We start from the raw sequence: 49,045 nt of genomic DNA on the forward strand, positions 1-49,045 counted from the left end.
CAGCAAAAGATCCAAGAGCAGTACTGCAAGGTAATGAAAGCGGTAAAGTACCCGCTGAAGAAGCTAAAGTTGTTGAAGCGAAACAACTTCAGCAACTGGAAAATAATCAACAACTAATGGCAACGCTTGGCGCCAGCGGCACACCTGCTATTTTATATATTGATGCAACAGGTATGCTGCAAATGCACCCAGGTGCACCGCAGGGCGCACAGCTTATGGAGCTGTTCGGCCCGCGTCCTTAACACATAACAGCGGTTAAAAGTTCACTGTGCACTAGTCACGTGCATAGTGAACACCGTCTGCTATCGCACGGCATAGTGTTAGCACACCGCTCACCGCTTCATCAGCATTACTGGCTTTTTCAACCAGATCAACAAAAGCTGAGCCGACAACAGCACCGTCGGCTAAACGAGCAATATTCGCCGCATGTTCTGGGGTACGAATACCAAAACCAATACACACCGGCAGCTCGGTATGACGACGTAAGCGCGCAACGGCTTCTTCGATATGTTCCATGGTTGCCGAACCTGTTCCCGTCACGCCAGCTACTGAAACATAATAAACAAAGCCCGAGCTGTTATTGAGTACCGTAGGTAAGCGCAGATCATCCGTGGTTGGTGTAGTTAAGCGAATAAAGTCTAAGCCGGCCGCTTGTGCAGGATCACAAAAGACGTTGTTATGCTCTGGCGGTAAGTCGACAATAATCAAACCATCAACACCAGCAGCTTTAGCGTCTGCAATAAAACGCGGCACACCATAATGATGAATCGGATTAAAGTAGCCCATCAGCACCACTGGGGTATGCTGGTTGTCTTGGCGAAACTCAGCAACCATTTGCAAAGTTTTCGCTAAGGTTTGGCCATTTTTTAACGAGCGTATGTTAGCCAACTGAATCGCCGGACCATCGGCCATCGGATCAGTAAACGGCATACCCAGCTCAATCACATCAGCGCCAGCTGCCGGTAAGCCTTTAAAAATACGCATTGCAGTCGCGTAATCTGGATCACCTGCCGTAACAAAAGTCACTAAAGCGGCGCGGTTTTGTTGCTTAAGTTCGGCAAAGCAAGCTTGAATACGGCTCATACTGACTGCTCCTGTTGCTCAAAGTGATGCATCACCGTTTGCATATCTTTATCGCCACGGCCAGATAAATTCACCACCATTAAATGATCTTTAGGTAATTGTGGGGCACGCTTAAACACTTCAGCTAACGCATGGGCTGACTCAAGTGCTGGAATAATACCTTCGAGTTTGCAGCATAAATGGAAGGCAGCTAAGGCTTCATCATCTTTAGCAGAAGTGTACTCAACCCGACCAATATCATGTAACCACGCATGCTCAGGGCCAATACCTGGATAATCTAACCCTGCAGAAATCGAGTGGGCATCAACAATTTGGCCATCATCGTCTTGTAGCAAATAGGTGCGGTTACCGTGCAATACTCCAGGCGTACCACCTTGCAAACTGGCCGCATGTTCACCACTGTCAATGCCATGCCCAGCCGCTTCAACACCAATAATTTTTACGCTGGCATCATCCAAGAAAGGATGAAACAAACCTAAAGCATTGGAACCGCCACCAATACAAGCCACTAAGCTATCCGGCAGACGACCTTCTTGCGCTTGTAGTTGCTCGCGCGTTTCTTTACCAATCACAGCTTGAAAATCTCGCACCATCGCAGGGTAGGGATGCGGACCGGCCACGGTACCAATCAAGTAATAGGTATCGTTGACATTGGTCACCCAGTCACGCAATGCTTCGTTCATCGCATCTTTAAGGGTACCGGTACCAGCAACCACTGGACGCACTTCGGCGCCTAACAGCTTCATCCGAAACACGTTAGCTTGTTGGCGATGAATATCGGTCGTACCCATGTAGATCACGCACTGCAAACCAAAACGTGCTGCGACGGTTGCCGTAGCCACGCCATGCATACCCGCACCCGTTTCAGCAATAATACGTTTTTTGCCCATACGCCGCGCCAGCAAAATCTGACCGATACAGTTATTGATCTTATGCGCGCCAGTGTGGTTTAACTCTTCACGCTTCAGATAAATTTTAGCACCGCCACAATGCTCAGTTAAGCGTTCGGCGAAATACAGCGGACTCGGGCGACCGACATAATCCCGTTGAAAATAAGCTAACTCTTCTTTAAAGGCTGGATCATCTTTAGCCTTTTCATACTCACGACCTAACTCAAGAATCAACGGCATCAAGGTTTCTGCAACATATTGACCACCGAAGTCACCAAACAAACCATGCGTATCAGGGCTATTACAAAAAGAACTCATGACCCACTCCCTAACTAAATTAGAAATATATCTATACCGTCTAAACTACCTGATAACCTTCACTACGAAAAGCGATATGATTGCAACAATAGGTTAGGAAAACTCACATGTCTGATTCTTTTAACTTACCACCGCTCAACGCCTTAAAGGCATTTGAAGCCAGTGCTCGCTTACAAAGCATTACCTTGGCAGCTAAAGAGTTACACGTCACCCACGGTGCCGTTAGCCGCCAAGTTAAACAGCTTGAACAGCACTTAGGTGTGGCCTTACTCAGCAAGCACGGACGCGGCATTAAACTCACCGATAGCGGTGCTCGTCTGTATGAAGCCAGCACGGCAGCACTCTCGCAAATTCACAACGCCTGCCTCGATATTCGTCAGCAAACCCAACAAGCGCCTTTTGTTCTGGCTTGCCCAGGCAGCTTACTGGCACGCTGGCTGATACCACGCCTTGAACAATTGCAGCGCGACTTACCTGACTTACGCTTACAGGTGATTACCAGTGCAGGGGATGACAACAACCTGCAGCATCCTGATGCTGACGCCAGTTTGATATTTTTAGACCAAGCTTGTCCTGACACGATGCAGGCTTACATCCTCGATACTGAACGCATCGGTCCAGTTCTGAGTCCACGCTACCAACAGGCAGCAACTCTATGCGTGGCAGAGGCCGCACAACTATTAGATGAGCCATTACTGTTCACCCATTCGCGCCCGCAAGCGTGGCCACAATGGACGCAAGCACAGCAACTCAGCAGCACTGATTTAAGTTATGCACAGGGCTTTGAGCACCTTTACTACTTATTAGAGGCGGCCGTAGCTGGATTGGGTGTCGCCATCGCGCCAGAACATTTAGTCCGTAGTGATATTGCCAGTGGTCGTTTGATTGCTCCTTGGGGGTTTGTCGAAACATCAGCAAAACTGGTGCTACTGACTCGAAAAAACCAGCACCAACAACGTGCGCAACAGCTCGCACAATGGCTGATCAACAGCCTTTAATTGCAAACCCGACACAGAAGACTATTTTGTTCTATACTGAAAAAACGCTGCATCGACTTTTATTTTCAGTTAGCAGCAGGAGGCAATATGCAGATTTCAAGCAATCTATTCTCAGCGGGACTCTGCGCCATCAAAACCAGTCAAGAACATTTGGCCAATGCCGCGCAAGCAATTGCCAAATCTAACAGTAATGCCGTCAGCACTCCTGCAGCAAGCGCCGCGCCAGTCACTCAGACGCCCCATCTCACGGAACAACTCATACAGCTTGAACAAGCTAAGCAAATGAATCAGCTAGGCGCTCGCGTGCTGTCCAGCGCTGATGAGTCACTCGGCACGCTGATTGATATTCAAGCTTAAGTAAAAAATTTAAATAAAGTCAGCGAGCAGCGCTTGACAAGAATACGATAGCGCCGTAACTTTCAAACAGTCGTTTGATTAGATTCAGCATGCGCAATCATTTTACTGCGCTGCTAGAAACAGGCCTACTTACACGCCGTATAGGCCAACTTAATAATAAAGTCTCCACTGTAGAGGTTGATAGCCATGGCTGAATATAAAGCCCCCTTGCGTGATATCCGTTTTGTTCGTGATGAACTTTTAGGCTACCCAGAACATTATGCCAACCTGCCTGGCTGCGAAGATGCCACACCAGATATGGTCAGTGCCATCCTTGAAGAAGGTGCAAAATTCTGTGAAAACGTGATTGCTCCGCTCAACCGCGTGGGTGACACAGAAGGCTGTACTTGGTCGGCTGAGGGTGTGAAAACACCGACAGGATTTAAAGAAGCGTACCAACAATATGTTGAAGGTGGCTGGCCGAGTCTTGCTCACGATGCTGAGCACGGTGGTCAAGGTCTGCCTGAATCACTGGGTATCTCCATTAGTGAAATGGTCGGTCAAGCCAACTGGTCTTGGGGTATGTATCCAGGTCTATCTCACGGTGCGATGAATACCTTGCACGCCCACGGTACTGAAGAACAACAAACCACCTACCTGAGCAAACTGGTATCCGGCGAATGGACCGGTACCATGTGCTTAACTGAAGCACATTGCGGTACTGACTTAGGTATGTTGCGTACTAAAGCGGAGCCTCAAGAAGACGGTAGCTATAGCATCAGCGGTACTAAAATCTTTATCTCTGCGGGTGAACACGATTTAGCCGACAATATCGTGCATATTGTAATCGCTCGTATTGCTGGCGCACCTGAAGGTACCAAAGGTATTTCACTGTTTATCGTGCCTAAGTTTCTACCCAACGCTGAAGGCGGTGTCGGTGAGCGCAACGGTGTGCAGTGTGGTTCTATTGAACACAAAATGGGCATTCATGGTAACGCCACGTGCGTGATCAACTTTGATGGCGCTAAAGGCTTCTTGATTGGTCCAGCCAACAAAGGTCTGAACTGCATGTTCACCTTTATGAACACCGCTCGTATTGGTACTGCACTACAAGGTTTGGCGCACTCTGAAGTAGCCTTCCAAGGCGGTATTGAATATGCACGTGATCGTTTACAGATGCGTTCATTGACCGGTACAAAAGCACCGGACAAGCCTGCTGACCCAATCATCGTGCACCCTGATGTACGTCGTATGCTACTGACGATGAAGGCGTTTACCGAAGGTAACCGTGCGATGCTGTACTACGCAGCACAGCAAGTTGACATCATGCAACGCAGTAAAGATGAAGAAGAGCGTAAAGCCGCCGATGGTATGCTGGCATTCTTAACGCCAATTGCTAAAGCCTTTATGACTGAAGTTGGTTTTGAAGCAGCCAACCACGGTGTGCAAATTTATGGCGGCCATGGTTATATCGCAGAGTGGGGCATGGAACAAAACGTTCGCGACAGCCGTATCTCTATGCTGTACGAAGGCACCACCGGTATCCAAGCGCTTGACCTGCTAGGTCGTAAAATTCTGATGACCCAAGGCGAAGCACTAAAAGGCTTTACCAAAATTGTGCATAAGTTCTGCAAAACGAACGAAGATAACCAAGCAATCCAAGAGTTCGTTACACCACTGGCTGAGCTGAACAAAGAGTGGGGCGAGATCACCATGAAAGTGGGGATGGCGGCAATGAAAGACCGCGAAGAGGTGGGCGCTGCATCGGTTGATTATCTGATGTACTGCGGCTATGCCTGCTTGGCGTATTTCTGGGCCGATATCGCCCGTGTCGCAGCAGAGAAACTAGCGGCGGGGACTGACGAAGAAGCCTTCTACCGCGCCAAACTGCAAACTGCACGTTTCTACTTTGCACGTCTATTGCCACGCACTCGTACACACGTTGCGGCAATGTTATCCGGTGCAAGCAACCTGATGGATATGGCTGAAGAAGATTTTGCTCTGAGTTATTAAGTCTTAGCAGTCAGTAAAGCTGTATAAAACCCGTTGTGTGACGCGAGCTGTTAACTCAGCTCTATTCATCAGCGGGTTTTTTTATCCTTTAAAATAGAACCTTTGAGTCATAAAAAGAGCCTATTAGTTTTAAAAGTTTATTAATGTAGACTAAAAATCCAATCTTTTCTTACCCGCTGATTGCCTTGTGTTGTGTCGTGTTACACAGCTGAACTGGCGCTAATAATAAAGAGGAATGCCTCATGGCCGACTATAAAGCACCTTTACGTGATATGAGTTTTGTGCTCAATGAAGTGTTTGAAGCAAGTAAGCTTTGGGCACAACTACCCGCATTAGCAGAAACGGTAGATAACGAAACCGCTATTGCTATTTTAGAAGAAGCTGGGAAAGTTTCTGCAGGATCGATTGCGCCCACCAATCGCAGTGGCGATGAAGAGGGCTGCACTTGGACTGATGGTGTAGTAACAACACCTAAAGGCTTTATTGAAGCGTATAAAACCTATGCTGAAGGCGGCTGGGTGGGTGTCGGTGGTGATCCTCAGTTTGGCGGCATGGGCATGCCAAAAATGATCACCGCGCAAATTGAAGAAATGATCAACTCAGCCAACCTCTCATTTGGTTTATACCCAATGCTCACAGCTGGTGCGTGCTTATCCATTCACGCTCATGCCAGTGAAGAACTTAAAGAAAAATATTTACCACAAATGTATGACGGTAGCTGGGCAGGCTCAATGTGCCTGACTGAACCGCATGCAGGTACTGATTTAGGTATCATTCGCACTAAAGCAGAACCTCAAGCGGATGGCAGCTACAAAGTCAGCGGTACCAAAATATTTATCACCGGCGGAGAACATGATCTCACCGAGAATATCATTCACCTGGTACTGGCCAAACTACCTGATGCGCCAGCTGGTGCTAAAGGCATTTCACTTTTTCTAGTGCCTAAAGTGATGGTTAATGATGATGGTTCGCTTGGTGAGCGTAACAGCCTGTCATGCGGCTCGATTGAGCATAAAATGGGTATTCAAGGTTCTGCTACCTGCGTGATGAACTTCGATAACGCCACTGGCTATATTATTGATGCACCCAATAAAGGCTTAGCCGCCATGTTCACCATGATGAACTACGAGCGCCTCGGCGTTGGTATTCAAGGTTTAGCATTAGGCGAGCGCTCTTACCAGAGTGCCATTGAGTACGCTAAAGATCGTATCCAAAGCCGTGCGCCAACCGGCGTCGTTGCTCCAGATAAACCAGCGGATCCAATTATCGTGCACCCCGATGTGCGTCGTATGCTGTTAACGATGAAAGCCCTGAATGAGGGCGGTCGTGCGTTTTCCAGTTATGTCGCGATGCAGTTGGATATTGCTAAATACAGTGAAGAGGCCGATATAAGGCAGGGCGCTGAAGAACTGGTGGCTTTACTCACGCCTATTGCTAAAGCGTTCTTAACTGATATGGGTCTAGAATCGACAATCCATGGCCAACAGATCTTTGGCGGACATGGCTATATTCGTGAATGGGGCCAAGAGCAACTGATTCGAGACTGTCGTATCACGCAAATTTACGAAGGCACCAATGGTATCCAATCTCTGGATTTAGCGGGTCGTAAAATTGTGGCCAATGGTGGCGTTTTTTACCAACATTTCGCCAATGAAGTAAAAGCTTTTATCGCAGATGCAGAAAGTGACTTAGCTGAGTTCACTGCACCGCTAAAAGCAGCCATTGAGAATCTTGATGAGTTGACCGCTTGGTTACTGGCAGAGGCAAAAAGCAATCCTAATGAAATTGGTGCGGCCTCGGTTGAATACTTACAAGTCTTTGGCTACACCGCTTATGCTTATATGTGGGCGCGAATGGCACGCGCTGCGCAAGGTAAAGAACAAGACGATGATTTTTATGCCAGCAAAATGGGCACAGCGCGCTTCTTCTTTGCTCGATTGCTCCCCCGTACACAATCACTCAGCAGCTCGGTCAAAGCCGGCAGTGAATCCTTGTACTTACTCAACGCTGAGCAGTTTTAACAAAACAGAGTATTGATATGGGAGCCACCGACCATGTAAGCAAAAGCTTACAAAGCGTGTGGTCATTTAGCCACTGTGCAACTCAAGCAGAATCAGTAGAATAGGTCACAAGGAGTTACGAAGGAACGTGTTAATCATTACGGATCAATGATTAAGGCCAAGATGGCTAATAGCAAGGAAGTTAGGAGACAGTCTGCAAACCCCGCTTACGCGGGGTTTTTTAATTTCTAGCCTAGAAAAATCAATACATCACTCCAGTACCACGTAAACCACAATAACCATTGGGGTTTTGCTCTAAGTACTGCTGATGCATCGTTTCAGCATAATAGAATACCGGTGCCAAGCGTATTTCTGTGGTAATAGCTGGACTGCCTGCCGCAGTTAAGCGTGCCTGATAATGTGCACAACTGGCCTGCGCCTCTTCTAGCTGCTGTTGATCCATACAATAAATCGCTGAACGATACTGGCTACCAATATCATTGCCTTGACGCATGCCCTGAGTTGGATCATGTGATTGCCAAAACACTTGCAATAAGTCAGCAAAACTTATTTCTGCAGGATCAAACACCACGAGCACGGCTTCTGTATGGCCAGTTAAACCACTGCAAACCTGTGGATAACTGGGCTTTTCTGTATGCCCGCCAGCATAGCCGACGGCAGTAACGTAGACACCAGGCTGCTGCCAAAAGCGCCGCTCCGCTCCCCAAAAACACCCCATAGCTAATAATACGTAATGGCAATGAGCGGGGAAGGGTGGATAGATACTCTGTTGCGATTGTCTATGTGTAGCGACTGCAGACCCATCACCGTCCTCACCTGCAGCGATAAACTGACTGTTATTGATCAATGAATTTTGCATGCTGAGCCCCTCGTTAATATGCTTAATAATAATCCGTACGTTAAACTAACACCTTCAGCAACAATCTTGTGCCGTTGATACCAATCAAGGCAATAGCACAGCTTATTTGTTGCATCGTGCCTTTTGTTCGCAAATTTGCGACAATAGCCTATTAATTTTTAATGGACGCTAATATGACTGCTCTGAAAAATGATCGTTTTCTCCGCGCCCTGCTCAAACAGCCGGTGGATGTGACGCCTGTATGGATGATGCGTCAAGCAGGTCGCTACCTGCCTGAGTATAGAGCCAGCCGAGCACGTGCAGGTGGCTTTATGGATTTGTGCATGAACGCTGAGATCGCTTGCGAAGTAACACTGCAACCGTTGGAACGCTATCCATTAGATGCTGCGATTCTTTTTTCAGATATCTTAACCATCCCTGATGCGATGGGTTTAGGTTTGTATTTTGAAACAGGCGAAGGCCCTCGTTTCAAAAAAGTTGTTGATACCCTCGAAGCCATTGAAGCGTTGCCGATTCCTGATCCTGAAAAAGATCTAGGCTATGTGATGAACGCTGTGCGCACCATTCGCAAAGAACTCAATGGTCGCGTGCCTTTGATTGGTTTTGCTGGCAGCCCTTGGACTTTAGCCACCTATATGGTCGAAGGCGGTTCATCTAAAGACTTCCGCAAAAGTAAGGCACTGCTCTACGAAAACCCAGTTGCGATGCATCTACTGTTGGATAAACTAGCACAATCTGTCACCAGCTATCTGAATGCGCAAATTCTAGCTGGCGCACAAGCCGTGCAGATTTTTGATAGCTGGGGCGGCAGCTTATCCTCAGCAGCATATCAAGAGTTCTCGCTGGCCTACATGCAGAAAATCGTTAATGGTTTAATCCGTGAGCATGAAGGTCGTCGCGTCCCAGTGATCTTATTCACTAAAGGTGGCGGTTTGTGGCTTGAGTCGATGGCTGATACCGGTGTTGAAGCACTGGGCTTAGACTGGACCTGCGATTTGGGTGTAGCGCGTCAGCGTGTTGGTGACAAAGTTGCACTACAAGGCAATATGGATCCAACTGTTCTGTATGCTAACCCTGCTGCAATTGAGAAAGAAGTGGGACGTATTCTAGAAAGCTACGGTTCCGGCCCAGGTCATATTTTTAACCTCGGTCACGGTATTACTCCAGAAGTAAAACCTGAGAACGCTGGCGCATTTATCAATGCTGTGCATGATTTATCTGCCAAGTACCATCAAGGTTAATCTCCATAACCTTTGCACAATTAAGGCCGCTTTTGCGGCCTTAATTGTTTCTGCTACACAGCGCCAAAAAATTTATAGAAAGTACAGAGCTTAACAGACGGGTATAAAAAAATTTATCGACCTATCCTGCAACGCCTTTAATAGGCTTGTCTAAAGCTTAAATCCTGCTATTACTATCTAAGCTAAAATGATACAGCGACCGTTATCGCTCGACAGGATATTTTATGCAAGCGACTCAGACTTTAACCTTAGATCCCTTAACCGGTTGGTTACACGGAGCACGACATCTGCCATCAGACAATCATAACGCGCGGCCCAGTGCTGAAATCTCGTTATTAGTTATCCACAACATCAGTTTGCCACCCGGTCAATTCGGTACTGGCATGGTTGAAGCGTTATTTACCAATCAATTACCCGTCGACGCTCACCCTTACTTTGCTGGCATCGCAGACTTAAAAGTGTCCGCCCATTTTTTTATCAGTCGTGAAGGTGCTATAACCCAGTTTGTCAGCTGCTTAGAGCGCGCCTGGCACGCCGGTGTATCTAAGTTTGGTGATAGAGACAGCTGCAATGACTTCTCGCTAGGGATAGAGCTGGAAGGCGTGGACGATCAAGCCTATAGCGATGCTCAATATCAAAGTCTTAATCAGTTGGTTAATGAATTGACTAAACACTACCAGGTGATCACTGCAGAGCGTATTTGTGGGCACAGTGATATCGCTCCAGATCGTAAAACTGATCCAGGCCCAGCATTTATCTGGCAACGTTTACAGGCTAAACATGATGGAGATATATCATGAGTTTTCTAGTTTTAATGCTCACTATTCTAATTGAAAAACTATCACACTGGCGTACCGCATTACAAAAAGACCAATGGTGGTACGAACAGCTTAAACGCAGTTCAAAATTACTACCCAAGCAACATACATTAGCCTTCCTCCTCGCTTTCAGCTTACCGATTTTAGGTTTAGCCTTAGTGTTATTGGCCTTAAAATCGGTGTTATACGGCTTGTTATTGATTCCATTACACCTTGTAATCGTACTCTATAGCTTAAGCCGCGCTGATGTGCGTGCAGCACTAGGCCCCTTTAGAGATGCTTGGCGTCGAGAAGATACGCATGCGGCTAATCTCGCGGCACAGCGCGACCTATTAATTCAATCAGAAGAGCCAGATGGTCTATTACAAGCCGTGCAAGGCTATTTGCTTTGGCAAGGTTTCCAAGGTTTTTTTGCCATTATCTTCTATTACCTGATTGGTGGCCCACTGGCTGCGCTGACTTATCGTTTATTAGTACTGACCGCAGAACAAGCGCAATGGCCACAAGCAGCTGGTTTAGCCACTCGTCTACTGCATATTCTGGACTGGCTACCCGTACGTCTGCTCAGTGCCAGTTTCGCTTTAATCGGTAACTTTATTACGGTTAATAGAGCGCTAATGCATGATTTACTCTGTATCACCGAGCCAGCTAATAACCTGCTAAGTAAAACCGGTCGTGCTGCGGTTGAAGCAGAAAACCATGCCTTAGGCGAAAAAGGCACCATTACTTTAGATAATATTTGGCTTCTTCTCGTACGTTCAGCTGTGCTTTGGTATGCCTGCACAGCTGTTTGGACATTATTTTTGTAGCTAAATCTACCACTTTAGGCCGTTTAAACCCTGTGGAGAACCTAACCTAGACCCGGTGCTATAAGTTGTGGATAACCCTGTGAATAATCAACCTGTGGATAACTAGCCCTTTTATCCACAGGTTATTTGCCGGTCACACACACGTAAAGCACCTCTTGGTCACAACTATCAGACTCCTTCAAGCCTATGATTAATAAGAGTTTTTTATGGTTATCAACAGAATACTTGCTCAGTAGTAATAGCAATAAAAATAAGCTTTATATATTCATTTCTAATTTATATAATCTCTCTCTACGCACGGCAACAGGAAATTTTCAAGAGCAGTTGATAGATATTTAATAAACAATTGCTGTAGATAATTGACCTAAGGCTCAGCTTTCAATAGAATTGTCGGCCTATTTAACGGGGACCACTTCGGGACCCATTTTGCCCAAGAAGTCACCAGGTACCGAATCATGAAACGCACATTCCAACCCAGTACACTAAAACGCGCTCGTAACCACGGTTTCCGTGCTCGCATGGCAACCGTAGGCGGTCGCGCTGTCATTCAGCGTCGTCGTGCTAAAGGCCGTAAGCGTCTGAGCGCATAATCGAAGCGAGCACAGCATGAATCTAGGCTTTGGCCGAGAAAAGCGTCTGCTGACACCTCAGCAGTTTAAAGCTGTCTTTGATTCTGCAAGCAATAAAGTTCCAGGCAAAAATGTCTTGTTACTTGCTCGTGATAACCAATTCGAACATCCACGTCTCGGATTGGTTATTGGTAAAAAAAGCGTAAAACTTGCTGTTGAACGCAATAGAATAAAACGTCAAATACGAGAATCTTTTCGCCATAATCAAGATATTTTGATCGGTGTAGATATCGTTATTGTCGCCCGTAGGGGTATTGCTGATTTGTCCAATATTGAGCTTCGTCAACAGTTCGATAAAATGTGGAAGCGCTTGGCACGCCAACGCACACCTGCATTACAAACAGCTCTTGCTGATTCAACAGGGCAAACCAATGCGTAAATTGGTGATCTTGCCAATTAAGTTCTATCGCTATGCAATCAGTCCTATGATGGCAAGTCATTGTCGTTTTTATCCAAGTTGTTCATGTTATGCCATTGACGCAATTGAGCAGCATGGTGCAATTCGCGGTGGCTGGTTAGCAATGCGACGACTTGGACGTTGTCATCCTTGGAATGCGGGAGGTTTTGATCCCGTACCGCCTCCTTCCTGTTCATCTTCTACGGCCGAGTAATCATGGATATCCAACGTACGATCCTGCTCGTTGCCTTAGCTGTTGTGTCTTATATGATGGTTCTTCAGTGGAATCAAGACTACGGCCAGGCACCAGTTACAGCAGCAACAACGCAATCAAGTGCAGCTCATCAAAGCGCTTTAAGCAATAATCAAGCGATTACTAACACTGCCAGCGCAGCTACTAATGATGACTTACCTGTTGCCATTAATGAGTTTGCCCAAGATCCTACGTTGGCCAACAACGTTATTAACAATGATTTAATTTATGTACAAACTGACGTATTGCAATTGGCTATTGATCCTAATGGCGGCGATATTGTTGAGTTAAAACTCAGCCAGTATCCACTCAATGCCTCACATCCAGATATACCATTGCAGTTATTTGAAAATAGCAATGAGCGTGTTTATGTTGCACAAAGTGGTTTAGTCGGTACCAATGGTCCTGACGCACGTGCTAGTGGCCGTCCTTTGTATAGCGTCACCCAACAAAATTTCAGCCTAGAAGATGGTCAAGAGCAGCTTAATGTTGATCTTTCTTTCCAAGAGAAAGGTGTTAACTACACAAAGCGCTTTACCTTGCATCGTGGTTTGAGTCCAGAATGTTCGGCACGTGACATCAGTCAGCGTAAATTAGAATGCATCAACGAACAGGCTTACCAAATTGGCCTAACCTATCTGGTCGACAATCAAAGCGATCGCGAATGGAAAGGTAATTTATTTGCCCAACTTAAACGTGATGGCCAAGGTGATCCTTCATCAACGACTGCAACAGGTACGGCAACCTACCTTGGTGCTGCGTTATGGACAGCTGATGAGCCTTACAAAAAATTATCCATGAGCAATATGGATGATAAAAAGTTTAATCAAGCCATTCAAGGTGGTTGGGTTGCGTGGTTGCAGCACTATTTTGTAACCGCTTGGGTTGCAGATCCAGAACAAACCAACCAAGTCACGACGCGTAAAGATGCTAAAGGTAACTACATCATTGGTTATACCAGCCCTGCAATGAGTGTTGCAGCAGGTGAGCATGCGCAAGCCACTGCAACCTTGTATGCCGGTCCTAAGATTCAAAGTCACCTAAAAACCTTGTCGCCTGGTTTAGAGTTAACCGTTGACTATGGTTTCCTATGGTTTATTGCTCAGCCTATTTTCTGGTTACTGGGCGTTATCCACAGCATTTTAGGTAACTGGGGTTGGTCGATTATTTTCCTAACCATTTTAATCAAATTAGCATTCTTCCCATTGTCAGCGGCCAGTTACAAGTCTATGGCGCGTATGCGTGCTGTTGCGCCAAAAATGGCGTCGCTGAAAGAGCAACATGCGGGTGATAAGCAAAAACTGTCACAAGGCATGATGGAGCTGTACAAAAAAGAGAAGATTAATCCACTCGGTGGCTGCTTACCCATTTTGGTACAGATGCCAGTGTTCTTATCCTTGTACTGGGTATTGCTGGAAAGTGTGGAAATGCGTCAGGCACCTTTCATGTTCTGGCTGACTGACTTATCCAGTAAAGACCCGTTCTTTATTCTGCCAATCATCATGGGCTTGAGTATGTTTGTACAACAACAACTCAACCCAACACCACCGGATCCAATGCAAGCTAAAGTGATGAAGCTATTGCCAATTATCTTTACCTTCTTCTTCCTGTGGTTCCCTGCAGGATTGGTATTGTACTGGGTGGTTAACAACCTCCTATCCATTGGTCAACAGTGGTACATTACTCGTAAGATTGAAAAATCAATGGCGGCTGCTAACGCAAGTTAGTCGAACCAACTGAGTTCACAACGCCCCTTTTTAGGGGCGTTGTGCTTTGTGAATACAGTTAAGGGAAATTGTTATGCCCATGTCGCGTGACACCATTGCCGCTATTGCTACAGCACAAGGACGCGGCGGAGTAGGAATTGTTCGAGTCTCAGGCCAGCTAGCCAGTTGTATTGCGCAACAAATGACCGAGCGTGAATTAAAGCCTCGCTATGCCCATTACGGCCCTTTTTATGATGATAACCAACAAGCCATTGATGAAGGTTTAGCGTTGTACTTTGCTGGTCCTAACTCCTTTACCGGTGAAGATGTTCTAGAACTACAAGGTCATGGTGGTCCTGTGGTATTGGATATGCTCTTGCAGCGCTGTGTTGAACTCGGTGCCCGTTTAGCACGCCCTGGTGAGTTCAGTGAACGTGCCTTTCTTAACGATAAATTAGATTTAGCTCAAGCCGAAGCCATTGCCGATTTAATTGAGGCGAGTTCCTCCCAAGCGGCGCGCAATGCGTTGCGTTCTCTGCAAGGTGTATTTTCTCAGCGAGTCAATGCGCTAACTGAACAGTTGATTGCACTGCGTATTTATGTGGAAGCTGCGATTGATTTCCCTGAAGAAGAAATCGATTTTTTAGCCGATGGACATATTTTACAACTGCTTATCGCTGTGCAAAAAGAGCTGAAAGACGTGGTACGTGAAGCTGGCCAAGGGGCTTTATTGCGTGATGGGATGAGCGTGGTGATTGCCGGTCGGCCTAATGCCGGTAAATCGAGCTTACTTAATAGTCTCGCGGGTTATGAAGCGGCGATTGTGACTGATATTGAAGGCACCACGCGGGATATTTTGCGCGAACATATTCATATTGATGGTATGCCACTGCATGTCACTGATACTGCAGGTTTGCGTAACACTGCTGATCAAGTGGAAAAAATCGGCGTTGAACGTGCCTTAAAAGCCATTAATGAAGCGGACCGAATTCTATTGGTGGTGGATGCCAATTCCAGCGAGGCCAATGATCCGTTTGCCTTGTGGCCAGAGTTTTTAGACAGTACGCCACACCCAGAAAAAGTCACCTTGATTCGTAACAAGGTCGATCTATCCGGCGAGCCAGTGGCGATGCACAGCAATGCTGATGGGCATGTCACCATCAACTTGTGTGCCCATAATGGTGACGGTTTAGAGTTACTGCGCGAGCATTTAAAAAGTTGCATGGGCTACAGCCAAACGGTAGAAAGCAGTTTCAGCGCCCGTCGTCGTCATTTAGATGCGCTCAAACAAGCTGAGCAGTATTTAGCCAATGGTTACCAACAGTTGACCGTAGCCAGCGCCGGCGAACTCTTAGCTGAGGATTTACGTATGGCGCAACAGGCACTGGGTGAAATCACTGGCGAATTCACAGCAGATGATTTGTTAGGACGAATTTTTTCTAGCTTTTGTATCGGTAAGTAAAATTAATAAAACAACAGTTATCACTGCAAATCATATTTATTGAGCCAGCGGTACAGGGTAGGACGTGAGATCTTTAGCTCTCTAGCAACAACTGAAATATTCCACTTATGTGTTGTTAGTAAGTGGAGTAATTGCTCTTTTTGCGAGTTTTCTGATGATCTATTTGTATTATAAATAGCTAAATCGATTTTCTGTGTGACTAAAGGTGTTTGCGTAAAGGAGTTAACAGAGCACTCTTCAGGCAGGTCATACACGGTTATTTCGTCATGTTCGCAGGTCGCCTCAGCAAATTTCAGAGCATTTACTAATTGCCGGATGTTGCCGGGCCAGCTGTAAGCTAATAATGCACTCATGGCATCCCCACGCAAGGTTATTGGTTTAGACCCTCTACTTGAGTTGATACTTTTTAATATATGTTGAATTATGTAATCTTTGTCAGCTCGTTCTCGAAAACTGGGCAACTTTAGATTGGCACCATTAAGGCGATAATAAAGATCAGCTCTAAATAGGCCTAATTCGATACGTTGTTGTAAATCGCAATGCGTTGCCGCAATGACTCGTAGGTTAATTGGAATAGGGCTGGTGGCTCCCAGTGGAAGAACTTGTTTTTCCGCAAGCACTCGTAATAAACGAGTTTGTAAAGCTAATGGCATATCGCCTATTTCATCCAAAAACAAAGTCCCATCGTTCGCTTCTTGAATTAAACCCTTAGCTCCTTTATTACGTCCTCCAGTAAAGGTTCCAGGTAAGTAGCCAAATAATTCACTTTCTATCAGTGATTCAGGCAGAGCTGCGCAATTAACAGCAATAAAAGGTTTATTTGAGCGCTCACTGCTGTAATGAATCGCTTGTGCAAGGACTTCTTTTCCAGAGCCTGTTTCACCTTGAATTAATAAATTTATATCTCGATTGCGTAACTTTTTAGACAATGACAAGGTGCGCTGTATCTTTGGGTCATCAGCGCCGAGAGCATCGAGCCCTGGTACAGACTCTTCTTTATTTACAATATAATTTCGAGTCTCATTAGCCTTTCCGCTAGGTTCTAATAATGTGCCAAAAAGAGTTTTTTTACTGAGCTGCGTACTAAACGCTTTTACTCCATCTTTACGTTCATAATTAATAGCAAGAATATCGTGCCATTTGCACTCGAGTAAACAAGGCAAAGACATTGTAAGTTGTGAAGTGGTATTTTTCTGCTTCTGCAAAAGAGATCTGGCAGCAGTGTTGGCGGCAATAATGAATCCATTGTCATTCACTGCAAACAAGAGCTGACCATTGGTTTGGACCAACTCCTTAGAGAAATCAGCTTTTAAAATAAAATGCTGGTGATAGCATTTTAAAAAATAAGCATTCTCAATGATCTTTGCATAAAGCTGTGTGAGGTGTAGGGCGAAATTTTGACTGGCGGGCGAAATAGCTGAGTTTAAGGCTGAAATATTAAGCACAGCTAACAAAGCTCCGCTGGCATCAAAAATTGGTGCGGCAGTACAGCTAAGTTGAATATGAGAGCTGTAAAAATGTTCAATTCGATGACATGTTAGAGCCTGTAATTCTTGAATGCATGTACCGATTGCACAGGTTCCCGCATATTTTTCACTCCAGTCAGCTCCTAGGTAAAGCCCAGCCTGCTGCAAACAGCTGTCATGGTTTTTATTGCCTAAGTACTGAACAGTAATACCCCGATGGTCACTGAGTAATAGCACATAACCTAACTCGGCAATGTGTGAGTAGAGTTGCTCAACGCCCGCACGAGCAACGCTTAGAAACTCTTCAGCTGAGTCTTGATGCTCGCGCAAAACTTGTTGGGTTACTATGCGTGCAGGACGAGGGTTGCTTGGATCTAGCTTGTGTTGAGTGAGGCAACGTTGCCATGAGCGCAAAATTAAAGAGTTTTCTAGCGCTAACGGTGCTTTCTGAGAGTTGTAATCAGTACTATTGAGAATGACCTTTATATGCTGATAACGCTGTTGATCCGTGCTCATCAGAAACCTCACTGTATTATTGTATTGATACTTTATGAGTTTTTAGCTTATGGGGTATATCCAGTAATCTCTATAGTTCTTTGTTAGTAGCTGAGGTTACAGTTGTAAAGCAAACAGGTTACAGAGTGTAAAAAAACAAAATGTAAAAATTCTATTTTGATTTTATTAAATTATATTTCCTTTAATATCAATGTCTTATGTTTTTTATTAGTTTGGCATGCGTTGTGCAATGTACTTTAAGCATTTCTTTGTTATCTGCTGATGTATTGCAGTGACAGGGCACAATAAAAATAATATTGGAGTACATTTTTATGACAGATCAAGACGTAAAAACCAATCTTTCTGCAAGTCAGCAAGTGATTTATTGGCTACAAAATTTTGATCAAGCACTGCAAACAAAAAATATAGAAAAAGCTGTCGATTGCTTTGAGGCGCAAGGATATTGGCGAGATTTAGTTTCTTTTACTTGGAATATTAAAACCCTCGAAGGCCAAGATGAAATTAAACAGATGCTGCTTCATACCCTAAAAAACATTGAGCCGTCTGATTGGCAGCTTGAGGAAGAAGCGATTGATAACCAAGGCGTTATAGAGGCTTGGATAACTTTTAATACCAAGGTCGCTCATGGACGTGGACATTTACGTTTACGTAGCGGCAAGGCTTGGACATTACTGACCACGATGGTTGAGCTAAAGGACTTTCCAGAAAAAAGGAAAAACTTACGGCCCAAAGGTGCAGAACATGGTGCCAATCCTAATCGGCTAACTTGGTTAGAGAAACGCCAGCTTGAGGAAGCTAACTTAGGCTATAGCGAACAACCTTATTGTCTAATTATTGGAGGAGGACAAGGCGGTATCGGCTTAGGAGCACGTTTACGTCAGTTAGATGTGCCGACAATTATCATTGATAAACTATCAAAGCCAGGCGACACATGGCGTAGCCGTTATAAGTCCTTATCGCTACATGATCCAGTTTGGTACGACCATATGCCATATATTCCTTTTCCTGAAAACTGGCCGGTATTTACTCCTAAAGACAAAATTGCTGATTGGCTGGAAATGTATACCAAGGTTATGGAGTTAAATTATTGGGGTTCAACAGAATGTATCAGTGCTGATTTTGACGAAGACTTGCAGCAATGGAATGTAGAGGTAAATCGATCGGGTGAGCGCTTAGTGCTTCACCCTAAACAGTTGATTTTAGCTACAGGTATGTCTGGTTTACCGCAAATTCCTAAAGTCCCAGGAATGGAAAATTTTGCTGGAGAGCAGCATCATTCTAGCCAACATCCCGGTGGAGAAGCGTATAAAGGTAAAAAATGCGTTGTTTTGGGTGGTAATAACTCGGCTCATGATATTTGTGCTGCGCTTTGGGAAAACGGTGCAGATGTCACCATGATACAGCGCTCATCTACGCATATTATTAAGTCCGACACCTTGATGGATGTGGTTTTAGGCGGTTTGTATTCAGAGGAGGCTGTAGATAAAGGGATGACGACCTATAAGGCAGATCTAACTTTTGCTTCTATTCCCTTTAAAGTGATGCCGCAATTTCATGAGCCTGTTTATCGACAAGTAGCCGAGTTGGATGCCGACTTTTATAAAAAATTAACTGATGCAGGTTTTTTGTTAGATTTTGGTGAAGATCATACTGGTCTATTTATGAAGTATTTACGTCGAGGTTCTGGTTATTATATTGACGTAGGTGCTTCTGAACTGGTGGCGCAAGGCAAAATAAAACTTAAATCTGCAGTCACTATTGACCATATAAAATCTAACTCTGTGGTGTTAACTGACGGCACCGAGCTTGATGCTGACTTAATTGTGTATGCCACTGGCTTTGGTTCAATGAATGGTTGGGCAGCGAAAATAATTTCCCAAGAGGTGGCTGATAAAGTAGGTAAATGCTGGGGAATGGGATCAGAGACCGCGAAAGATCCGGGGCCATGGGAAGGCGAGTTACGCAATATGTGGAAACCAACACAGCAAACAGCCTTATGGTTTCATGGTGGAAATCTACACCAGTCGCGACATTATTCACAATATTTATCACTGCAGATAAAAGCTAGAATGGAAGGTCTTGATACACCTGTATATGAATTACAAGAGAGCCATCACTTGCAGTAAATAAATCTTAAATTAAACCGTTACTATTTTACTTAATCAAAAGCGGTCAATGATATTGATTCATTGGCCGCTTTTGATTTATCTAAGAATTAAATATTATTCAAAGTCATGGGCGTACGATAATTTTAACTGCTGATTCATTATTGTTAATTAGCGTTTCGAAGCCTTGAGAAATAAGATCATCTAATTCTATTCTTTGAGTGATAAAAGGTTCTAAGTTAATCTTACCTTCCTCAACTAATTTAATAGTTTCTTTATGATTATTTACATAAGCAATCGTGCCGCGAATATCCAGCTCTTTCATAACAACACTATGAACATTGACTGTAGCAGGATGACTCCAAATGGATACAATTACAATAACGCCCGCAGGTTTGGTCGTCTCAACAAGTGTATCCAATACCTTATTGTTACTTGTACATTCGAAAGCGACATCTGCGCCTCGGTTTTCAGTAATTCTCATTACCTCTTCGGCAACATCAACTTGAGTGGGATCTAAAATGAAATCTGCAACGCCTGTTTCTTGAGCTTTTTCTTTACGTTTTGCACTCAGTTCTGTAAGAATAACAGTTAATCCTTTGGCCTTTAATACAGCAGATAACAATAAACCAATAGGACCACCCCCTCCTACTAAGGCAATATCACCTGCTTTAGCCCCACTGCGTACAAAAGCATGGTAGCCAACTGCGAGCGGCTCAATTAAAGCCGCTTGGTCAAGAGGGATAGTATTAGAAATAGGATGTACCCATCGACGCTTTACTGCTATTTTTTCAGATAAACCGCCGCCGCGTCCACCAAGACCAATAAAGTTCATATTTGGGGATAGATGATAATTTTCGCCGGGGCCTGTTGGCACATCATCAGCAATAATATAAGGTTCTACGACTACATGTTGGCCGATTTCAATGTCTTCTACACCATCCCCAATAGCATAAACCACACCCGAAAACTCATGCCCCATTGTTACTGGCGCAGATTCTCCTGAGATTGGATGCGGGTGACCGCAAGCTGGAATAAATATTGGCCCGTCAATAAATTCATGTAAGTCAGTACCACAAATCCCGCACCATGCTACATTTATACCAACAGTACCTGGCTCTATAGTGGGTTCTGGAATATCTTCAATTCGAATATCACCTTTATTATAAAAACGAGCAGCTTTCATTTTATTATCCTTGTTTAATTAAAAATGCACCTTAAAGTAAACTACATAGATGAGTAAGTTTAGTCAAACTATTAATTCATAATGGTTTTCTATGGATGATTAGTAATTTATTTTTTGAGATATGACTGCAGCACTAAAGTTCAATTATTTTACAAGTATTAGAGATTTAAGAGTTAATACTTAATAAGTATATAGTGATCATTTTATTAATTAAGGGATCAGGGTTTTCTGAGGCGATGACTAAATTTTTTAGATAAACTGTAACTGCTCATTTGTAGTAAAAGGTAAAAGTAGACCACTATGGCAAACTTTCACTTAGTGGGTCAGCCCATACTAGGTCGTTCGTTATTGTAGTGTCAAAGCCATTGAATAGCATAACCTTGAGCAGCGGTAATACTCTGAAATAAATACTGCGCTAGCTAGTCATAACGAGCAGTATGGTTTTAGCGTTTGATATGAGCACTCTGTTACGGATTACCTGGCTGAATAAAGTCCAATGTAATATGGTGCTTATTTACTCAAGCCTTTCTGGTTAAAGTCATCCATGACGTTAACAAATCCGGAATTGCGCCGGTCACTCAGCTGATCATGCATAAAGTCCATTGATCAGCTGATATTAATCGCTTCAGAGGCAATTATAGGCTGCAGTTTCTCTGCGCGCTAAAAATAATTATTGACCACTGTAATACGCAGCAATATCAGCAATATCTTGATCAGTTAATGCAGCAGCTTGTGGTGTCATCATGGCTGACATTCCGCCAGTGCGCTCACCTGCACGGTAGGCTTTCAGCGAGCTTTCTAAATAGCCTGCCCATTGGCCGGCAAGGTGCGGATAAATATTGGCAGGAGATTTACCATTAATGCCATGACACGCGGCGCACATGGTTATTTTTCCAGCGCCAGCAGCAGCATCGCCCTCGGCGTTAGCCAAACTGGGTTGCACTATCACAGCAAGCATTGCCGCAGCAATAGAGCCTTGAATCCATTTATTTAGCATGTCGCTTTCCTCATAAAGGAGATGGTTGAGCGTAATTAGTACATTAGAACTAATGCTAAGTTATTTTCAACATCTATCGGCCCTAGAGTAAAGAAGATTTGACTTAGGTCATAGTAAAGATCATTAAATATTTATCTGCTATTGATTGTGTGATGCTGTTCAAGCTTTCATGCTAAATTTAGTAGTATAAATGGATTATCAAAGTTATATATAAGTATATATCAAATGCAGTTAACCGTCTTATATTTAATATTATTTGTAAGTTTAGATTCTGAGCTTAAGCCTCATTGCAGCTGTCATTACGGATCAATAACGCGCACAAGCCTAAGCATTAAAATGTGACGTTCAAGTCACTGATATGCCGTCACCGTGTTTATGCCCGGCCGAGCGGCAATAACCGTCGATGAGGAAATAATCATGGGAATGTGGAAGGTCAAACGCCGAGATTTCCTGAAGGGGCTGGGTATTACCGGTACTGGCGCCATGCTTAGCAATAAAGTTTGGGCGCTTAACCGCTTAGAGCCGGTGGGTGATACCTTAGCAGCTGAATACCCTTACCGAGGTTGGGAAGATCTTTATCGTAACGAGTGGACGTGGGATAAGGTCGGTCATGCGGCTCACTGCATTAACTGTATGGGTAACTGTGCTTGGAACGTTTACGTTAAAGACGGCATTGTTATTCGTGAAGAGCAAATTGCTAAATACCCTCAAGTCAATCCCAATGTCCCTGATGCCAACCCGCGTGGTTGCCAAAAAGGTGCGATTCACTCTACGTCAATGTACGAAGCTGATCGTCTGCGCTATCCGCTGAAACGCGCAGGTGAGCGTGGTGAAGGTAAATGGCAGCGTATCTCTTGGGATCAGGCCACTGAAGAAGTTGCTGATAAAATCATCGATATTTTTGTCAAGCACGGTCCTGGCAAACTTAAAACTCACCAAGGTTCAGGTAACCAGTCGATGGTGCGTCAAGCCGGCCCAGCACGTTTTGCCGCACTAGTAGGAGGGATTCAACTGGATGGCTTTACCGTCGTTGGTGACTTACTCACCGGTGCCCATTTAGCCTACGGTAACCCTTTAGAAAGCTTTACTTCTGATGCATGGTTTGATGCCGATTACATTATGCTTGGCATGATTAACCCAAATGCGACCCGTATTCCGGATGCCCACTACATCTGGGAGGCTAAATACAACGGTGCACGCATTACCAGTACGGCACCAGATTACAACCCCAGCGCGATTCACACCGATCTGTGGATGCCAATCCATCAAGGCTCTGACCCATTCTTAGCAATGTCATTTGTCAACGTGATCATTGCGGAGAAGCTGTTTAAGCCTGAGTTTATGAAAGAGCAAACTGACCTGCCGATGCTAGTGCGTATCGACAATGGCAAACTCTTGCGTGAAGCGGATCTGCTTGAAGGTGGTTCTGATCAAGTGTTCTACCACTGGGATTTAAATACTAAGCAAGCAGTAAAAGCTAAAGGTTCGATGGGGGATGCAGACAAGACCCTTAAGCTGGGTGATGTCGATCCGGCCATTGAAGGTACTTTTACTGTGGAAGGCATCAAAGTCACTACAGTATTTGAACAAGTTAAAAAAGAAGCGGCTAAATACACCCCTGAAAAAACTCAAAAAGACACCAACATTCATCCAGACATTGTGCGTCAAGAAGCACGTCTACTGGCTAAGGCTAAAAAAGCCATTATTATGCTGGGTTATATCACTTCAAGTTATTCTAACTGCTTGTACACCTGCTGGGGTTATGCGTTAACGCTGGCTCTGACAGGTCACGGTGGTCGTACCGGTGGTTTAGATACCTCATGGGTGGTATGGAATCACCCGCGTTGGTCCGAACTGGCTGGCTTTGAAGGCAAGAAATCAGCACGCTTAGAAGCGGGTGGTTTAGGTGAGTTTTTACGTGGCGGCATGATGGAAGGTGCGCGCAATCACTTCGACAATAAAAAATTAAAAGAACGTGTTGGCTTCGATCTCGATGAGATGGAAGAGATGATGAATGAATCCATCGAAAAAGGCTGGATGCCTTACCATGGTGAAATTAAAGGCATGATTGCTATTGCTGACAACACCTTCCGTCGCAACAAAATGTCAAAAAAATACCGTGAAGAGCATTTACGTCAAGCTGAAGAGTTATACGTCAACATTAACGTACGTATGGACTCGACTGCTGAGTGGGCCGACTATATTCTGCCAGCCGCCAGTCACTATGAAGCTTGGGACATTCGTACTCAGGGTTACCACCGTTTTGCCAACGTATTTACCCGCCCTGTGGAGCCAGTTGGTGAGTCTAAGCCAGACTGGGAAATCATGGCGTTGCTCACTAAAAAAATTCAAGAACGCGCTATTGCTCGGGGTATCGGTCCGATTCAGGACGGTGATGTGACCCGTGATCTGCACACCATTCATGATGATTTTACTCGCAATGGTGTGCTTAATACGGATTACGATGTACTTAAACATATCATCGAGGATTCGCCAGAATTTGGCGGCGTCACCATCGAAGAAGCAGCAGAAAAAGGCTTTATCACCATGAATGAGCATGCCGGTTTAAACCAGCCGCTTAAAAAGGATGAAGGCTATAACCCGTTTACTGCGCAAACCGATGGTAAGGCGCCTTATGAAACCTTGACCGGTCGTATTACCTTCTATTGTGACCATCCGTGGTTTGAGAAACTGAACTCCATGGTACCTACCGCGCGTTTGCACGCTGGACCTAAAGCTTCTAACTACCCTTTGAAGTTCTACTCACCGCATGCGCGTTGGGGTATCCACTCGAACTGGCGCAGTAATAAGTACTTATTACGTCTGCAACGTGGTGAGCCGAATATTTATATCAACCCAAAACTGGCTGCAAAAAAAGGTATTAAAGACGGTGACACTGTGCGGTTGTTTAACGCCAACGGTGACTTTTTCGCTCAAGCTAAGTTCTATCCAAGTATTCCAGATGACTCCATCATGATGGAGCATGGTTGGGAACCGCATCAGTATATTCACCGTAGAAATATGAACACGTCTCACGCTGTATTCTTACAACCGTTGGAGTTGGTGGGGAACTGGGGACACTTAACGTTCCAGTACGCCAAATGGAACGCTAACCAGCATATCCATGAGAGCAGCTATGACATTGAGCTGGCCAAAGCTGAAGACATTAACGACCCAAGAGCCGTTTAAGAGGAAATTATTATGACTGTTAAACGCCAACTCAGTATGGTTTTAGACTTAAACAAATGCATTGGTTGCCAGACCTGTACTGCAGCCTGCAAATTGATGTGGACGAACCGTAACGGCCGTGAGTTTATGTACTGGAATAACGTGGAAACGATGCCCGGTAAAGGCTATCCACGTGATTATCAAAATATGGGTGGTGGTTTTGATGCCGATGGTGCGCTCAAATTGGGCAAACAGCCGAGCCAAGAAGACTATGGTATTCCGTGGGAATATAACTACACAGAAGCTCTAATGACTGGAACTGACCCTTGGTTGCGCCCACATGTTAAACCTACGTGGGGAGCAAACTGGGATGAAGATGAAGGCGAAGGTGATTACCCAAATAGTTACTACTTCTACTTGCCGCGTTTATGCAACCACTGTGCAAACCCTGCCTGTTTAGCTGCGTGCACACGTAATGCGATTTACAAGCGACAAGAAGATGGCATCGTCTTGGTTGACCAAGAGCGCTGCCGTGGTTATCGCTATTGCGTCAACGCCTGCCCCTATAAAAAGATTTACTTTAACGAAGAAATCTCTAAGTCAGAAAAGTGTATTTTCTGTTATCCGCGCATCGAGAAAGGCTTACCAACGGCTTGTGCACAGCAATGTGTCGGTCGTATACGTTGGATTGGCTATCGTGATGATGAGGCCGGCCCGATTCATTTATTGGTAGAGAAATACAAAGTAGCCTTACCTCTGCATGCCGAGTGGGGCACACAGCCTAACGTGTTTTATATTCCGCCTACTTCACCGCCTAAATTTGGTCCAAATGGTGAAGAGTTGGATGAGCCACGTATTCCACTGGCTTACTTGGAGAGTCTGTTTGGTCCTCGCGTGAGTGAAGTACTGGATACCTTAGCTGAGGCACGCCAAGCAAAAGCAGAGGGTAAAGACAGCGAACTGATGGATACACTGATCGGTTTTAAACACTCTGAAATGTTCAAACTAAGCTAAGGCAAGGGTCAATCTATGAGCGTATCTACACAATCATTGAGTAGCCAAGGCCGGTTTGGCTCTGAGCAAGCTGAGGCTCGCGAAGCAGTTTATCGTTTAGCAGCGGTTGTATTTGATTACCCGTTAGAGGAAACCCTAGATGCACTGCAACAAGGCCGTTTACAGACAGCACTTGATCTTGCCTTACAAACCACAGGTGACGAGTCTTGGCCTGTTCTCAATGTGAGTGAAAGTTTGCAAGAGTTGGAAGTCGGTTACACGGCTACTTTTATCCACGGTAAGCGTGGTAAACCTCGGGTACCTTTGGTTGCCAGTGCTTATGCTCATCTTATCGGGGGCCTAACTCCTGGCTCTTTTATGCTCAATGTGCAGGCTTTCTATAGCAATTTTGGTTTAAAAGCAGCAGTAGGTGATGAAGGTCTGCAAGATGAACCTGATCACTTAGTGGCGATGCTCGAATTTTGTGCGCTGTTATGTTTCTTAGAAAAACAGGCACTTGAGCTGGATAAAGATGCTGCACCTTACCGCCGTGCACAGCGTGATTTTTTAGTTCGTTACTTGATCCCGTTTTTGCAAGCGGTACGAGCCGGTTACGCTAAAGAAAGTCACCACGGCCTAGACTCTAACCTTGCGCACTTATTGGAAATACTGCCGAGTTGGGCATATAGCCAAAAACAGGCACTGGAAACAATGGTGGGTGCCTACGCAAAAGAAACATCAAAAATAGCTTCATCACACTCAGCCAGTCAATCCATGTGGGACTGAGTATGTCCTTACAGATGAGGAATCATGCCATGAACTTGCGTTATTTTTTAAAAGGCACCTTAACACTGGCATTCGCATTGATAACTGCGAGTGCCTGGGCTGATCACAATGAGCTCAACCCGAATATTTTACAGGTCAAGCCGGGTGATACGGTTAAAGTATCACGTATTCCAGGGACGATTTACCTGCGTAGTCAAAATGATCCTGATGATTTAATTTGGGATCGTATACCCTCCTATAGCACTAATTTACTCGCTGCACCGCCGGTGCATCAGTCAGTAAATTTACGTTTTGAAGAAGGTGCGACTCGCAGTAAACATCTTTACTTTCAAGTGGCCCGTACTGACGAGCGCTTATATGTTCGCTTGCGCTGGAAAGATGAAACTGAAGATCGTGCTACCACAGTAGACCGTTTCCGTGATGGCGCTGCTGTGCAGTTCGCCCTTAAAGATGTTGATACCTCATATATGATGGGAACAGGCAAAGACCAACCCGTTAATATTTGGTATTGGCACGCTGATCAACCGCAGATTGAGAACTTAGCCGCCGGCGGTTTTGGCAGCACCACAATCTTAGAGCAGCAAACCGTAAGCGGTTCCGGTGCTTATATTAAGCAACAAATTACCAAAGATAATGAATGGCATGTGGTGATGTCACGTCCGTATAAAGCCAGCGACAAGTATGACGTTAACTTTGAACGTAAGACGGTACCCATGGGCTTTGCTGTATGGCAAGGTAGCGACAATGAACGCGATGGTAACAAGCGTGTCACCCACACTTGGATTATGTTAGACACCAGTCTCGACAATACACCAACGAAATAAGGATGCGACTATGTCGGTTTCCCACTTCCCTGCACGCGATCCTTTGGCTCTAGTGCCTGAAGATTGCCAACGGGGACATGCCTGCCAATTCTGTCCAGAAGAAGAGCAGTGCATTCTGGATAAAGGTCAACACGAAAAGCGTTTGATTGAATCGCGCCTTGCTGAAATTGGTCAGATTATTATGGTCATGGCCAATAAAGGTGGTGTGGGTAAAAGCACAGTATCTGCCAACTTGGCCGCAGGTTTAGCTGCTGAAGGTTATCGAGTCGGGGTTGCCGATGCGGATATTCACGGGCCAAATCAAAGTCGTTTCTTTGGTTTCGTTGGTGAGCGCATCCGCTTAAGCACCCAAGGTTTACCGCCAAAAGCATTTACTTATTCTGGATTAAAGCACCCCGTTCGGGTTGGCTCGTTAGCCTTTATGATGGAGCGTGACGACACCCCTATCGTCTGGCGCGATGCCTACAAGCACGACTTTATGCATCATCTAATTGGCTCATTTGATTGGGGCCCATTGGATTATCTGGTTATCGATATGCCACCAGGCACCGGTAACGAACTGATTACCTTGGCCGATATGCTGGAAGGGCATGATGTCGCGGCACTACTCACCACGACGCCACAAGAAGTGGCCTTGATGGACAGTATAAAAGCAGTGCGCTTCTGCCAAGAGCGCAGTTTACCCTTGATTGGTGTTGTGGAAAATATGGCCGGCGTGACCTGTCCACATTGCGCGGAGAGTTTCCATGTCTTCCCTCGCGGACACCTTGCTGAAGCATTGGCTGCAGCGGATGTGCACTCTATTGCACAAATTCCACTATCATTGGCATTATCAACGGCTTCTGATTGCGGCGTCCCCATTGTTCTGGCAAACAAGGACAGTCTTGAAGCTCAAGCTTTTGCACCGATGATCAAGGCCTGTATTGCCCATACACAGGCGGTCTTTGCCGAAGCTGCGGTGCAGTCGTTACATGATATGACTCAAGCTGAGTTACCGGTATCAGAACTTGAGCAAGCACTCAGTCAAGTACCTGCAGAAGAACAAGACGCCTTACGTCAACAGCTACAAGATTTGCTGGGTATGTCAAATCCTCCAGCATCATAAAACAGTCAGTCTTGTCAGATTGATCCCACGCTATTTTATTCCTCTTCTTACATGAGAATGTTGCTATGAGCGAAACTCCTTCCCCAAGCCGTCGTCGATTCTTTAGCAAACTTCTCTCTACCGATAGTGCTGCACCTAACCGTGCCGTGTGGCATCGAGTCCCTGAAGTCGGAGCCGGTGATGGTGATGTGCTCTGGTCAGGTTTAGTCGTCAACAACACCTTACTGGTGGTGGGTGATGAAGGTATGGTGTTGCACTATAACGGTGCGACAGACAGCAACGGTCGACTCTGGCAACCCATGACAGTCCCTACGCAGTTACCTTTACACGGTATTTGGGGACTGAGCCTCGATAATATCTTTGCCGTGGGCTGGATGGGTTGTCTTTTACACTATGATGGCCAGCAATGGCATAGTTTGCGCGGCGGTGTGATTGATCAGAAGACTGAGCGCTTTGCCGCTTGTGAAGAAAACACCCCGCTATTTGCTATCGATGGTAATCAGCAAGGTCAAGCGTGGGCGGTCGGCGATAATGGCATCATTTTGCATTTTGATGGGCTTAGCTGGCAGCAGGAGCAGAGTAATACTGATGTGAATTTGCGCACTGTGCTCTGTGCTGACGATAACATTGTGTATGCCGCGGGTGCTGGCGGTACGGTGCTGATGCGCGATGCACAAGGGGTGTGGAAAAACTTAGATAACCCTTTAAGCTCTGGTTTTCATACCTTATTGGTTCTCGATGATGGCAGCTTACTATTAGGTGGCGGTCGTTACTTTGTTGATCAAGGTGGTTTTCGTGGCGAACTGGTACTTTACAAAGATGGCCTATTTCAAGCCTTAAAGTTCAATGAGTCGATGCCGCGCTTACGTGCAATGAAAGCCTACAAAGATGGCGTGTTGATTGTCGGTGATCAGGGGCATTTGTATTACTTGAACAACTGGCGCATTGATAAGCTTGAAAGCAATAGTCGTCATGACTTGATGGACATTATTGTTTTATCCACAGGTGAAGCCTTAGTGGTCGGTGATTTTGGTACGATCATGACTGCTGCAGATGACTTCACTCAAGCGCTGGCACCACCACAATCTGCAGAAAATAGCCCTTGGCAAGTGATGTCATCGCCGAGTAAAAAACAACTGTGGAACGTCAGTGAGGGAACCAATGGTTGCTGTTATGCGGTAGGTGAAGCCGGTACTGTCTTGCGCTTAAAAGATGATATTTGGCAGCAATTACCCGCACCAAGTGATTTAACAGTGCATTGTTTGTGGGATAGCGGTAATGGTCTATTTGCTGCAGGACAGCTTGGACGCATTTACCGCTTTGATGGCGAGCAATGGACGCTGCATTTTGACTTGCATCTCGATGTCACCATTCTCGCGATGTGGGGCAGTAGTCCCAATTCAATTTATGCCGTCGGTGATGAGGGCTTAGTCTTACACTTCGATGGCTTACGTTGGCAGCGTATGCCCAGCGGTACTAAATCAGCCTTATATAGCCTTTGGGCTTGGGACGATGAACGGATGCTGGCGCCAGGTGATTTCGGACTGATGCTGCGTTACAACGGTAAAGAATGGACAGAGTTTAACGTCGGCAGTGAAAACTTTCTTTATGGTGTTTGGGGCGACAGCTTAAACAACATCTACACCGTTGGTTTGTCTGGCACCTTAGCGCACTTTAATGGTGAACGCTGGCAGACAATGGCTACACGTTTGCGTGAAGATTTACTATCAATCTCGGGTTCTAAACAAGCAGGAGTGTTTGTCGTAGGGACACGCGGTTGTGTCTTGCGCTTAGAAGACGGTCAGTGGACGTCTGAAGCCAGTATGACCAGCGCCGGTCTACGTTCAGTCTGCGCGACCCAAGCAGGCGTTGTGTATGCGGTAGGTGACCGTGGCACCATCATCCGCCGCGATTAATCCGCACTAATACGTGTTTGCCTATATCGATGAATAATGTCGCGTAGGTCAACACGTGTAACACCTCTTCACATGCCTATAACAATGCCGATTCTAGCGCTTACTCTATAAATACAACCTTAGCATTATCTTCCAGTAACATCGTTCTGGCAGGCTATTGTGCCTCTGCAATACAGGTGCTTATCGACTATCTGCCGTCACGCGTTCTGTCTTTTCTAAAATTTTCATAATAATCCATCCTCTATTGATGCAGTAAATGCTCAATATCTAACTTTTTTTAATTTATTTTCAGTCTTAAGCCCTGTGGAGAACCGCCTCTAAGCATGGTTGATAAACGGTGTCTAAGTCTGTGGATAACTACCCCTGTGGATAACTAGCTGCTTTGTCCACAAGCTTAAGGCCCTTATCCAACCCCCTTAAGAGGGGTTCTCAACACCCTTAAAGTCATTCCAATGTATTGATTCTAAAGGATTTAAATGGGTTATCAACAAAAAACAGGCTGCCTAGTAATAGCAGTAATAATAAGCTTTATATCTTTATACTTAATTTATATCTGTTTACCTTGGCATCCAACCCAGAGCAAAAGCTTAGTGATGAAACCTTCAGCAAAGATGCGGAAAAATCTATACTATTGCTGTCCTAGAACGGGTTATCGCAAACCGAATAGCCCTATATGCAAATGCAGTATCGCGACAGGCAACAACTGCATCACTGAGTTCATTTGTTTTTATCTACAATCCTGAGGTGTATGGTGGATTATCCTTCCCGTTTTGACGTGATAGTAATTGGTGGTGGCCACGCGGGTACTGAAGCGGCTTTAGCCTCTGCTCGCATGGGAGTAAAAACCTTATTACTGACTCACAACATCGAAACCCTCGGGCAGATGAGCTGTAATCCAGCGATTGGTGGAATTGGTAAAAGTCACTTAGTCAGAGAAATTGATGCGCTGGGCGGTGCCATGGCAACCGCCGCTGATTTAAGTGGTATTCAATTTAGAATTCTTAACAGTCGTAAAGGACCAGCAGTGCGTGCCACTCGTGCACAAGCTGACCGTGTTCTTTACAAAGCAGCAATTCGTGAAATTTTAGAACACCAACCTAATTTGTGGATTTTCCAACAAGCGGTTGAAGATTTAATCGTTGAAAATGACAGTGTGCGTGGTGCGGTAACGCAAATGGGTTTACGTTTCTTTGCCGATAACGTGGTTCTAACCACAGGTACATTTTTGGGTGGCCTGATCCATATTGGTTTACAAAATTATTCAGGTGGACGGGCTGGTGATCCGCCAGCCAATGCCTTAGCCAAACGCATGCGCGAATTGCCTTTACGGGTTGATCGCTTAAAAACCGGAACACCACCGCGAATTGATGCGCGATCGGTTGATTTTTCGCTGATGACAGAACAACCCGGCGATACACCATTGCCTGTCATGTCATTTTTGGGTCGACGTGAACAACATCCTGAGCAAGTTAGCTGCTGGATCACCCATACCAACAGCCGCACCCATGAAATTATTGCAAAGAATCTTGATCGTTCACCGATGTATGCCGGTGTGATTGAAGGTATTGGTCCGCGTTACTGTCCATCCATTGAAGATAAGATTCATCGCTTTGCTGATAAAGACAGCCATCAGATATTTTTAGAACCCGAAGGTTTAAAAACCCCTGAGCTGTATCCCAATGGTATTTCGACGTCCTTACCCTTTGATGTGCAGTTGGAATTAGTGCATTCAATTCGCGGTATGGAAAATGCGCATATTATTCGACCAGGTTATGCCATTGAGTACGATTACTTTGACCCACGTGATTTGAAATACAGCTTGGAAACAAAAGTTATCCACGGACTGTTTTTTGCAGGACAAATCAACGGCACCACCGGTTATGAAGAAGCCGGTGTGCAAGGTTTATTAGCCGGCAGTAACGCCGCCTTACGTTCACAAGGTAAAGACAGCTGGCATCCGCGCCGTGATGAAGCCTATTTGGGTGTGTTGATTGATGATTTGATTACTTTAGGGGCGCAAGAACCTTATCGTATGTTTACTTCACGCGCGGAATACCGCTTGATTTTGCGTGAAGACAACGCCGATATGCGTTTAACCGAAAAGGGTCGTGAAATTGGTTTAGTTGATGACTATCGCTGGTCGGTATTTGAAGCCAAACGCGAAGCCATCATCCTAGAAGAACAACGTTTAAAAGATACTTGGGTACGCCCCGGCACGCCTTTAGGTGAAGCGGTGATGGCGAAATTTAATACGCCATTGACGCATGAATACAATTTATTGAATTTATTAGCCCGTCCAGAAGTGAATTATCTAGATTTGATCGCGGTCACTGGCGGCGGGATTACCGATGAACTGGTTGCTGAACAGTTAGAAATTAAAACCAAATATGCGGGTTACCTTGATCGTCAATTGGACGATATCGCCAAACTGCGTGCCAGTGAAGCGGTGAAATTACCGAGTGATATTGATTACGCCGTTATTTCTGGCTTATCTAAAGAAATTCAGCAAAAACTATCGGCCAGTCGTCCAGAAACCTTGGGGCAGGCCTCGCGTATTCCTGGAGTGACGCAAGCAGCGGTATCTTTGTTGATGGTGCATTTGAAAAAACGTAAAGCGACGCAAGTTTTGGAGCAGCCAGATTCATGAGTGTTACTACACAGCATGCGCAGGAATTAATTGAGGGTGCTCAGCAGCTCAATATTGCGTTAAGCGAACAGCAGCAACAGTTGTTATTACAGTATTTGGGTTTATTGATTAAGTGGAATAAAGCTTACAATTTAACCGCCGTGCGTAATCCAGATGAAATGGTCTCGCGGCATTTGCTCGATAGCCTCAGTGTGCTTACCTATGTTGAACAGTACGGTAACGATTGGTTGGATGTTGGCAGTGGTGGGGGGATGCCTGGCGTGCCCTTAGCCATTATGTTTCCAGAGCGAAAATTCACCTTGCTGGATTCTAATGGTAAAAAAACGCGCTTTTTAACCCAGGTGAAACTGGAGTTAAAATTGGATAACCTTGAAGTTATCCACAATCGCGTCGAAGCCTTTACCCCTGAGCGGGCATTTTCTGGCATTATCTCGCGAGCATTTAGTTCGTTAGCAGATTTTAGCAACTGGACACGTCATTTAGGCGACCTAACAACCCATTGGTTAGCCATGAAAGGCGTGCATCCCGATGATGAGTTGCAAGCATTACCAGACGATTTTCATCTCGATAGCTGTCAGATTCTGAAAGTGCCAGGCTGCCAAGGGCAACGACATTTATTGATCTTGCAGCGACAGTAACAACTTAGGAGATAATATGGGCAAGGTCTTGGCAATTGCCAACCAGAAAGGCGGTGTCGGTAAAACCACAACCTGTATTAACTTGGCCGCCTCCTTAGTGGCCACACGTCGACATGTGCTGCTGATCGATCTCGATCCACAAGGCAATGCGACGATGGGCAGCGGTATTGATAAACACAGTTTGCAGCATTCGGTATTGGATGTTTTGACTGGCCAGGCTGATCTGATTGATGTGATGCAGTTTTCCGAACATGGTGGTTATCAACTATTGCCTTCCAACCGCGATTTAACCGCTGCTGAAGTGGTGTTGCTGGATTTACCCAATAAAGAACGACGTTTATTGGAGGCTTTAAAACCAGTACGAGGGAACTATGATTATATTTTAATTGATTGTCCGCCCTCTTTGAGTATGTTGACTATTAATGCGCTGGTGGCAGCTGATGCAGTGATGATCCCAATGCAGTGTGAGTATTTTGCCTTGGAAGGTTTGACCGACTTGATCGGTAGTATCCAGCGGATTGCCGCGGAGTTGAATCCTGAGCTGGAAATAGAAGGTATTTTGCGAACCATGTATGATCCGCGTTTAAGTTTAACCAATGATGTGTCAAATCAGTTAAAAGAACATTTTGGTGAAAAAATGTATGACACCGTCATACCACGTAACGTGCGCTTAGCCGAAGCACCGAGTCATGGCTTACCGGCCTTGGCCTATGATAAACAGTCCCGTGGCGCACAAGCTTATTTAGCGCTTGCGGGTGAGTTATCACGTCGCCAGCGCGCCAGTCAGCGTGCTTCAACACGCACATAAGGAATTATTATGGCGGTTAAAAAACGCGGTCTCGGACGAGGACTTGATGCATTACTGGGTGGCGTCACAGCCAATACCCTGCAAGAGCAGGCTGCGCAAGTAAATACCAGCGAGTTACAACATCTGAATTTAGAGTGCATTCAGCGTGGTAAGTATCAACCGCGTGGTGATATGGATCAAACCAGTTTGGAAGAACTGGCGCTGTCGATCAAAGCACAAGGCGTCATGCAACCGATTGTTGTACGTTTGATTGCTAAAAATAAATACGAAATTATTGCTGGCGAACGCCGTTGGCGCGCCGCAAAGTTAGCGGGTTTAGAGACCATTCCAGCATTAGTGCGTGATGTCAGCGATGAAGCCGCGATTGCGATGGCGTTGATTGAGAATATTCAGCGTGAAGACTTAAGCCCCGTTGAAGAAGCCGTGGCTTTACAACGTTTGCAAAAAGAATTTGAACTGACCCAACAGGAAGTGGCCAATGCGGTGGGTAAGTCACGCGCCACGATTGCTAACTTATTACGTTTAATTGGCTTGCCAGATGAAATCAAAACGTTATTAAGCCATGGTGATCTAGAAATGGGTCATGCCCGTGCTTTGTTGGGTTTGCCTGCTGATCAGCAAGTTGAGGCAGCGCGACATGTTGTCGCTAAAGGATTTACTGTTAGACAAACCGAAGCCTTGGTTCGTAATATGCTGGCCGACAAGCCTGCAGTAGAGAAACCGGCGCTTGATCCTGACGTAAAACGTTTAGAACTAAAGCTGGCCGAACGTTTAGGTACGCAAGTACAGATTAAGCATGGCCAAAAGGGCAAGGGACAGTTAGTTATCAGTTATGGCACATTAGAAGAGTTACAAGGTGTTTTAGCGCATATACGCTAACTTTTTTATAGCTGTTGGTCGCAAAAAACGATATGACAGTTGAATGAGCGGCGTTAGCCACCTATACTCTGCGCGCAATTTTGTTGCTATTCATTGCAAAATGAAAATAGCGAAGGAATCAGGCAAACAGTGGCGTATCGAAATAAAGTTCCTTTTCATCGTCAGCCAATGTTTAGCGTCATCCTGTTACAAGCAGCGATGACGGTTCTGATCGGGTTGTTGTTTTGGTTAATACAAGGATGGGTAGCGGCATACTCAGCATGGCTTGGCGGACTGACTGCATTGCTACCGAATATGTATTTTACCTACAAGGCATTCCAGTATTTTGGTGCGCGTTCTATAGCTGTAATTGTTCAGTCTTTCTGGGCTGGCGAAATGGGAAAATTAATTCTTACAGCATTGCTTTTTGCAGTGCTGTTCTTGGGGGTGAAGCCATTGAACGTACTTGCTGTGTTCATTGGTTATATTTTGGTGCAGATGACGTCTGCAACATCACTTCTTTTGACGAAAAGCTTTCTAAAGCGTTGAGCGGTTGAGGCATTTATGGCACAAGACTCTGTTGGATATATTCAGCATCACTTACAAAACCTGACCTATGGTAAGTTAGACGGCACTTGGCAGTTTGCAGAAACTGCAGAGCAAGCCAGTGAAATGGGCTTCATGGCGATCCATGTGGATACCATGGCGATGTCATTACTGATGGGTTTTGTTTTCTTGTTTTTATTCCGTCGCGTGGCTGTTAAAGCCAACGAAGGGGTACCAACAGGTCTACAAAATTTTGTTGAAGTGATTGTTGAGTTTGTACAAAATATGGTTCGCGACACCTTTTACGGACGTAGCGCACTGATTGCTCCATTAGCATTGACCGTTTTCATGTGGATCTTGCTAATGAACAGCCTGAAATGGATCCCAATTGATGTGATTCCAAGTTTAGCGGCTGCTGCGGGCTTACCCTATTTTAAATATGTACCTACTGCTGATCCAAACGCTACGTTCGGTATTTCTATTGGTGTGTTCTTCTTAATTGTGTTCTATAGCATTAAGATTAAAGGCATCAGTGGTTACACTAAAGAGCTGTCGTTTACACCTTTTAAACACTGGTCGCTGATCCCGTTTAACTTGTTTCTTGAGTTATTAGGTCTGTTTACCAAACCATTAAGCCTTGCTTTGCGTCTGTTCGGTAACATGTACGCTGGTGAAGTGGTGTTTATCCTTATTGCGCTACTGCCGTTTTACGTACAGTGGGCGCTTTATGGGCCATGGGCAATCTTCCATATTTTGGTGATCCCGTTACAGGCCTTTATCTTTATGGTGCTGACCATCGTTTACCTGAGTTCAGCCCACGAAGAGAGCCATTGACGCGAAAGCGGGCGTTAACTTAAAACTTTAACTGTAAACTTGAAAACTTAAAACTCTAGGAGTAACTATGGAAATCGTAATTATCGCTGCCGCCATCATCCTCGGTATGGGCGCATTAGCAACTGGTTTAGGCTTTGCAATCTTAGGTGGCAAATTGCTCGAATCAACCGCGCGTCAGCCTGAGTTGGCACCACAATTACAAACTAAAACCTTTATCATGGCTGGTCTACTTGACGCTGTTCCAATGATTGGTGTTGGTATGGCTATGTACCTGATCTTCGTTGTAGCTCCTGGTATGGCAGGCTGATCTAGCGATTTCATCGCGCAGTAAAAATTACTGCGCGAAGTTATCTTTAAGATAAACAACGAAATAGCATGAGGTAGATCAGTGAATATTAATTTGACGCTTATTGGTCAATTGATTTCCTTCGCTATTTTTGTATGGTTTTGCATGAAGTTCGTATGGCCTCCAATTACGAATGCAATGGATGCACGCCAGAAGAAAATTGCTGAAGGTTTAGATGCAGCTGGACGCGCCGAGCGCGACCTAAAGCTTGCTCAAGAAAAAGCGACAGAAATGTTGCGAGACACGAAAAAAACTGCTTTAGAAATTCTTGATAAAGCGAATAAAACTGCCAGTGAAATCATTGAAGAAGCTAAGCAACAAGCGCGTGCCGAAGGCGAACGTTTGATTGCTAACGCTAAAACAGAGATTGATCTTGAAGTGAATCGCGTAAAAGAAGATCTTCGTGCACAAGTTTCGGTATTAGCGGTTGCGGGCGCAGAACAAATCCTCGGTTCGTCTGTGGATGCAAGCGCTCATAATCAACTGGTCGAACAATTGGCCGCACAACTTTAAGCGAGGCAAGCGATGTCAAATATCAATACGCTTGCCCGACCTTACGCAAAAGCAGCATATGAGTTCGCTTCGGCTGCAGGTCAAGTTGACGCTTGGTCTGCGATGTTGGCATTATCTGCAGCGGCGGTAACAGAGCCGGTCATTCTTAAGCAGCTGGGTAACCCTGCGCTGACTCGAGAAGGCAAGGTCGCGTTTCTAAAGCAACTGTGTGAAGGCAATATCGACGAAACTTTCGGTAATTTTCTTAGCGTTCTTGGCGAGAATAGCCGTTTGACTTTACTGCCTATGGTGCGTGAGCTGTTTGAGGCTGTTAAAGCTGAAGCAAATCGTACTTTAGATGTTGAAGTACAGTCTGCTTTTGAACTGAGCGCAGAACAACTCCAAACACTGGCTGCCGCCTTATCCAAGCGGCTTGATCGTACCGTTCAACCCAAAGCGACTGTAAATCCCGCTTTAATTGGCGGTTTGCACATTCGTGCTGGTGACTTAGTTATTGACGGTTCGATCCGCGGCAAACTGAACCAGTTAGCCGAAGCGTTGAAATCCTGATTTGAGGGGCATGGCATGCAGCAACTGAATCCTTCCGAGATTAGCGAGATCATCAAGCAGCGTATTGCTAAGCTTGATGTATCTGCGCAAGCCCGTAATGAAGGCACAATCGTCAGCTTGTCTGACGGTATCGTACGTATCCACGGCTTAGCCGATGTAATGTACGGTGAAATGATTGAATTCCCAGGTGGCATTTTTGGTATGGCACTCAACTTGGAGCGTGACTCCGTTGGTGCAGTAATCCTGGGTAGTTTCTTCGGTTTGACCGAAGGTATGAGCGCCAAATGTACTGGTCGCATCCTTGAAGTTCCGGTTGGTCCAGAACTCTTAGGTCGTGTGGTTGATGCATTGGGTAATCCGATTGATGGTAAAGGCCCAATCGAAACCAAATTAACTGATGCAGTTGAGAAAGTTGCACCAGGTGTAATTTGGCGTAAGTCGGTCGATCAACCTGTACAAACAGGTTACAAATCTGTCGATGCGATGATTCCTGTCGGCCGTGGTCAGCGCGAGCTGATCATTGGTGACCGTCAGATTGGTAAAACTGCTCTGGCTATCGATGCCATCATTAACCAAAAAGACAGCGGCATTAAGTGCGTCTACGTGGCCATCGGCCAGAAGCAATCAACGATTGCTAACGTGGTACGTAAACTTGAAGAAATGGGTGCGTTAAGCAACACAATTATTGTTGCTGCCAGCGCATCAGAATCAGCTGCTCTGCAATACTTAGCACCGTACGCCGGTTGCACCATGGGCGAGTATTTCCGTGACCGTGGCGAAGATGCGTTAATCGTTTACGATGACCTGTCTAAGCAAGCGGTTGCCTACCGTCAGATTTCCCTGTTGCTACGTCGTCCACCAGGACGTGAAGCTTACCCAGGTGATGTTTTCTATCTCCACAGTCGTTTATTGGAGCGTGCGTCACGTGTATCTGAAGAGTACGTTGAAGAGTTCACCAAGGGCGAAGTTAAAGGTAAGACCGGTTCATTGACCGCTTTACCTATTATTGAAACCCAGGCAGGTGACGTTTCTGCGTTCGTACCCACCAACGTAATTTCTATTACGGATGGTCAGATTTTCCTTGAGTCAGCCATGTTTAACTCAGGTATTCGTCCAGCGGTGAACGCGGGTATTTCGGTATCTCGTGTAGGTGGTGCAGCTCAAACTAAGATTATTAAGAAGCTTTCCGGTGGTATCCGTACCGCACTGGCTCAGTACCGCGAATTGGCGGCCTTTGCTCAGTTTGCTTCTGACTTGGATGAAGCGACGCGTAAGCAGCTTGAGCACGGTCAGCGTGTGACTGAGCTGATGAAGCAGAAGCAGTACGCGCCAATGTCAATCGCCGATATGTCTGTGTCTTTGTATGCTGCTGAACGTGGCTTCCTGACCGACGTAGAAGTTAATAAAGTGGGTGCTTTTGAGGCAGCCTTGTTAGCCTTCTTCAAACGTGACTACGCTGAGTTAATGGCGAAAATCAATGAGAAGGGTGACTTTAATAACGATATCGATGCTTCTATTAAAGAAGGTATCGAGAAGTTTAAGGCCACTCAGAGCTGGTAAGCCGCAGCGGGAGCTTTAACGCTCCCGCTTGCTTAACCTGAAGGGTGTGAAATGGCAGGCGCAAAAGAGATTCGCAGTAAAATTGCGAGCATCAAAAGTACGCAAAAGATCACCAGTGCCATGGAAAAAGTGGCGGTCAGTAAAATGCGCAGAGCACAACAGCGCATGATTACGGGTCGTCCTTATGCAGAGCGAATTCGTCAGGTCATTGGTCATTTAGCTGAAGCCAATGGTGAGTACAAGCATGCATTTATGGTCGAACGTCCGGTTAAACGCGTAGGTTATATCCTCGTGTCAACCGACCGTGGTCTGTGCGGCGGTCTGAACTTTAACCTGTTCAAGGCCCTGATAAATAATATGAAGGGCTTGCAACAAGATGGCGTTCAAGCAGAGTTTTGCGTGATCGGCAAAAAAGGTGCAAGTTTCTTCCGTAGTTACGGTGGTAACGTCGTTGCAGCAATCACTGATCTAGGTGAGCAGCCAGCAATTACTGACTTAATTGGCAGTATTAAAATTATGCTGGATGGCTTTGCTGAAGGTCGTCTTGATCGTTTGTATATAGTATCCAACAAATTTGTTAATACTATGACGCAAAAGCCAACAGTTGAGCAGTTAGTGCCACTGGCGGTAGATGGTGATGATCTTGACGGTGACCGTCTCGGTTCTTGGGATTATATTTATGAACCAGGTGCCCAGCAATTGCTGGACTCACTGATTGTTCGTTATATCGAATCTCAGGTGTACCAGTCGGTTGTTGAGAACTCAGCATGCGAACAAGCAGCTCGAATGATTGCGATGAAAAATGCAACAGACAATGCTGGCGATCTTATTGATAACCTTCAATTGGTTTACAACAAGGCTCGTCAAGCAGCGATCACTCAAGAAATTTCAGAAATCGTCGGCGGCGCGGCCGCGGTTTAAGAACGGTTCAAATATTCAGAGGAACCAGATATGAGTAACGGACGTATCGTTCAAATTATCGGCGCCGTCATCGACGTGGAATTTCCACGTGAACAGGTCCCGAACATTTATGACGCACTGTTAGTACAGGGCGTTGAAACTACATTAGAAGTTCAACAACAGTTGGGCGACGGTGTAGTACGTACTATTGCCATGGGTTCGACCGAAGGTCTAAAACGTGGTCTAGAAGTGGTAAACTCAGGCGGTCCTATTACTGTACCAGTGGGCGTTAAAACCCTCGGTCGTATCATGGACGTATTGGGTAATCCAATCGACGAAGCTGGCCCAATTGGCGAAGAAGAGCGTTGGGGCATTCACCGTCCAGCACCGTCTTATGCAGAACAAGCGGGCGGTAACGAAATTCTAGAAACAGGTATTAAGGTTATTGACCTTGTTTGCCCGTTCTCTCGCGGTGGTAAAGTGGGTCTGTTCGGTGGTGCCGGTGTTGGTAAAACCGTCAACATGATGGAACTGATTCGTAACATTGCTATCGAGCACAGTGGTTACTCAGTATTCGCTGGTGTGGGTGAGCGTACTCGTGAAGGTAACGACTTCTACCACGAGATGAAAGACTCTAACGTACTTGATAAAGTAGCGTTGGTTTACGGTCAAATGAACGAGCCACCAGGTAACCGTTTACGTGTTGCTTTGACCGGCTTGACCATGGCTGAAAAGTTCCGTGACGAAGGTCGTGACGTACTGTTGTTTATTGACAACATCTACCGTTACACCTTAGCCGGTACTGAAGTATCTGCACTGTTAGGTCGTATGCCTTCAGCGGTAGGTTACCAGCCAACCTTGGCTGAAGAAATGGGTGTTCTGCAAGAACGTATTACCTCGACTAAGTCAGGTTCCATTACTTCTATTCAAGCGGTATACGTACCTGCGGATGACTTAACTGACCCATCTCCAGCGACCACGTTTGCGCACTTGGATGCGACTGTTGTTCTATCACGTGACATTGCATCTTTGGGTATTTACCCTGCAATTGACCCACTGGATTCAACTTCACGTCAACTTGATGCGTCAATCATTGGTCAAGAGCATTATGACTGTGCACGTGGTGTTCAGTACGTATTGCAACGCTACACCGAGCTAAAAGATATCATTGCGATTCTAGGTATGGACGAGCTGTCTGAAGAAGATAAGCAGTTAGTATCTCGTGCGCGTAAAATCCAACGCTTCCTGTCTCAGCCATTCTTCGTGGCCGAGGTCTTCACCGGTGCGTCAGGTAAATACGTATCGCTGAAAGATACCATCCGTGGTTTCCAAGGTATCTTGAATGGTGATTACGATCACATGCCAGAACAAGCGTTCTACATGGTTGGTAGCATCGAAGAAGCCGTTGAAAAAGCGAACAAAATGTAATTTGCGAGCCGTTATGGTGAGCAATAAGGCAGCGGGTGTATTTACATCCGCTCAGCCGTAAAACTGAGGCGATTTATATGGCCAGCAGAACAGTCCAGTGTGACATTGTTAGCGCAGAAGAAGAGTTGTTCTCCGGTCGGGTCGAAATGGTCATCGCTCATGGTCACATGGGTGATTTGGGTATTTTGCCTGGTCACACGCCACTCATCTCTACGATCAAACCGGGTCCTGTCCGGGTGATTAAACAGGGTGGCACAGAAGAGGTGTATTACATCTCTGGTGGTTTTATCGAAATACAGCCTTACATGGTTAAGGTTTTAGCAGACACGGCAATCCGTGCTGCTGACCTTGATGAAGCGGCTGCACTTGAAGCAAAGAAAGCCGCTGAGCAAGCGATTCAAAACCAGAGTGCTGATTTTGATTATGCAGCCGCCGCGGTACGTTTAGCAGAAGCGGCAGCGCAACTGCGAACGATTAACGAACTGCGTAAAAAAGTTCGTTGATAGGTAAATCATGCTTCATCGTAACACTGAAAAAGGGTAGCCTAAGGCTGCCCTTTTTTATTGCTTATTTTTCAGACTTTAAGCGCTGCACAACTTTTATTTAGGATTTATAGCATGTCGTTGGATATTATTATTCTCGCCGCTGGCCAAGGTACGCGTATGCGTTCGGCCTTACCCAAAGTACTGCACCCGATTGCTGGCCAGTCGATGCTAGCGCATGTTGTCGCAACAGCGCGACGCTTACAACCCGACAGTATTCAAGTGGTGATTGGCCATGGTGCTGATGCCGTGCGTGAGCAATTAGCCGCCGCTGATATTAATTTTGTCGTACAGAATGAGCAGTTAGGTACCGGTCATGCGGTTGCGCAAGCGGTGCCTTACTTAAAGGCAGAGCACACCTTAGTGTTATACGGTGATGTGCCTCTGATTGAGGCCGCTACGCTAGAAAGCTTGTTGACGCAGCTCTCGACAGACAGCATGGCGTTATTGACAGTCAACCTCGATAACCCCGCCGGTTATGGTCGTATCGTGCGCAACAGTGCCGGTGCGGTACAAGCGATTGTTGAGCATAAAGATGCCAATTCTGAGCAGTTACAAATCTGTGAAGGTAATACCGGTATTCTTGCTGCTCCGCGCTTGGCCCTTACCGATTGGTTAAGCCGTCTATCCAATAGCAATGCCCAAGGCGAATACTACCTAACCGATATTATTGCTATGGCTGTTGCGGATGGTTTACGCGTCGCCACTGAAACAGCAGCGGATGCTATGGAAGTGCAGGGCGCCAATGATCGTTTACAACTCTCAGAGCTTGAGCGTCACTATCAGCAACGTGCGGCACGGCGTTTAATGGCGCAAGGCGTGACTTTGCTTGATCCTGCGCGTTTTGATCTGCGCGGTGAAGTCAGCGTTGGTCGCGATGTATTAATTGATATTAATGTGATCTTAGAAGGCCGTGTCGAGATTGCGGATAATGTTTCGATTGGCCCCAATTGCGTGATTAAAGACTCTATTTTACGTGCCGGCGCGGTGATTAAAGCCAATAGCCATTTAGACGGTGCTGATATTGGTGAAGGTGCCGACTGCGGTCCATTCGCGCGTTTACGTCCAGGAACCGTATTGGCTGCACGTGCGCATGTGGGTAACTTTGTTGAATTGAAGAACACGCGTCTCGGTGAAGCCGCTAAAGCAGGGCATCTAAGTTATTTAGGTGACAGTGAGATTGGTGCGCGGACCAATGTTGGTGCAGGCACGATCACCTGTAATTATGATGGCGTGAATAAATTCAAAACTGTAATGGGCGAGGATGTCTTTATTGGCTCTAACAGCTCATTGGTGGCACCATTGCATTTAGGTGATGGTTCAACCACCGGTGCCGGCTCGACTATTACTGCCGATGTTCCGGCACATGCTTTGGCCGTCGGCCGTGGACGTCAGCGTAATTTAGAAAATTGGCCACGCCCGAAAAAGCGCTAAGTTATCGTGCGTATTTAAAGCTGCTTAGTGTTATGTGCGCTAAGCAGCTTTTTTATGCCGGCGATAAATTATTGTAAAGAAGAAATAAAGATTTTATTTTGTGTGGATATTTGCTGATTCATTGTCCAGAAGTCGTACAGCACACCGATCATAAAGAAGCCGCCTGTGCATAAGTACAAAATTCCGGTAATCCATTTACCTTGATACATACGATGCACGCCAAATATGCCCAGAAACGTTAGAAGAATCCACGCAACATTGTAATCAGTATGACCGCTATAAAAGCGTAGATTGGCGTGTCGATCCATGCCAGGGATTAAAAATAAATCTATAATCCAGCCAATAAAAAACAGACCAAAAGTAAAAAACCAAATGGTGCCAGTAATCGGCTTGCCGTAATAAAACCGATGCGAGCCTAAGAAACCAAAAATCCACAGTAAATACCCCATCACAGGAGTATGACCATTTGTGTTGTAGCCCATAATGAATCCCTTGAATTATGTCGTAGCGGTAAGACCTACATTTATTGAAATAGTTGCGAACTTATCTATATATGTATTTAGCCTGCGTTCAGGCGTTTTTCAATAGCCTGTTCGAGAGGCATACGTAAGCCACATAGAAAAGCCAACTCAGCTGCGACAAATAAAGGACCGATAGCTAAGCCCATAATATCGTCAACAAAAGCAGGTTTACGGCCTTCGTAATAATGACCAATAAACTGAATAATCCAACCCACAACGAAGCTCCCTATCCCCCACATTAACCAAGTGACTGTGGATAACTTTGCGCAATACATTCCGAGCCATAAACAAATGACAAGAAATATGGTCATAGCTGTGCCCAGCTGCAGATCTAAGCGTAAATAAAACACGGCAGCAAGGATGGACACTGCTAGTGCAGGCGATAACCAAAGTCCGTACACAGCAAAACCTGGTCGTGAGAGCAAAATAGCAACAGCAATAACGATCAGTGGAATACCGATAAAATGTGTAATGATATTGCGTTGATCGCGATGGTAGGCAGCATATTGGGTTAAATGATCAGTCAGAGTCTTCATTATTATTATCCTCATTGGCATCATAAAGAGTGCTGTACAGTGATCATAGCTAAAAAGAGTACTGCAAACAGCGTCTAGCTGCAGAGTAATATTAGTACAGTTGCTGAAAGGCGCAGACCAACAAGGTATTGTGCGCCACTATATAGAAGCTTTAGGTTTTACCTGTAGAGCATATTAGTCCACAGGTTGTTTTCGAATAGTTAAAACTAGGATCAGTATGAAGTTTCGAATCGTGTTGTGTGCCGTTTTATTATTGTCAGGCTGTTCAGCTTTAAAATTTGATGACAGCTATCAATCGGTAGGACATGACAGCCGTGTACAATTTATTGTGTTGCATTACACCTCCAGTGATTTGCCGCGCTCGCTCTATTTATTGACAGGAAAAGATGTGAGTAGTCATTACTTAATTGCTGAACAACCGGCAACTGTTTATCGTCTAATGGATGAAAACCGCCGCGCTTGGCATGCGGGTGACAGCCAGTGGAATGGGCGCACTTGGTTGAACTCAAGCTCTATTGGTATCGAAATGGTTAATAAAGGTTACACCGATACGCCTGAAGGCCGAGAGTGGCAGCCTTGGAGTGAGAAGCAAGTTGAGGCTCTCGTGTTGTTATTGAAAGATATCATGCAGCGTCATGGTCTAACTGCCGATAGTGTTGTTGGTCACAGTGATATAGCACCACAGCGTAAAGTGGATCCAGGTCCGGCTTTTCCATGGGAGCGTTTAGCGCAAGAAGGTTTAATTCATTGGCCAGAGCCACAAACAGTGGCGATACACCTACAGACTTTCAATCAGCAATTGCCTGCGATTAGTTGGTTTCAGCAGCAATTAGCTCAAGTCGGTTATGCTGTACCTGTACATGGTGAACTGGATTCGGCCACACGTAATGTCATAGCCGCTTTTCAAATGAAGTACCGTCCAGATTTATATGATGGCGAGCCTGATGCACAAACGGCAGCAATGCTCTTAGCGTTAACTACACAAATGAGCCGTCAACTCTAGGAGCGCCTTGCATGTTAAATGGCTTATGGCTGAGTTTTTTTATTGTTGCCAGTATTGCAGGATTGGTACGCTGGTTTGGTGGTGATCCCGGTGTGTGGGCGGCCATGGTGGAAAGCCTGTTTAATATGGCTAAGCTTTCTGTTGATGTGATGCTCCTGCTCTTTGGTACGCTGACACTGTGGCTGGGTTTTCTAAAAATTGCTGAAAGGGCAGGTTTAGTCGATGTACTGGCTAGACTGCTTGGACCACTCTTCGCCAAGTTGATGCCAGAAGTGCCTCGTGGCCATCCAGCGTTGGGCTTAATTACGCTGAACTTTGCTGCTAATGGTTTGGGGTTAGACAATGCGGCGACACCGATTGGTCTTAAAGCCATGCGCGCCTTACAAGAGATTAACCCTTCAGCCACTACAGCTAGTAATGCACAGATACTATTCTTAGTACTCAATGCCTCTTCGCTGACCTTATTGCCTGTGACTATCTTTATGTATCGTGCGCAGCAAGGTGCGGCGGATCCCACTTTAGTGTTCTTGCCGATTTTGATTGCCACCAGTGCTTCGAGTTTAGTTGGGCTGTTATCGGTGGCCTTTATGCAGCGGTTGCGTATTTGGCATCCTGTGGTTTTAGCCTACCTGGTTCCTTGTGCTTTGCTGCTTGCTGCCTTTATGGCGCTATTGGCTACCTTAAGCGCTACAGCCTTGGCGAGTTTGTCGTCTTTGCTGGGTAACTTAACTTTGTTTGGCATCATTATGAGCTTTCTTGTTTTGGGGATGATTCGTAAGGTGCCGGTATATGAAACCTTTGTTGAGGGTGCTAAAGAAGGCTTTGAGGTTGCTAAAGACCTGCTGCCTTACTTGGTTGCTATGTTATGTGCGGTAGGTGTGTTGCGCGCTTCGGGTGCATTGGAGTTTGGTTTAGACGGTATCCGCTGGCTGGTAGATTGGTTGCAGTGGGATTCACGCTTTGTCGATGCCTTACCTACCGCCATGGTTAAGCCATTTTCCGGCAGTGCGGCGCGCGCTATGTTAATTGAAACTATGCAAAGCCAGGGTGTGGACAGTTTCCCCGCATTGGTTGCCGCGACGATTCAAGGCAGTACCGAAACCACTTTCTATGTATTAGCAGTGTATTTTGGCGCAGTCGGTATTCAGCGTGCGCGACATGCCGTAGGTTGTGCTTTATTAGCAGAGCTGGCAGGGGTTATTGCTGCGATCAGCGTCTGCTACTGGTTTTTTGGCTAACGTCTATCGATAGAGGAGATGACTATGTTGTGGAAAGTCAGCATTAGCACAGCACTGTTAATAGCCTGTAGCGCGTGTGCCGCACCTTTACCGGAGCATGATGCAGATATGGCTTGGATTGATGTGCAGTCACAAGCGGGGCATCAACTGTCAGCGCAACGCACGGATGGCGCTAAGGTTAATGATGCACGCTACTTTCAAGTCAGTCCTGGTATGCACCAGCTGCAAATACGTTTAACTTATGATCGTGGCAGCAACACTCTTGATGATAGCCAGCGCCGTTGTCGAGTTAATATTGCCTATCCTGACTTTCAAGCAGGACAGCGCTACAGCATTCGTGCGTTGGCTAAGGGCTGGACGGTAAGGGTCTGGCTCTATAGTAGTGATGGTCAGCGTCTTATTGAAAGCAAACCCGTACGTTGTGGTTCGCAATATTGATCTTTTTGAAAAAAACACAACTATCTTCAAAAACGGGCTTTACAGGTTCTTTAAAGCGTGTAGAATGCGCACCTCGTTAGGCAAACAAGGTTTCACAGCTTAACGTAACAGGTTGATTCTTAAGGAAATAACTTAAAAATTAGCTTGACAGGTTCGCGCTCTGCTGTAGAATGCGCGGCCTACCAGAGAGGATCGAAAGAACCTCAAAGGTACCAAGGAGTTCGACGGAAGCATTAAAAGCTTCCAGAAAATAAACCTTGACAGATACTTCGGAGAGTGTAGAATACGCCTCCTCGCTAAGATCGAAAGACTTAACGAAAACGTTCTTTAACAATTTGAATCAAGCAATTCGTGTGGGTGCTTGTGTGAGATGTTTGATAGTCAGCAAGATTATCGGCAACACAAGTTATTCCGCGAATGTAAATTTGTAGAATTATTTTTGTCTTTTTCAGTTCGCTGATAAAAGATATTTGCGATTGCTGAGCCAAGTTTAGTGTTTTCTCAAAACGCAAATCAGATTTAAAACTGAAGAGTTTGATCATGGCTCAGATTGAACGCTGGCGGCAGGCTTAACACATGCAAGTCGAGCGGTAACAGAGAGTAGCTTGCTACTCTGCTGACGAGCGGCGGACGGGTGAGTAATGCCTAGGAATCTGCCTAGTAGTGGGGGATAACTTGCCGAAAGGTAAGCTAATACCGCATACGTCCTACGGGAGAAAGCAGGGGACCTTCGGGCCTTGCGCTATTAGATGAGCCTAGGTCGGATTAGTTAGTTGGTGAGGTAATGGCTCACCAAGACCGCGATCCGTAA

At 45.6% G+C, this 49,045-nt stretch carries 45 protein-coding genes and 1 rRNA gene (1 of these 46 cut by a window edge); 38 read left to right on the plus strand and 8 right to left on the minus strand.

Annotation, left to right across the window (positions count from 1 at the left end; genetic code table 11):
• On the plus strand, positions 1-242 hold the end of the coding sequence (gene dsbG, locus JYJ62_RS13425; RefSeq protein WP_205342742.1) for a thiol:disulfide interchange protein DsbG. It extends 514 nt beyond the left edge of the window; only the last 242 of its 756 coding nucleotides appear in the window; its start codon lies off the left edge, out of view; its stop codon occupies positions 240-242.
• Positions 243-273: 31 nt separating this feature from the next.
• Here the strand turns inward: dsbG and trpA are convergent, their stop codons facing one another.
• Positions 274-1,083 (minus strand): tryptophan synthase subunit alpha, encoded by an 810-nt coding sequence (gene trpA / locus JYJ62_RS13430; RefSeq protein WP_205342743.1) that lies wholly within the window; start codon positions 1,081-1,083, stop codon positions 274-276.
• A complete protein-coding gene (trpB, locus tag JYJ62_RS13435) occupies positions 1,080-2,291 on the minus strand; it encodes a tryptophan synthase subunit beta (RefSeq protein WP_205342744.1) in 1,212 nt (403 codons plus the stop codon). The genes trpA and trpB overlap by 4 nt, the downstream gene beginning before the upstream one ends.
• 107 nt (positions 2,292-2,398) lie before the next feature.
• On the opposite strand from trpB, the gene JYJ62_RS13440 reads away from it, so the two are divergent.
• The 4 genes from JYJ62_RS13440 (at position 2,399) to JYJ62_RS13455 (ending at position 7,659) form a co-directional block, all read left to right on the plus strand.
• Positions 2,399-3,289, plus strand: a complete 891-nt coding sequence (locus tag JYJ62_RS13440) for a LysR family transcriptional regulator (RefSeq protein WP_205342745.1) — start codon at positions 2,399-2,401, stop codon at positions 3,287-3,289.
• 87 nt (positions 3,290-3,376) lie between these two features.
• On the plus strand, positions 3,377-3,646 hold the full coding sequence (locus JYJ62_RS13445) for a hypothetical protein (protein WP_205342746.1): 270 nt from the start codon (positions 3,377-3,379) through the stop codon (positions 3,644-3,646).
• Between the two features lie 186 nt (positions 3,647-3,832).
• Positions 3,833-5,638 (plus strand): phenylacyl-CoA dehydrogenase, encoded by a 1,806-nt coding sequence (locus JYJ62_RS13450; protein ID WP_205342747.1) that lies wholly within the window; start codon positions 3,833-3,835, stop codon positions 5,636-5,638.
• A gap of 242 nt (positions 5,639-5,880) precedes the next feature.
• The gene (locus tag JYJ62_RS13455; RefSeq protein ID WP_205342748.1) at positions 5,881-7,659 is read left to right on the plus strand and encodes an acyl-CoA dehydrogenase C-terminal domain-containing protein; all 1,779 of its coding nucleotides are present in this window, start codon (positions 5,881-5,883) and stop codon (positions 7,657-7,659) included.
• A 241-nt stretch (positions 7,660-7,900) separates the two neighbouring features.
• Here the strand turns inward: JYJ62_RS13455 and msrA are convergent, their stop codons facing one another.
• Entirely contained in the window at positions 7,901-8,518 is a 618-nt protein-coding gene (gene msrA, locus JYJ62_RS13460) for a peptide-methionine (S)-S-oxide reductase MsrA (RefSeq protein ID WP_205342749.1), read from the minus strand.
• A 173-nt stretch (positions 8,519-8,691) separates the two neighbouring features.
• Here msrA and hemE point away from each other — a divergent pair, with 173 nt between their 5' ends.
• From hemE to mnmE, 8 genes are all read left to right on the plus strand, one after another.
• Positions 8,692-9,759: a uroporphyrinogen decarboxylase gene (gene hemE / locus JYJ62_RS13465; RefSeq protein ID WP_205342750.1), complete on the plus strand. Its 1,068-nt coding sequence runs from the start codon at positions 8,692-8,694 to the stop codon at positions 9,757-9,759.
• A 224-nt stretch (positions 9,760-9,983) separates the two neighbouring features.
• Positions 9,984-10,559: a 1,6-anhydro-N-acetylmuramyl-L-alanine amidase AmpD gene (gene ampD / locus JYJ62_RS13470; protein ID WP_205342751.1), complete on the plus strand. Its 576-nt coding sequence runs from the start codon at positions 9,984-9,986 to the stop codon at positions 10,557-10,559.
• Positions 10,556-11,386: a regulatory signaling modulator protein AmpE gene (gene ampE, locus JYJ62_RS13475; protein WP_205342752.1), complete on the plus strand. Its 831-nt coding sequence runs from the start codon at positions 10,556-10,558 to the stop codon at positions 11,384-11,386. Before ampD ends, ampE begins: the two co-directional genes overlap by 4 nt.
• Before the next feature lie 455 nt (positions 11,387-11,841).
• Positions 11,842-11,976, plus strand: coding sequence for a 50S ribosomal protein L34 (rpmH, locus tag JYJ62_RS13480; protein WP_022967041.1), 135 nt, complete (start codon positions 11,842-11,844; stop codon positions 11,974-11,976).
• A gap of 16 nt (positions 11,977-11,992) precedes the next feature.
• Complete coding sequence (gene rnpA / locus JYJ62_RS13485; RefSeq protein ID WP_205342753.1) at positions 11,993-12,394, plus strand: ribonuclease P protein component; 402 nt, start codon at positions 11,993-11,995, stop codon at positions 12,392-12,394.
• Positions 12,387-12,626 carry a membrane protein insertion efficiency factor YidD gene (gene yidD / locus JYJ62_RS13490; protein ID WP_205342754.1) on the plus strand — a complete coding sequence of 80 codons (240 nt, stop codon included), beginning with the start codon at positions 12,387-12,389 and terminating at the stop codon, positions 12,624-12,626. The genes rnpA and yidD overlap by 8 nt, the downstream gene beginning before the upstream one ends.
• A gap of 2 nt (positions 12,627-12,628) precedes the next feature.
• The gene (gene yidC, locus JYJ62_RS13495; RefSeq protein WP_205342755.1) at positions 12,629-14,392 is read left to right on the plus strand and encodes a membrane protein insertase YidC; all 1,764 of its coding nucleotides are present in this window, start codon (positions 12,629-12,631) and stop codon (positions 14,390-14,392) included.
• A gap of 73 nt (positions 14,393-14,465) precedes the next feature.
• Positions 14,466-15,833 (plus strand): tRNA uridine-5-carboxymethylaminomethyl(34) synthesis GTPase MnmE, encoded by a 1,368-nt coding sequence (gene mnmE, locus JYJ62_RS13500; protein WP_205342756.1) that lies wholly within the window; start codon positions 14,466-14,468, stop codon positions 15,831-15,833.
• Positions 15,834-15,853: 20 nt separating this feature from the next.
• Here mnmE and JYJ62_RS13505 read toward each other — a convergent pair whose 3' ends face one another.
• Positions 15,854-17,815 (minus strand): sigma-54-dependent Fis family transcriptional regulator, encoded by a 1,962-nt coding sequence (locus JYJ62_RS13505; protein WP_205342757.1) that lies wholly within the window; start codon positions 17,813-17,815, stop codon positions 15,854-15,856.
• 311 nt (positions 17,816-18,126) lie between these two features.
• Here JYJ62_RS13505 and JYJ62_RS13510 point away from each other — a divergent pair, with 311 nt between their 5' ends.
• Positions 18,127-19,941 (plus strand): NAD(P)/FAD-dependent oxidoreductase, encoded by a 1,815-nt coding sequence (locus JYJ62_RS13510; protein WP_205342758.1) that lies wholly within the window; start codon positions 18,127-18,129, stop codon positions 19,939-19,941.
• A 106-nt stretch (positions 19,942-20,047) separates the two neighbouring features.
• Here JYJ62_RS13510 and JYJ62_RS13515 read toward each other — a convergent pair whose 3' ends face one another.
• Positions 20,048-21,106: a 2,3-butanediol dehydrogenase gene (locus tag JYJ62_RS13515; protein WP_205342759.1), complete on the minus strand. Its 1,059-nt coding sequence runs from the start codon at positions 21,104-21,106 to the stop codon at positions 20,048-20,050.
• 670 nt (positions 21,107-21,776) lie between these two features.
• The gene (locus JYJ62_RS13520) at positions 21,777-22,103 is read right to left on the minus strand and encodes a c-type cytochrome (protein WP_205342760.1); all 327 of its coding nucleotides are present in this window, start codon (positions 22,101-22,103) and stop codon (positions 21,777-21,779) included.
• Between the two features lie 417 nt (positions 22,104-22,520).
• Here JYJ62_RS13520 and clrA point away from each other — a divergent pair, with 417 nt between their 5' ends.
• From clrA to glmU, 20 genes are all read left to right on the plus strand, one after another.
• Positions 22,521-25,292, plus strand: a complete 2,772-nt coding sequence (gene clrA / locus JYJ62_RS13525; RefSeq protein WP_205342761.1) for a chlorate reductase subunit alpha — start codon at positions 22,521-22,523, stop codon at positions 25,290-25,292.
• A 12-nt stretch (positions 25,293-25,304) separates the two neighbouring features.
• Positions 25,305-26,285, plus strand: a complete 981-nt coding sequence (clrB, locus tag JYJ62_RS13530; protein WP_205342762.1) for a chlorate reductase subunit beta — start codon at positions 25,305-25,307, stop codon at positions 26,283-26,285.
• A 15-nt stretch (positions 26,286-26,300) separates the two neighbouring features.
• Positions 26,301-27,050 carry a molecular chaperone TorD family protein gene (locus JYJ62_RS13535; protein WP_205342763.1) on the plus strand — a complete coding sequence of 250 codons (750 nt, stop codon included), beginning with the start codon at positions 26,301-26,303 and terminating at the stop codon, positions 27,048-27,050.
• A gap of 29 nt (positions 27,051-27,079) precedes the next feature.
• Complete coding sequence (locus JYJ62_RS13540; protein WP_205342764.1) at positions 27,080-27,874, plus strand: ethylbenzene dehydrogenase-related protein; 795 nt, start codon at positions 27,080-27,082, stop codon at positions 27,872-27,874.
• Between the two features lie 10 nt (positions 27,875-27,884).
• Complete coding sequence (locus tag JYJ62_RS13545; RefSeq protein ID WP_205342765.1) at positions 27,885-28,979, plus strand: P-loop NTPase; 1,095 nt, start codon at positions 27,885-27,887, stop codon at positions 28,977-28,979.
• A 65-nt stretch (positions 28,980-29,044) separates the two neighbouring features.
• Positions 29,045-30,895, plus strand: coding sequence for a hypothetical protein (locus tag JYJ62_RS13550; protein WP_205342766.1), 1,851 nt, complete (start codon positions 29,045-29,047; stop codon positions 30,893-30,895).
• A gap of 751 nt (positions 30,896-31,646) precedes the next feature.
• Positions 31,647-33,542: a tRNA uridine-5-carboxymethylaminomethyl(34) synthesis enzyme MnmG gene (gene mnmG / locus JYJ62_RS13555; protein WP_205342767.1), complete on the plus strand. Its 1,896-nt coding sequence runs from the start codon at positions 31,647-31,649 to the stop codon at positions 33,540-33,542.
• Positions 33,539-34,180, plus strand: coding sequence for a 16S rRNA (guanine(527)-N(7))-methyltransferase RsmG (rsmG, locus tag JYJ62_RS13560; protein ID WP_205342768.1), 642 nt, complete (start codon positions 33,539-33,541; stop codon positions 34,178-34,180). The genes mnmG and rsmG overlap by 4 nt, the downstream gene beginning before the upstream one ends.
• 16 nt (positions 34,181-34,196) lie before the next feature.
• The gene (locus JYJ62_RS13565; protein WP_205342769.1) at positions 34,197-34,988 is read left to right on the plus strand and encodes a ParA family protein; all 792 of its coding nucleotides are present in this window, start codon (positions 34,197-34,199) and stop codon (positions 34,986-34,988) included.
• A 9-nt stretch (positions 34,989-34,997) separates the two neighbouring features.
• The gene (locus JYJ62_RS13570) at positions 34,998-35,867 is read left to right on the plus strand and encodes a ParB/RepB/Spo0J family partition protein (RefSeq protein WP_205342770.1); all 870 of its coding nucleotides are present in this window, start codon (positions 34,998-35,000) and stop codon (positions 35,865-35,867) included.
• Positions 35,868-36,035: 168 nt separating this feature from the next.
• Complete coding sequence (locus JYJ62_RS13575) at positions 36,036-36,395, plus strand: F0F1 ATP synthase subunit I (RefSeq protein WP_205342795.1); 360 nt, start codon at positions 36,036-36,038, stop codon at positions 36,393-36,395.
• Positions 36,396-36,410: 15 nt separating this feature from the next.
• On the plus strand, positions 36,411-37,226 hold the full coding sequence (gene atpB / locus JYJ62_RS13580) for a F0F1 ATP synthase subunit A (RefSeq protein WP_205342771.1): 816 nt from the start codon (positions 36,411-36,413) through the stop codon (positions 37,224-37,226).
• Positions 37,227-37,293: 67 nt separating this feature from the next.
• Complete coding sequence (gene atpE, locus JYJ62_RS13585) at positions 37,294-37,533, plus strand: F0F1 ATP synthase subunit C (protein WP_022967052.1); 240 nt, start codon at positions 37,294-37,296, stop codon at positions 37,531-37,533.
• Positions 37,534-37,614: 81 nt separating this feature from the next.
• Positions 37,615-38,085 carry a F0F1 ATP synthase subunit B gene (locus JYJ62_RS13590; protein ID WP_205342772.1) on the plus strand — a complete coding sequence of 157 codons (471 nt, stop codon included), beginning with the start codon at positions 37,615-37,617 and terminating at the stop codon, positions 38,083-38,085.
• A 12-nt stretch (positions 38,086-38,097) separates the two neighbouring features.
• Positions 38,098-38,634: a F0F1 ATP synthase subunit delta gene (locus JYJ62_RS13595; RefSeq protein WP_205342773.1), complete on the plus strand. Its 537-nt coding sequence runs from the start codon at positions 38,098-38,100 to the stop codon at positions 38,632-38,634.
• 15 nt (positions 38,635-38,649) lie between these two features.
• Positions 38,650-40,194 (plus strand): F0F1 ATP synthase subunit alpha, encoded by a 1,545-nt coding sequence (gene atpA / locus JYJ62_RS13600; RefSeq protein ID WP_205342774.1) that lies wholly within the window; start codon positions 38,650-38,652, stop codon positions 40,192-40,194.
• A 51-nt stretch (positions 40,195-40,245) separates the two neighbouring features.
• Positions 40,246-41,115: a F0F1 ATP synthase subunit gamma gene (gene atpG, locus JYJ62_RS13605; RefSeq protein ID WP_205342775.1), complete on the plus strand. Its 870-nt coding sequence runs from the start codon at positions 40,246-40,248 to the stop codon at positions 41,113-41,115.
• A 30-nt stretch (positions 41,116-41,145) separates the two neighbouring features.
• Positions 41,146-42,522, plus strand: coding sequence for a F0F1 ATP synthase subunit beta (atpD, locus tag JYJ62_RS13610; protein WP_205342776.1), 1,377 nt, complete (start codon positions 41,146-41,148; stop codon positions 42,520-42,522).
• A 77-nt stretch (positions 42,523-42,599) separates the two neighbouring features.
• The gene (locus JYJ62_RS13615; protein ID WP_205342777.1) at positions 42,600-43,025 is read left to right on the plus strand and encodes a F0F1 ATP synthase subunit epsilon; all 426 of its coding nucleotides are present in this window, start codon (positions 42,600-42,602) and stop codon (positions 43,023-43,025) included.
• Positions 43,026-43,139: 114 nt separating this feature from the next.
• Complete coding sequence (gene glmU, locus JYJ62_RS13620) at positions 43,140-44,498, plus strand: bifunctional UDP-N-acetylglucosamine diphosphorylase/glucosamine-1-phosphate N-acetyltransferase GlmU (RefSeq protein ID WP_205342778.1); 1,359 nt, start codon at positions 43,140-43,142, stop codon at positions 44,496-44,498.
• 68 nt (positions 44,499-44,566) lie between these two features.
• On the opposite strand, the gene JYJ62_RS13625 is transcribed toward glmU, so the two are convergent.
• Both JYJ62_RS13625 and JYJ62_RS13630 read right to left on the minus strand, forming a co-directional pair.
• Positions 44,567-44,980: an NINE protein gene (locus JYJ62_RS13625; RefSeq protein ID WP_205342779.1), complete on the minus strand. Its 414-nt coding sequence runs from the start codon at positions 44,978-44,980 to the stop codon at positions 44,567-44,569.
• A gap of 77 nt (positions 44,981-45,057) precedes the next feature.
• Positions 45,058-45,555 carry a DUF962 domain-containing protein gene (locus JYJ62_RS13630; protein WP_205342780.1) on the minus strand — a complete coding sequence of 166 codons (498 nt, stop codon included), beginning with the start codon at positions 45,553-45,555 and terminating at the stop codon, positions 45,058-45,060.
• A 217-nt stretch (positions 45,556-45,772) separates the two neighbouring features.
• Between JYJ62_RS13630 and JYJ62_RS13635 the strand changes: the two genes are divergently transcribed.
• From JYJ62_RS13635 to JYJ62_RS13650, 4 genes are all read left to right on the plus strand, one after another.
• Complete coding sequence (locus JYJ62_RS13635) at positions 45,773-46,558, plus strand: N-acetylmuramoyl-L-alanine amidase (RefSeq protein WP_205342781.1); 786 nt, start codon at positions 45,773-45,775, stop codon at positions 46,556-46,558.
• 11 nt (positions 46,559-46,569) lie between these two features.
• Positions 46,570-47,796, plus strand: a complete 1,227-nt coding sequence (locus JYJ62_RS13640; RefSeq protein ID WP_205342782.1) for a nucleoside recognition domain-containing protein — start codon at positions 46,570-46,572, stop codon at positions 47,794-47,796.
• Between the two features lie 24 nt (positions 47,797-47,820).
• The gene (locus JYJ62_RS13645; protein ID WP_205342783.1) at positions 47,821-48,234 is read left to right on the plus strand and encodes a hypothetical protein; all 414 of its coding nucleotides are present in this window, start codon (positions 47,821-47,823) and stop codon (positions 48,232-48,234) included.
• Positions 48,235-48,756: 522 nt separating this feature from the next.
• Positions 48,757-49,045 (plus strand): 16S ribosomal RNA (locus JYJ62_RS13650); the annotation flags it as partial.

It is taken from the genome of Denitrificimonas caeni (assembly GCF_905120345.1).
In the GTDB taxonomy this organism is placed as follows: domain Bacteria; phylum Pseudomonadota; class Gammaproteobacteria; order Pseudomonadales; family Pseudomonadaceae; genus Denitrificimonas; species Denitrificimonas caeni_A.

Excerpts from the sequence above, each read along its gene's own strand:
- trpA (WP_205342743.1), bottom strand. The coding sequence starts at position 1,083 with ATGAGCCGTATTCAAGCTTGCTTTGCCGAACTTAAGCAACAAAACCGC.
- trpB (WP_205342744.1), bottom strand. The coding sequence starts at position 2,291 with ATGAGTTCTTTTTGTAATAGCCCTGATACGCATGGTTTGTTTGGTGAC.
- JYJ62_RS13440 (WP_205342745.1), top strand. The coding sequence starts at position 2,399 with ATGTCTGATTCTTTTAACTTACCACCGCTCAACGCCTTAAAGGCATTT.
- JYJ62_RS13445 (WP_205342746.1), top strand. The coding sequence starts at position 3,377 with ATGCAGATTTCAAGCAATCTATTCTCAGCGGGACTCTGCGCCATCAAA.
- JYJ62_RS13450 (WP_205342747.1), top strand. The coding sequence starts at position 3,833 with ATGGCTGAATATAAAGCCCCCTTGCGTGATATCCGTTTTGTTCGTGAT.
- JYJ62_RS13455 (WP_205342748.1), top strand. The coding sequence starts at position 5,881 with ATGGCCGACTATAAAGCACCTTTACGTGATATGAGTTTTGTGCTCAAT.
- msrA (WP_205342749.1), bottom strand. The coding sequence starts at position 8,518 with ATGCAAAATTCATTGATCAATAACAGTCAGTTTATCGCTGCAGGTGAG.
- hemE (WP_205342750.1), top strand. The coding sequence starts at position 8,692 with ATGACTGCTCTGAAAAATGATCGTTTTCTCCGCGCCCTGCTCAAACAG.
- ampD (WP_205342751.1), top strand. The coding sequence starts at position 9,984 with ATGCAAGCGACTCAGACTTTAACCTTAGATCCCTTAACCGGTTGGTTA.
- ampE (WP_205342752.1), top strand. The coding sequence starts at position 10,556 with ATGAGTTTTCTAGTTTTAATGCTCACTATTCTAATTGAAAAACTATCA.
- rpmH (WP_022967041.1), top strand. The coding sequence starts at position 11,842 with ATGAAACGCACATTCCAACCCAGTACACTAAAACGCGCTCGTAACCAC.
- rnpA (WP_205342753.1), top strand. The coding sequence starts at position 11,993 with ATGAATCTAGGCTTTGGCCGAGAAAAGCGTCTGCTGACACCTCAGCAG.
- yidD (WP_205342754.1), top strand. The coding sequence starts at position 12,387 with ATGCGTAAATTGGTGATCTTGCCAATTAAGTTCTATCGCTATGCAATC.
- yidC (WP_205342755.1), top strand. The coding sequence starts at position 12,629 with ATGGATATCCAACGTACGATCCTGCTCGTTGCCTTAGCTGTTGTGTCT.
- mnmE (WP_205342756.1), top strand. The coding sequence starts at position 14,466 with ATGCCCATGTCGCGTGACACCATTGCCGCTATTGCTACAGCACAAGGA.
- JYJ62_RS13505 (WP_205342757.1), bottom strand. The coding sequence starts at position 17,815 with ATGAGCACGGATCAACAGCGTTATCAGCATATAAAGGTCATTCTCAAT.
- JYJ62_RS13510 (WP_205342758.1), top strand. The coding sequence starts at position 18,127 with ATGACAGATCAAGACGTAAAAACCAATCTTTCTGCAAGTCAGCAAGTG.
- JYJ62_RS13515 (WP_205342759.1), bottom strand. The coding sequence starts at position 21,106 with ATGAAAGCTGCTCGTTTTTATAATAAAGGTGATATTCGAATTGAAGAT.
- JYJ62_RS13520 (WP_205342760.1), bottom strand. The coding sequence starts at position 22,103 with ATGCTAAATAAATGGATTCAAGGCTCTATTGCTGCGGCAATGCTTGCT.
- clrA (WP_205342761.1), top strand. The coding sequence starts at position 22,521 with ATGGGAATGTGGAAGGTCAAACGCCGAGATTTCCTGAAGGGGCTGGGT.
- clrB (WP_205342762.1), top strand. The coding sequence starts at position 25,305 with ATGACTGTTAAACGCCAACTCAGTATGGTTTTAGACTTAAACAAATGC.
- JYJ62_RS13535 (WP_205342763.1), top strand. The coding sequence starts at position 26,301 with ATGAGCGTATCTACACAATCATTGAGTAGCCAAGGCCGGTTTGGCTCT.
- JYJ62_RS13540 (WP_205342764.1), top strand. The coding sequence starts at position 27,080 with ATGAACTTGCGTTATTTTTTAAAAGGCACCTTAACACTGGCATTCGCA.
- JYJ62_RS13545 (WP_205342765.1), top strand. The coding sequence starts at position 27,885 with ATGTCGGTTTCCCACTTCCCTGCACGCGATCCTTTGGCTCTAGTGCCT.
- JYJ62_RS13550 (WP_205342766.1), top strand. The coding sequence starts at position 29,045 with ATGAGCGAAACTCCTTCCCCAAGCCGTCGTCGATTCTTTAGCAAACTT.
- rsmG (WP_205342768.1), top strand. The coding sequence starts at position 33,539 with ATGAGTGTTACTACACAGCATGCGCAGGAATTAATTGAGGGTGCTCAG.
- JYJ62_RS13565 (WP_205342769.1), top strand. The coding sequence starts at position 34,197 with ATGGGCAAGGTCTTGGCAATTGCCAACCAGAAAGGCGGTGTCGGTAAA.
- JYJ62_RS13570 (WP_205342770.1), top strand. The coding sequence starts at position 34,998 with ATGGCGGTTAAAAAACGCGGTCTCGGACGAGGACTTGATGCATTACTG.
- JYJ62_RS13575 (WP_205342795.1), top strand. The coding sequence starts at position 36,036 with ATGTTTAGCGTCATCCTGTTACAAGCAGCGATGACGGTTCTGATCGGG.
- atpB (WP_205342771.1), top strand. The coding sequence starts at position 36,411 with ATGGCACAAGACTCTGTTGGATATATTCAGCATCACTTACAAAACCTG.
- atpE (WP_022967052.1), top strand. The coding sequence starts at position 37,294 with ATGGAAATCGTAATTATCGCTGCCGCCATCATCCTCGGTATGGGCGCA.
- JYJ62_RS13595 (WP_205342773.1), top strand. The coding sequence starts at position 38,098 with ATGTCAAATATCAATACGCTTGCCCGACCTTACGCAAAAGCAGCATAT.
- atpA (WP_205342774.1), top strand. The coding sequence starts at position 38,650 with ATGCAGCAACTGAATCCTTCCGAGATTAGCGAGATCATCAAGCAGCGT.
- atpG (WP_205342775.1), top strand. The coding sequence starts at position 40,246 with ATGGCAGGCGCAAAAGAGATTCGCAGTAAAATTGCGAGCATCAAAAGT.
- atpD (WP_205342776.1), top strand. The coding sequence starts at position 41,146 with ATGAGTAACGGACGTATCGTTCAAATTATCGGCGCCGTCATCGACGTG.
- JYJ62_RS13615 (WP_205342777.1), top strand. The coding sequence starts at position 42,600 with ATGGCCAGCAGAACAGTCCAGTGTGACATTGTTAGCGCAGAAGAAGAG.
- glmU (WP_205342778.1), top strand. The coding sequence starts at position 43,140 with ATGTCGTTGGATATTATTATTCTCGCCGCTGGCCAAGGTACGCGTATG.
- JYJ62_RS13625 (WP_205342779.1), bottom strand. The coding sequence starts at position 44,980 with ATGGGCTACAACACAAATGGTCATACTCCTGTGATGGGGTATTTACTG.
- JYJ62_RS13630 (WP_205342780.1), bottom strand. The coding sequence starts at position 45,555 with ATGAAGACTCTGACTGATCATTTAACCCAATATGCTGCCTACCATCGC.
- JYJ62_RS13635 (WP_205342781.1), top strand. The coding sequence starts at position 45,773 with ATGAAGTTTCGAATCGTGTTGTGTGCCGTTTTATTATTGTCAGGCTGT.
- JYJ62_RS13640 (WP_205342782.1), top strand. The coding sequence starts at position 46,570 with ATGTTAAATGGCTTATGGCTGAGTTTTTTTATTGTTGCCAGTATTGCA.
- JYJ62_RS13645 (WP_205342783.1), top strand. The coding sequence starts at position 47,821 with ATGTTGTGGAAAGTCAGCATTAGCACAGCACTGTTAATAGCCTGTAGC.